Annotated in this window: 50 protein-coding genes, 2 tRNA genes and 1 pseudogene (1 of these 53 running past the window's edge); 16 read left to right on the top strand and 37 right to left on the bottom strand. The window is 39.3% G+C overall.

Annotation, left to right across the window (positions count from 1 at the left end; all coding sequences use genetic code 11):
- The 10 genes from I6852_RS00265 to glmM all read right to left on the bottom strand — a co-directional run.
- Positions 1-403, bottom strand: partial view of an urease accessory protein UreD gene (locus I6852_RS00265; RefSeq protein ID WP_197291199.1) — the 5' portion only. Its footprint begins 395 nt before the window's first position; only the first 403 of its 798 coding nucleotides appear in the window; the start codon lies at positions 401-403; its stop codon lies beyond the left edge, outside the window.
- Positions 403-1,002, bottom strand: a complete 600-nt coding sequence (gene ureG, locus I6852_RS00260) for an urease accessory protein UreG (protein WP_000238762.1) — start codon at positions 1,000-1,002, stop codon at positions 403-405. Before ureG ends, I6852_RS00265 begins: the two co-directional genes overlap by 1 nt.
- 28 nt (positions 1,003-1,030) lie before the next feature.
- On the bottom strand, positions 1,031-1,795 hold the full coding sequence (locus I6852_RS00255) for an urease accessory protein UreF (RefSeq protein ID WP_197291200.1): 765 nt from the start codon (positions 1,793-1,795) through the stop codon (positions 1,031-1,033).
- Between the two features lie 11 nt (positions 1,796-1,806).
- Positions 1,807-2,328, bottom strand: coding sequence for an urease accessory protein UreE (gene ureE, locus I6852_RS00250; RefSeq protein ID WP_197291201.1), 522 nt, complete (start codon positions 2,326-2,328; stop codon positions 1,807-1,809).
- 1 nt (position 2,329) lies between these two features.
- Positions 2,330-2,917, bottom strand: coding sequence for an acid-activated urea channel protein UreI (gene ureI / locus I6852_RS00245; RefSeq protein ID WP_000901248.1), 588 nt, complete (start codon positions 2,915-2,917; stop codon positions 2,330-2,332).
- Between the two features lie 192 nt (positions 2,918-3,109).
- Positions 3,110-4,819, bottom strand: coding sequence for an urease subunit beta (ureB, locus tag I6852_RS00240; RefSeq protein WP_120887461.1), 1,710 nt, complete (start codon positions 4,817-4,819; stop codon positions 3,110-3,112).
- 3 nt (positions 4,820-4,822) lie between these two features.
- Complete coding sequence (gene ureA, locus I6852_RS00235) at positions 4,823-5,539, bottom strand: urease subunit alpha (RefSeq protein ID WP_000779233.1); 717 nt, start codon at positions 5,537-5,539, stop codon at positions 4,823-4,825.
- 249 nt (positions 5,540-5,788) lie between these two features.
- Positions 5,789-5,864, bottom strand: a tRNA-Val gene (locus I6852_RS00230).
- An 18-nt stretch (positions 5,865-5,882) separates the two neighbouring features.
- Positions 5,883-6,356 (bottom strand): signal peptidase II, encoded by a 474-nt coding sequence (gene lspA / locus I6852_RS00225; protein WP_197291202.1) that lies wholly within the window; start codon positions 6,354-6,356, stop codon positions 5,883-5,885.
- A complete protein-coding gene (glmM, locus tag I6852_RS00220) occupies positions 6,350-7,687 on the bottom strand; it encodes a phosphoglucosamine mutase (RefSeq protein WP_197291203.1) in 1,338 nt (445 codons plus the stop codon). The genes lspA and glmM overlap by 7 nt, the downstream gene beginning before the upstream one ends.
- 89 nt (positions 7,688-7,776) lie before the next feature.
- Here glmM and rpsT point away from each other — a divergent pair, with 89 nt between their 5' ends.
- The 4 genes from rpsT (at position 7,777) to I6852_RS00200 (ending at position 12,403) form a co-directional block, all read left to right on the top strand.
- Positions 7,777-8,046, top strand: coding sequence for a 30S ribosomal protein S20 (gene rpsT / locus I6852_RS00215; protein WP_001273612.1), 270 nt, complete (start codon positions 7,777-7,779; stop codon positions 8,044-8,046).
- 122 nt (positions 8,047-8,168) lie between these two features.
- A complete protein-coding gene (gene prfA / locus I6852_RS00210; protein WP_000025111.1) occupies positions 8,169-9,227 on the top strand; it encodes a peptide chain release factor 1 in 1,059 nt (352 codons plus the stop codon).
- A 400-nt stretch (positions 9,228-9,627) separates the two neighbouring features.
- Complete coding sequence (locus I6852_RS00205; protein WP_197291204.1) at positions 9,628-10,395, top strand: outer membrane protein; 768 nt, start codon at positions 9,628-9,630, stop codon at positions 10,393-10,395.
- A gap of 250 nt (positions 10,396-10,645) precedes the next feature.
- Complete coding sequence (locus I6852_RS00200) at positions 10,646-12,403, top strand: dentin sialophosphopreproprotein (protein WP_197291205.1); 1,758 nt, start codon at positions 10,646-10,648, stop codon at positions 12,401-12,403.
- 424 nt (positions 12,404-12,827) lie between these two features.
- Here I6852_RS00200 and tlpC read toward each other — a convergent pair whose 3' ends face one another.
- From tlpC to fabD, 9 genes are all read right to left on the bottom strand, one after another.
- A complete protein-coding gene (gene tlpC, locus I6852_RS00195) occupies positions 12,828-14,849 on the bottom strand; it encodes a methyl-accepting chemotaxis protein TlpC (RefSeq protein WP_197291206.1) in 2,022 nt (673 codons plus the stop codon).
- A 164-nt stretch (positions 14,850-15,013) separates the two neighbouring features.
- The gene (gene rpsI / locus I6852_RS00190) at positions 15,014-15,403 is read right to left on the bottom strand and encodes a 30S ribosomal protein S9 (protein ID WP_001227269.1); all 390 of its coding nucleotides are present in this window, start codon (positions 15,401-15,403) and stop codon (positions 15,014-15,016) included.
- A complete protein-coding gene (gene rplM / locus I6852_RS00185) occupies positions 15,400-15,825 on the bottom strand; it encodes a 50S ribosomal protein L13 (protein WP_000167666.1) in 426 nt (141 codons plus the stop codon). The genes rpsI and rplM overlap by 4 nt, the downstream gene beginning before the upstream one ends.
- A 351-nt stretch (positions 15,826-16,176) precedes the next feature.
- On the bottom strand, positions 16,177-16,365 hold the full coding sequence (locus tag I6852_RS00180; protein ID WP_001168434.1) for a DUF5408 family protein: 189 nt from the start codon (positions 16,363-16,365) through the stop codon (positions 16,177-16,179).
- Between the two features lie 6 nt (positions 16,366-16,371).
- Positions 16,372-17,724, bottom strand: a complete 1,353-nt coding sequence (locus I6852_RS00175; RefSeq protein ID WP_000061457.1) for an FAD-dependent oxidoreductase — start codon at positions 17,722-17,724, stop codon at positions 16,372-16,374.
- A gap of 53 nt (positions 17,725-17,777) precedes the next feature.
- Positions 17,778-19,151: a C40 family peptidase gene (locus I6852_RS00170; protein WP_197291207.1), complete on the bottom strand. Its 1,374-nt coding sequence runs from the start codon at positions 19,149-19,151 to the stop codon at positions 17,778-17,780.
- Between the two features lie 19 nt (positions 19,152-19,170).
- Positions 19,171-21,240, bottom strand: coding sequence for an RNA polymerase sigma factor RpoD (gene rpoD, locus I6852_RS00165; protein WP_197291208.1), 2,070 nt, complete (start codon positions 21,238-21,240; stop codon positions 19,171-19,173).
- Between the two features lie 195 nt (positions 21,241-21,435).
- Positions 21,436-22,131, bottom strand: coding sequence for a 5'-methylthioadenosine/adenosylhomocysteine nucleosidase (locus I6852_RS00160; protein ID WP_197291209.1), 696 nt, complete (start codon positions 22,129-22,131; stop codon positions 21,436-21,438).
- A 10-nt stretch (positions 22,132-22,141) separates the two neighbouring features.
- A complete protein-coding gene (gene fabD, locus I6852_RS00155) occupies positions 22,142-23,071 on the bottom strand; it encodes an ACP S-malonyltransferase (RefSeq protein WP_001199005.1) in 930 nt (309 codons plus the stop codon).
- 132 nt (positions 23,072-23,203) lie between these two features.
- On the opposite strand from fabD, the gene I6852_RS00150 reads away from it, so the two are divergent.
- The 3 genes from I6852_RS00150 (at position 23,204) to I6852_RS00140 (ending at position 25,307) form a co-directional block, all read left to right on the top strand.
- A tRNA-Ser gene (locus tag I6852_RS00150) sits at positions 23,204-23,295 on the top strand.
- Between the two features lie 218 nt (positions 23,296-23,513).
- Positions 23,514-24,479 (top strand): HTH domain-containing protein, encoded by a 966-nt coding sequence (locus tag I6852_RS00145; protein WP_197291210.1) that lies wholly within the window; start codon positions 23,514-23,516, stop codon positions 24,477-24,479.
- A 3-nt stretch (positions 24,480-24,482) separates the two neighbouring features.
- Entirely contained in the window at positions 24,483-25,307 is an 825-nt protein-coding gene (locus I6852_RS00140) for a DNA-methyltransferase (RefSeq protein ID WP_197291211.1), read from the top strand.
- A gap of 17 nt (positions 25,308-25,324) precedes the next feature.
- Here the strand turns inward: I6852_RS00140 and I6852_RS00135 are convergent, their stop codons facing one another.
- A complete protein-coding gene (locus I6852_RS00135) occupies positions 25,325-25,963 on the bottom strand; it encodes an alpha-1,2-fucosyltransferase (RefSeq protein WP_231626079.1) in 639 nt (212 codons plus the stop codon).
- 340 nt (positions 25,964-26,303) lie between these two features.
- On the bottom strand, positions 26,304-26,834 hold the full coding sequence (locus I6852_RS00130) for a hypothetical protein (RefSeq protein WP_197291212.1): 531 nt from the start codon (positions 26,832-26,834) through the stop codon (positions 26,304-26,306).
- A 72-nt stretch (positions 26,835-26,906) separates the two neighbouring features.
- On the opposite strand from I6852_RS00130, the gene I6852_RS00125 reads away from it, so the two are divergent.
- Entirely contained in the window at positions 26,907-27,851 is a 945-nt protein-coding gene (locus I6852_RS00125; protein WP_197291213.1) for a D-2-hydroxyacid dehydrogenase, read from the top strand.
- A 177-nt stretch (positions 27,852-28,028) separates the two neighbouring features.
- On the opposite strand, the gene I6852_RS00120 is transcribed toward I6852_RS00125, so the two are convergent.
- A complete protein-coding gene (locus I6852_RS00120) occupies positions 28,029-28,742 on the bottom strand; it encodes a hypothetical protein (protein ID WP_000725087.1) in 714 nt (237 codons plus the stop codon).
- Positions 28,743-28,846: 104 nt separating this feature from the next.
- On the bottom strand, positions 28,847-30,307 hold the full coding sequence (gene thrC, locus I6852_RS00115) for a threonine synthase (protein ID WP_197291214.1): 1,461 nt from the start codon (positions 30,305-30,307) through the stop codon (positions 28,847-28,849).
- A 197-nt stretch (positions 30,308-30,504) separates the two neighbouring features.
- Here thrC and tlpA point away from each other — a divergent pair, with 197 nt between their 5' ends.
- The 3 genes from tlpA to I6852_RS00100 all read left to right on the top strand — a co-directional run bounded on the left by tlpA (position 30,505) and on the right by I6852_RS00100 (position 34,617).
- Positions 30,505-32,532: a methyl-accepting chemotaxis protein TlpA gene (gene tlpA, locus I6852_RS00110; RefSeq protein WP_197291235.1), complete on the top strand. Its 2,028-nt coding sequence runs from the start codon at positions 30,505-30,507 to the stop codon at positions 32,530-32,532.
- Positions 32,532-33,638, top strand: a complete 1,107-nt coding sequence (locus tag I6852_RS00105) for an epoxyqueuosine reductase QueH (RefSeq protein ID WP_197291215.1) — start codon at positions 32,532-32,534, stop codon at positions 33,636-33,638. The genes tlpA and I6852_RS00105 overlap by 1 nt, the downstream gene beginning before the upstream one ends.
- A 217-nt stretch (positions 33,639-33,855) precedes the next feature.
- Positions 33,856-34,617, top strand: a complete 762-nt coding sequence (locus I6852_RS00100) for an outer membrane beta-barrel protein (protein WP_197291216.1) — start codon at positions 33,856-33,858, stop codon at positions 34,615-34,617.
- Here I6852_RS00100 and I6852_RS00095 read toward each other — a convergent pair.
- The 8 genes from I6852_RS00095 to I6852_RS00060 all read right to left on the bottom strand — a co-directional run bounded on the left by I6852_RS00095 (position 34,614) and on the right by I6852_RS00060 (position 45,246).
- On the bottom strand, positions 34,614-35,378 hold the full coding sequence (locus tag I6852_RS00095; protein WP_197291217.1) for a glycosyltransferase family 2 protein: 765 nt from the start codon (positions 35,376-35,378) through the stop codon (positions 34,614-34,616). The two genes, I6852_RS00100 and I6852_RS00095, sit on opposite strands and share 4 nt — an antisense overlap.
- Positions 35,379-35,498: 120 nt before the next feature.
- Positions 35,499-36,656 (bottom strand): HNH endonuclease, encoded by a 1,158-nt coding sequence (locus tag I6852_RS00090; protein WP_025445337.1) that lies wholly within the window; start codon positions 36,654-36,656, stop codon positions 35,499-35,501.
- Positions 36,656-38,677, bottom strand: coding sequence for a DNA methyltransferase (locus I6852_RS00085; protein WP_001875841.1), 2,022 nt, complete (start codon positions 38,675-38,677; stop codon positions 36,656-36,658). Before I6852_RS00085 ends, I6852_RS00090 begins: the two co-directional genes overlap by 1 nt.
- A gap of 178 nt (positions 38,678-38,855) precedes the next feature.
- The gene (gene tlpB / locus I6852_RS00080; protein WP_414735718.1) at positions 38,856-40,511 is read right to left on the bottom strand and encodes a methyl-accepting chemotaxis protein TlpB; all 1,656 of its coding nucleotides are present in this window, start codon (positions 40,509-40,511) and stop codon (positions 38,856-38,858) included.
- A 247-nt stretch (positions 40,512-40,758) separates the two neighbouring features.
- The gene (locus I6852_RS00075; RefSeq protein WP_331458741.1) at positions 40,759-42,435 is read right to left on the bottom strand and encodes a bifunctional metallophosphatase/5'-nucleotidase; all 1,677 of its coding nucleotides are present in this window, start codon (positions 42,433-42,435) and stop codon (positions 40,759-40,761) included.
- Between the two features lie 228 nt (positions 42,436-42,663).
- Positions 42,664-43,122, bottom strand: coding sequence for an S-ribosylhomocysteine lyase (locus I6852_RS00070; protein ID WP_197291236.1), 459 nt, complete (start codon positions 43,120-43,122; stop codon positions 42,664-42,666).
- Positions 43,123-43,159: 37 nt separating this feature from the next.
- Complete coding sequence (locus tag I6852_RS00065) at positions 43,160-44,302, bottom strand: cystathionine gamma-synthase (protein ID WP_197291220.1); 1,143 nt, start codon at positions 44,300-44,302, stop codon at positions 43,160-43,162.
- Between the two features lie 26 nt (positions 44,303-44,328).
- Positions 44,329-45,246 carry an O-acetylserine-dependent cystathionine beta-synthase gene (locus tag I6852_RS00060; protein WP_197291221.1) on the bottom strand — a complete coding sequence of 306 codons (918 nt, stop codon included), beginning with the start codon at positions 45,244-45,246 and terminating at the stop codon, positions 44,329-44,331.
- A 120-nt stretch (positions 45,247-45,366) separates the two neighbouring features.
- Here I6852_RS00060 and I6852_RS00055 point away from each other — a divergent pair.
- Positions 45,367-45,947: pseudogene (locus tag I6852_RS00055) on the top strand (hypothetical protein).
- 247 nt (positions 45,948-46,194) lie between these two features.
- On the opposite strand, the gene dnaK reads toward I6852_RS00055, so the two are convergent.
- From dnaK to I6852_RS00040, 3 genes are read right to left on the bottom strand one after another with little or no spacing between them, the layout of a single operon-like run.
- Positions 46,195-48,057 (bottom strand): molecular chaperone DnaK, encoded by a 1,863-nt coding sequence (gene dnaK / locus I6852_RS00050; protein ID WP_197291222.1) that lies wholly within the window; start codon positions 48,055-48,057, stop codon positions 46,195-46,197.
- Between the two features lie 30 nt (positions 48,058-48,087).
- Complete coding sequence (grpE, locus tag I6852_RS00045; RefSeq protein ID WP_197291223.1) at positions 48,088-48,663, bottom strand: nucleotide exchange factor GrpE; 576 nt, start codon at positions 48,661-48,663, stop codon at positions 48,088-48,090.
- A complete protein-coding gene (locus tag I6852_RS00040) occupies positions 48,663-49,493 on the bottom strand; it encodes an HrcA family transcriptional regulator (RefSeq protein ID WP_197291224.1) in 831 nt (276 codons plus the stop codon). The genes grpE and I6852_RS00040 overlap by 1 nt, the downstream gene beginning before the upstream one ends.
- Before the next feature lie 219 nt (positions 49,494-49,712).
- Between I6852_RS00040 and I6852_RS00035 the strand changes: the two genes are divergently transcribed.
- Both I6852_RS00035 and I6852_RS00030 read left to right on the top strand, forming a co-directional pair.
- The gene (locus I6852_RS00035; protein WP_197291225.1) at positions 49,713-50,342 is read left to right on the top strand and encodes a class II aldolase and adducin N-terminal domain-containing protein; all 630 of its coding nucleotides are present in this window, start codon (positions 49,713-49,715) and stop codon (positions 50,340-50,342) included.
- 20 nt (positions 50,343-50,362) lie between these two features.
- Positions 50,363-50,659, top strand: coding sequence for a hypothetical protein (locus I6852_RS00030; RefSeq protein ID WP_197291226.1), 297 nt, complete (start codon positions 50,363-50,365; stop codon positions 50,657-50,659).
- Between the two features lie 8 nt (positions 50,660-50,667).
- On the opposite strand, the gene I6852_RS00025 is transcribed toward I6852_RS00030, so the two are convergent.
- Together I6852_RS00025 and I6852_RS00020 are read right to left on the bottom strand one after the other, a co-directional pair.
- Complete coding sequence (locus I6852_RS00025; RefSeq protein WP_197291237.1) at positions 50,668-52,551, bottom strand: motility associated factor glycosyltransferase family protein; 1,884 nt, start codon at positions 52,549-52,551, stop codon at positions 50,668-50,670.
- A gap of 60 nt (positions 52,552-52,611) precedes the next feature.
- Complete coding sequence (locus I6852_RS00020) at positions 52,612-54,156, bottom strand: flagellin B (protein WP_000010021.1); 1,545 nt, start codon at positions 54,154-54,156, stop codon at positions 52,612-52,614.
- A 165-nt stretch (positions 54,157-54,321) separates the two neighbouring features.
- Here I6852_RS00020 and topA point away from each other — a divergent pair, with 165 nt between their 5' ends.
- On the top strand, positions 54,322-56,532 hold the full coding sequence (gene topA / locus I6852_RS00015; RefSeq protein WP_197291227.1) for a type I DNA topoisomerase: 2,211 nt from the start codon (positions 54,322-54,324) through the stop codon (positions 56,530-56,532).
- Entirely contained in the window at positions 56,525-57,451 is a 927-nt protein-coding gene (locus tag I6852_RS00010) for a radical SAM protein (RefSeq protein ID WP_197291228.1), read from the top strand. Before topA ends, I6852_RS00010 begins: the two co-directional genes overlap by 8 nt.
- Positions 57,452-57,594: 143 nt before the next feature.
- Here the strand turns inward: I6852_RS00010 and I6852_RS00005 are convergent.
- Positions 57,595-57,671: DUF874 family protein (locus I6852_RS00005; protein ID WP_197291238.1), on the bottom strand; the 77-nt coding region annotated here is incomplete at its 5' end.

Genomic DNA, 57,671 nt, shown 5'->3' with positions numbered 1-57,671 from the left:
GAGAGCTAGAGCGCAAAGAAATCGTGGTGTTGCCCTTAAAATGAGCGTTTTCAAAGGGGATTAACGGGAAAGGCGCAAAGTCTAAAAAAGCGTTTTCCCCCACAACGATATGCATGTCTCTGCTGGCAAACCCGTCTTCAGTGTTGTGGATTTTTTCAAAGGATTGCGAAGTGATCCTTAACTTGCAATTTGGACCGATGTGTAATTGCATGTCTTGTGCATCACCTCTCATCATGCCAGGGCTTACCGCTAAAAGCATGATTTCAGCTAAACCGTCTTTAGGGTAAAAGGGCGCCATGAGCTTAAAGGGGGGCGTGAAGAAATTGTCTTCAATCACGCACCGCCCATCAGCCCCTATTTTGGTTTTTAGCCTGAGCTTGGATTCTTGAGCGTAAGTGTTCATCAATCTTCCAATAAAGCGTTGCGCTTGATCCAAGCGATCACATCGTCTAAACCTTCTTTAGCGCGGATATTCGTAAAAATAAAGGGCTTTTCGCCGCGCATTTTTTTAGAATCCCTTTCCATGACTTTCAAGTCCGCTCCCACATAGGGGGCTAAATCAATCTTATTGATGACAAGCAAGTCTGAGCGCGTGATTCCTGGCCCGCCTTTTCTGGGGATTTTATCGCCCTCAGCCACATCAATCACAAAAATCGTAAAGTCCGCTAGCTCTGGGTTGAAAGTCGCTGAAAGGTTGTCGCCTCCGCTTTCAATCAAAAGCAGTTCCAAATTAGGGAAACGGCCATGCATTTCTTCTACCGCTTCTAAATTCATAGAAGCGTCTTCTCTAATGGCGGTGTGAGGACAGCCTCCTGTTTCTACGCCAATAATCCTCTCTCGTGGCATTACTGAATTTTTACACATAAACTCCGCGTCTTCTTTAGTGTAAATATCATTAGTGATAACCGCCATGTCGTAATCCTTTGACATGTGGCGCGTTAAAGCTTCAATCAAGGCGGTTTTACCGCTTCCTACAGGACCACAAACTCCAATTTTTACCATAAAATTCCTTTCAATTTGAGATTAAAATTCAAGACATATAAAGGCGCGAGTATAAACTCTCATGCTGCATCGCCTTAATGTCGTTTTGAACGCTTGCCGCGCACAGGTGGCTTTCGTCTAATTCTAGGGTTTTTTCTATGAGCTGGTTAAAAGGGCTTTGCAAGCTCAATAAGATTTTTTGCCCGTCGTTTTGGGATAAGGGGACGCTTTTAACGCAGTTGATCACCATGTTAGAAGTTTGCGCATAAAGATAATGCCTTAAAGCCTTTTTCAATTCCATATTCAAACTCGCCGCAAAAACGCCATAGCTAGTGGCATGGGTGGGATCTTTGGTTTGTTGAGCGTAAGCGTTAAAAAATGCACCCATGTCTAATTCGTTCATGGCTTGTAAGGTTTTAATGAAACGATTGCCTAGCTTTTGATTGGCTAATCGTAATTCCATGGGGCTTGTGGATAGCATTATGATTTCTTCAATCCCTAAGATTCTTTTTAAATCCTGTTGGAGAGCGCTTTCATAGGTGAGTTTCAAGCTCAGCATTTCCGTATAAAGGAACTGGCTAGAAAGATTAGCTTTTAGATATTCTAAAGCGCTTTCTTTATTGGTAACCTTTTTTTGCTGGATATAAGTTTCTAGCCCAAAAGAATGCGTGTAAGATCCAATAGGGAACACCGCATCATTGACTTGCAGAATCAGAAATTCGTTATCCACATGAGCTTTGTTGTCTGTCTTTGGGGTTTTTGGGGGCGTACCCACGCTTTTTTTAGTGCTTTTCACGCTCTTTCCTTTATCCATTTGTTATTTTTCTATTTCATGACCACTTTAAAATCGCTCGCTAGTGAGACCTTAAAATTAGGCTCACTATGGGGCATGCTCACGGTTAAGCGTTCTTTGGAATCCAGTTTTGAACTTAAAACACGATTCTGAACCCCTAGCTTTTCTAGTAACGCTAGTGTGGGCTTTTCAAATGGTGTTTTAAATTCAAATTGAGACTCGCCATAGTATAAAGCCGCATGGCGGTTTCCTATTTCATAGCATATTTTCGCTACTTCTGCCACGCTCTTAGCTTGGATGTGAATGACTTCAGAATCCAAGATATTAACGGCGATAATTTCCTTCTCTTCTTTAAATAAAATATCTCCTTGAGAGAGACCCAACTTGGGAGCGTCTTTAAGGCGTATGGCTATGTCTTTGCCTTGCCTGGTTTTAAAGCGAGCGATTTTTTTCCTCGTTTCAAACCATTCCAAATCCACATAATCCACATTATCCACATTGAAATCCAAGGGGTTTAAATCCCTTAGATTGCCAACTAAACGCTCTATGATCATCTCACACCCAGTGTTGGATAAAGAGTAACCAAGCAGGGATCCAAGCGGTTAAAATACCCTCAATGATAGCAAGCCATGGAGTGAATTTCCCTAAAGGGATTTTCAAGATGTTTTCAATGAAAGCGGTAAGCCACAAAACACCCCAAGCCAACCAAATGATCGCCCACCAATCGCCTTCAGTGATGCCTAACACTTTGTGGTCATCAAGCATATCGCTATAGTGGGATAAAATCGCAGCAGGAACAGTGTTGATCGCTACGAATAAGCTATACCAAGAATACGGCCTCCAATCCAAACCAAAAGTGTGGTTGATAGCCGCATACAAGTAGGTAAAACCAAACAATAACCCAGTCGCTGGCCCATAGAAACTAGTCAAATGGTGCGATACTTGAGCAATATCTTCGGCACCTTCTACAGGGGCTGTAGGGTGGAGTGCAGAATAAGTGATGACAACTATATTACAAATAATGGAGAGCCCACCCACAAAAAAGTTCATCACCGCAGTGCTTTTAGGATCGACTTTGGTTAACCCGCAAATCCCATTGCTGATTAAAACAATCCCAACATATAACAATACAAGTCCTAGCATTGCCTTTTCCTTCCAAACAAAAATTTTTACAACAAACGCACCTTACGAATAACTTTTGTTGCTTGAGCTAATCATAAAGAAAAATAGTAAATTGACAAAAAATAAAAACAAAAAAAAGCCCCCAATTTTTTGATAAACAAAAAATCAGAGAGCTTAAAAACTAAGATTTAAGGAGGAACGCTCCTTAAAATCCTAGAAAATGCTAAAGAGTTGTGCCAAGCTCACTTTATTGGCTGGTTTAGAAGTTACTTCTTTGCCATCCACAAACACATGGTAAGTTTCAGGATTGACTTCAATGTGAGCGGTAGTGTCGTTGAATTGCATGTCTTTTTTAGTGATGTTTCTGCAATTTTTTACCGGCAACACTTGTCTTTCAAGCCCCAATTCTTCTTTAATGCCTTTGTCATAAGCCGCTTGAGACACAAAAGTGATGTTTGCATCGTATTTGGCTTTACCATGATGAGCGAACATTTCTCTGTAATAAACTGGTTGTGGGGTAGGGATAGAAGCGTTCGCATCGCCCATTTGACTTAACGCAATGAATCCGCCTTTAATGATCATGTTGGGTTTCACGCCAAAGAATGCTGGACTCCACAATACCAAGTCAGCCACTTTGCCCACTTCTACAGAACCGACATACTCGCTAATCCCATGAGCGATCGCTGGGTTAATGGTGTATTTAGACAAGTAGCGTTTGATCCTGAAGTTGTCGTTATCGCCTTTTTCTTCTTTCAAGCGGCCAAATTCTTTTTTGTTTTTGTCAGCTGTTTGCCAAGTTCTGGTGATAACTTCACCCACACGACCCATAGCTTGAGAGTCAGAACTGGTGATTGAGAAAATCCCCATGTCATGCAAAGTGTCTTCAGCCGCAATGGTTTGAGGGCGAATCCTTGAATCAGCGAACTGAACATCTTCTTTAATGCTTTTATCCAAGTGGTGGCACACCATAAGCATGTCCATGTGTTCTGCTTCTGTATTCACGGTGAAAGGGATAGTGGGGTTAGTGGAAGCGGGAAGAATGTTGTGTTCACCGGCCACTTTAATAATATCAGGAGCGTGTCCGCCGCCAGCGCCTTCAGTGTGGAAAGTGTGCATAGTGCGCCCAGCAATAGCAGCCATAGTGTCTTCTACACAACCAGCTTCATTCAAAGTGTCTGTGTGGATAGCGACTTGCACATCGTATTTGTCTGCAACATCTAGTGCATGATTGATTGCAGAAGGAGTGGTGCCCCAGTCTTCGTGGATTTTAAAGCCAATCGCACCAGCTTCAATTTGATCGGCTAAGCTTGCATCGTTAGAAGCGTTACCTTTAGCTAAGAAACCTAAGTTCATAGAATATTCTTCAGCCGCTCTGAGCATCCATTTTAAATTTCTTCTGCCTGGAGTGATAGTGGTTGCGTTAGTGCCATCAGCAGGGCCAGTTCCGCCACCAATCATCGTTGTTACACCGCTCGCAAAAGCTGTAGGGATTTGTTGGGGGGAGATGAAGTGGATGTGTGTGTCAATACCACCAGCAGTTACGATCAAACCTTCACCAGCTAAGGCTTCAGTAGCAGGACCCACGCTAAGATTGTTTTTAACGCCATCTTGCATGTCTTTGTTACCGCCTTTACCAATGCCAGCGATTTTGCCATCTTTAATACCAATATCCGCTTTATAAATACCGGTGTAATCCACGATTAAAGCGTTAGTGATGATTAAATCCAGTTCTTCTTTGCTGGGGTTGTTGGATTGGCTCATGCCTTCTCTTAAAGTTTTACCGCCACCGAATTTAAGCTCTTCGCCATAAATGGTGTAGTCATGTTCTACTTCAGCGATCAAGTCTGTATCGCCCAATCTCACTTTATCGCCTATAGTAGGGCCATACATAGAAACATATTCTTTTCTGCTAATCTTTTTCATTTCTTACTCCTTAATTGTTTTTACATAGTTGTCATCGCTTTTAGCGCCATGAAAACCACGCTCTTTAGCTCTGTGTAAAGCAATTTTTTTGCTTTCGTTATCGGCTTGCCTATCAACCAACGCGTTAAATCCAAAGATTCTTCTGTTACCGCCAATGTCAATCAACTCTACGGATTTTTCTTCGCCAGGTTCAAACCTTACCGCTGTCCCGCTCGCAATGTCTAAGCGTTTGCCGAAAGTTTTTTCTCTGTCAAAGTCTAGGCATCTATTCACTTCAAAGAAATGGAAGTGTGAACCGATTTGAACGGGTCTGTCGCCCACGTTTTTAACTTTCACGCTAACGGCTTTTTTGCCTTCGTTGATAGTGATGTCTTCATTTTTTAAGAACAACTCACCAGGAACCAATTTACCATTAGCCTCAATAGGGGTATGCACGGTTACGAGTTTGGTCCCATCAGGAAACATCGCTTCAATACCCACTTCATGAATCATGCTTGCCACGCCATCCATCACATCATCCGGTTTTAAAAGAGTGCGCCCTTCTTGCATCAATTCAGCCGCAGTCTTTTTACCAGCTCTCGCTTCTTCCATAATATGGGCACTAATCAAAGCTACTGCTTCCACATAGTTAAGCTTAATGCCTTTTTCTTTGCGTTTCCTAGCTAATTCTCCAGCGTAGTGGAGCATCAACTTATCTAACTCTTTTGGGGTGAGTTTCATCTCATTCTCCTATTCTTAAAGTGTTTTTCCTTGAAGACATAACGCAATCAAGGTTGGATGTAATTGTAGCAATCTTTTGATTTACTAAGATTAACAGAAGCGTTCATTAACTAATTATTATTTAAAATGAATTAGTGTTATAGTCTTGAAGCGCTATAAAATCGTTATTGGAAGCGCGTTTAACACCCCTTTAGAATTTATAAAGATCAAAAACTCGCAAAAAAATGAGAATTAGGATTGGAGTAATAATGGTGGCCACGACTGGACTTGAACCAGCGGCCACTACCATGTCAAGGTAGTGCTCTACCAACTGAGCTACGCGACCTTTAATTAAAAGAGGTAATTATGCCTTAATTTTGTTTTGTTTTTGCTTAAAAAAGAATTGTCTTAACAATAAAACGCCCACGCCCACATCTATCATGACATCAGCGAAATTAAAAATGGCAAAATCAAACCCATAATGATAATACACATAATCCACTACGCCCCCATGCCTAAACCGATCTAAAACATTAGAAACCCCAGCGCCAAACACCATGCCAAACTCTATCGCATGGCTTTTAAAAAGCTCCTTTTGGCGCATTAAAAAGATAAAAAGCCCTAAAATCAAAAGGATTTGCAAGTATTTCAAACCCCCCTCTAAAAAACTGAGCAAGGAAAACGCCACGCCCTTATTGAACACCAAAACAATATCTATCATCAAACTTTCATAGCGAAACCCCTCTAAAATAGCGTGTTTAATCGCTTGATCCACGCCAAAAATAAGGAAAAAAACCCCTATAAAAACCAACAGGCTTTTTTTAGTGGTTTTTAGCACAAATGCCCTTCAAAAAACTCTTTTAATTCTTGCATTTTGGATTCTAAAAGTTTTTCATCTTTAGCTTCTAAAAGGATTCGCAGTTTGTTTTCAGTGCCGCTATAGCGGATCAAATGGCGGATTTCTAGCTTGTCTAATTCTTTTAAAAGAGCGCTATAACCTTTCAGGCTTTCTAAAGGGGGCTTTTTTTGGACATTCAAATTCACTAGGTTTTGAGGGTATAATTCAAAGGGGTTTAACGCAACAGAGCTCACCTGCTTACTTTCTAACACAAGCGCGCTCACTTGCAACGCGCACACCAAACCATCGCCGGTTTTAGCGTAATCGCTAAAAATGATATGCCCGCTTTGCTCGCCTCCAAAATTGGCTTTATTCAATCGCATGCATTCGCTCACAAACTTATCCCCAATCGCGCAATGCTTCAATTCTAAATCTTGGGATTTTAAGTATTCTTTAAGGGCTAAATTACTCATGTTTGTAGCGACAATTGCTTGAGAAGAAAGGGCGTTTTTAGATTTTTGATAAACCCCTAACACCCCTAAAAGCTTATCCCCATGCACGATATTCCCTAAATTATCCACCACCACTAGCCTATCGGCATCGCCATCAAAAGCAAAGCCTAGATCCGCGCGGTATTTTTTCACTTCCTGGCTCAATTGGTTAGGGTGTAAAGCCCCGCATTGCTCATTAATATTACACCCATTAGGCTCATCATTAATCACTAAAACATCAGCCCCAAGCTCGCTAAAAACAACCGGAGCCACCTTATAAGCCGCGCCATTAGCCGTATCTAGCACGATCCTTAAATTTTGTAAATTCAAATGTTTGGGGAAAGAGTGTTTTAAATGCACGATATAGCGCCCTATGACATCATCTATCCTTTTAGCGCTACCGACGCTCTCGCCCACTTTATAACTAGAATGCAGTAATTCTTCATCATGAAAGATTTCTTCAATCGCTTTTTCTTCTTCTTCTTTAAGCTTATAACCATAAGAATTGAAAAACTTGATGCCATTGTCTTCAAAAGGGTTGTGGCTCGCGCTTATCATAATGCCCGCATCACAGCGCATGTCTTCGGTTAAAAACGCGATCGCAGGGGTAGGCATAGGCCCTATTTGAATCACATTATAGCCTATGGAAGTGAGAGCACTCACTAAAGCGTTTTCTACCATATAGCCGCTTTTTCTGGTGTCTTTACCGATTAAAATTTTATTCGTTTGAGAATGTTTTTTAAAATACAACCCGGCAGCAATGCCTAAACGCATCACAAACATGGGGGTGAGTTTCACCCCTGCTTTACCCCTCACGCCATCAGTCCCAAAAATTTTCATCGTTATAAAATACCTTTTAAACTATTTTTAATCAATTTTTAGATAGAATTATGCCAAATTTTACATTACAAAGGGATTAAAACAAGGCTATGGCAAATCATAAGTCCGCAGAAAAGCGAATCAGACAGACCATTAAAAGAACCGAACGCAACAGGTTCTATAAAACTAAAATTAAAAATATCATTAAAGCCGTGCGTGAAGCGGTCGCCATCAATGATGTAACAAAAGCTCAAGAGCGTTTGAAAATCGCTAATAAAGAGTTGCATAAATTTGTCAGCAAAGGGATTTTAAAGAAAAACACTGCTTCTAGGAAAGTCTCAAGGCTTAACGCTTCAGTGAAAAAAATCGCTCTCGCTTAGTTTTAGGGCGTTTTTGACTTCTTTAGCTCAGTAACGGGTTTTTATTATTGAGCTTCTTTTTAAGTTTTGCGTTTTTTAGATTGTTGCATCTTTTATTCACATCTTTTTATAGGTAGTCTTGCATGTCCATTCTAGCTGAAAAGCTTTCTTCCATTCTCAAACGATACGACGAACTCACAGCGTTGCTTTCTAGCGCTGAAGTGATTAGCGATATTAAAAAACTCACCGAATTGAGCAAAGAGCAAAGCTCCATTGAAGAAATCTCCATAGCGAGTAAAGAGTATTTGAGCGTTTTAGAGAATATCAAAGAAAATAAGGAGCTTTTAGAAGACAAGGAATTGAGCGAACTGGCTAAAGAAGAGTTAAAAATTTTAGAAATCCAAAAAAGCGATCTAGAAACTGCCATTAAGCAACTCCTTATCCCCAAAGACCCTAACGATGATAAAAACATCTATTTAGAGTTAAGGGCCGGCACGGGGGGCGATGAAGCGGGCATTTTTGTAGGGGATTTGTTTAAAGCGTATTGCCGTTATGCGGATTTGAAAAAATGGAAAGTAGAGATAGTGAGCTCTAGCGAAAACAGCGTAGGGGGCTATAAAGAAATCATCGCTTTGATTAAGGGCAAGGGCGTGTATTCAAGGCTCAAATTTGAAGCAGGCACGCATCGAGTCCAAAGAGTCCCTGAGACAGAATCTCAAGGGCGCATCCACACTTCCGCTATCACAGTAGCGATCATGCCTGAAGTGGATGATGTGGAAGTTTCTATCAACCCTAGCGATTTAAAGATTGAAGTGTTTCGCGCTGGCGGGCATGGGGGGCAATGCGTCAACACTACAGACTCTGCGGTTCGCATCACGCACCTTCCCACCAATATCAGCGTGAGCATGCAAGATGAAAAATCCCAGCATAAAAACAAGGATAAAGCCCTAAAAATCTTAAAAGCGCGCCTTTATGAAAAACAAATTGAAGAACAGCAACTCGCTAACGCTAAAGACCGAAAGGAGCAAGTGGGTAGTGGGGACAGGAGTGAAAGGATCCGCACTTATAATTACCCGCAAAACCGCTTGAGCGAGCATAGAATCAATTTAACTCTGTATAGTTTAGAAGAAATCATGCTTTCAGGGAATTTAGATGAAGTGATTAACCCTTTAATCGCCCATGCCCAAAGCCAGTTTGAATAAAACCATTACTAAAACGATAAAACAAAGCGATAAAACACCCAAACCTTTTTTAAGATAGCCACCCGCTACGACCAAAAACCCTAACATGCTTCAAATTTTCGCCCCACAAAAACAGTGCAAGAGCTTCCATAAAATCTAGTTAAATATAATTTTAAATTCTATATATATAAATGAACTTTTAAAAAATAAAACGATTTATTTAACATATTCTTAACAAAAAATTCACTTTTTTGTGATATAACTCCAAAGCTCAATATTTGTAAGAGCGGACTGTATTCCGTAGAAGCGAATGTATTCAAGGACAACTCTCAAATTTTGATAGCTCCCTATATTTTTGCACCATAGCATGAATGCAATGAAAAAAGAAATCCTTAGGATTTCTCACATTAAGGAGTTTTAAATGAAAAAAGTTTTTTTAGGTATGGCATTAGCCTTTAGTGTGTCTATGGCAGAAAAAAGCGGTGCGTTTTTAGGAGGGGGGTTTCAATATTCTAATTTAGAAAACCAAAACACCACCCGCACCCCAGGCGCTAACAATAACACCCCAATAGACACTTCAATGTTTGGCAGCAATCAAGTAGCTCCAGCCCAAGAAACGCAAAGCGTGATCAACACCAATAATTACGGGCAAATGTATGGGGTAGATGCGATGGCAGGGTATAAGTGGTTCTTTGGTAAAACCAAACGCTTTGGCTTTAGGTCTTATGGATACTACAGCTATAACCATGCGAATTTAAGCTTTGTGGGGAGCCAGCTTGGAATCATGGAGGGCGCGTCTCAAGTGAATAACTTCACTTATGGCGTGGGCTTTGATGCGCTCTATAACTTCTATGAAAGTAAAGAGGGCTATAACACGGCAGGGTTGTTCGTGGGCTTTGGGTTAGGAGGGGATTCGTTTATCGTTCAAGGAGAGAGCTACTTGAAATCTCAAATGCGAATTTGCAACAACACCGCAGGCTGTTCAGCGAGCATGAACACGAGCTATTTCCAAATACCTGTTGAATTTGGTTTCAGGAGCAATTTCTCTAAACACAGCGGGATTGAAGTGGGCCTTAAATTGCCTTTATTTACCAACCAATTCTATAAGGAAAGGGGCGTAGATGGATCAGTAGACGTGTTCTATAAAAGGAACTTCTCTATCTATTTTAACTACATGATCAACTTCTAAGCCTTTCTCTTCTTTCCAATAGAGGGTTTTCTCTCTGTTGGTTTCTTTTTTCTTTTTTTGTGATGTTTGTTTTGTTGTGTTGGGGGGGTTAGGTTTTTGTTTAAGAAAGTTTTTTAAAAACTAAAGAAACGCTTAAAACAGAACCTTTTGTTTTGAGATTTGATTTTTTACTTGGGCTTGTTTTCAAAAATCATTTTGATTTCTAAAAATAGTCTATAATGCTCGCAAGAGATATTTTTTAAGGTTATCAATGAAAGCTATAAAAATACTTTTTATAATAACGCTCAGTTTGAACGCTATCAGCGTGAATAGGGCGTTGTTTGATTTAAAAGATTCGCAATTAAAAGGGGAATTAACGCCAAAAATAGTGAATTTTGGAGGTTATAAAAGCAGCACCAAAGAGTGGGGAGCTAGTGCTTTAAACTATATCAATGCGGCTAATGGCGATGCGAAAAAATTCAGCGCGTTAGTGGAAAAAATGCGTTTTAACTCTGGCATCTTGGGGAATTTTAGAGCGCATGCGCGTTTGAGGCAAGCCCTAAAATTGCAAAAGAATTTGAGATATTGCCTTAAAATCATCGCTAGGGATTCTTTTTATAGTTACCGCACCGGTATTTACATCCCCTTAGGCATTTCTTTAAAAGATCAAAAAACGGCTCAAAAAATGCTCGCTGATTTGAGCGTGGTAGGGGCGTATCTTAAAAAACAACAAGAGAATGAAAAGGCTCAAAGCCCTTATTACAGAAACAACAACTATTACAACTCTTACTATAGCCCTTATTACGGCATGTATGGTATGTATGGCATGGGTATGTATGGAATGTATGGCATGGGCATGTATGATTTTTATGACTTTTATGATGGCATGTATGGATTCTACCCTAACATGTTTTTCATGATGCAAGTTCAAGATTACTTGATGTTAGAAAATTACATGTATGCGCTCGATCAAGAAGAGATTTTAGACCATGACGCTTCCATTAACCAACTTGATACGCCTACTGATGATGACAGAGACGATAAAGACGATAAATCTTCGCAACCAGCAAATCTCATGAGCTTTTATCGTGATCCCAAATTCAGCAAGGATATTCAAACCAACCGCTTGAATAGCGCTTTAGTCAATTTAGACAACAGCCGCATGCTCAAAGACAATTCGCTCTTCCACACCAAAGCCATGCCCACTAAAAGCGTGGATGCGATAACTTCTCAAGCCAAAGAGCTTAACCATTTAGTGGGGCAAATCAAAGAAATGAAGCAAGATGGGGCGAGCCCTAATAAGATTGATTCAGTGGTCAATAAAGCTATGGAAGTGAGAGACAAATTAGACAACAATCTCAACCAACTAGACAATGACTTAAAAGATCAAAAAGGGCTTTCAAGCGAGCAACAAGCCCAAGTGGATAAAGCCCTAGACAGCGTGCAACAATTAAGCCATAGCAGCGATGTGGTGGGGAATTATTTAGACGGGAGTTTGAAAATTGATGGCGATGACAGAGACGATTTGAATGATGCGATGAATAACCCTATGCAACAACCTGTGCAACAAACGCCTACCAACAACATGAATAACACCCATGCCGATGACAGCAAAGATCAAGGGAGTAACGCGCTCATAAACCCTAACAGCACCACCAACGATGATCACAACGATGATCACATGGACACTAACACCACTGACACCGGCAACGCAAACGACACCCCCACTGATGATAAAGATGCTAGCGGCAACAATACCGGCGATATGAATAACACGGACACCGGCAATACTGATAACGGTAACACTGATGATATGAGCAACATGAACAACGGCAACGATGATGCGGGTAATGCTAATGACGACATGGGTAATAGCAACGACATGGGCGATGACATGAACAACGCGAACGACATGAACGACGACATGGGTAACAGCAACGATGACATGGGCGATATGGGGGATATGAACGATGACATGGGTGGCGATATGGGAGACATGGGAGATATGGGTGGCGATATGGGGAATTGAGATTAAACCCTAGCTCTTTGGTTAAAACTAGCCTTGTTTTTAATCAAAGATTGATAGCCAAAACTTTAATGGGTATTTTTTATTTGTAGTGAAAACCATTCTTTTAAGGGGGATAGGGGGATACTTTGATACCCCTTTAACCCCCAACTAACTCCCCTAAGAACGCTTTTTAAAAATCTAACCAAAGCTTTTTATCATCAAACTAGCGCAAAAAACTCCATCCTTTAGGGCATAAGATGTAAGCGCTTAGGCTATATTCAAGCTAATAAAATACCTCTAATCTTTTTAGGGTAAGAAATGCCCATGCAGACTTTAAAGAGCCTTTCATGTTAGCGTCCGTTAGAACACTTTACAGCTAGAAATCCCCTTGCTTTAAAAAAAGGGGCGGTTCCACATTTTAGATGCTCAAAATTAAAAGCAGAAACTAAAATTTCTTCTTGCTCACATCTTCTAAAATGTCTTGGGAGATCCCATCAATTTTAGCGCTGACTTGTAAAGAGTGGTTAGCGATAGTCAAATTATCCTGCACATCTTGTTGCAAGGCGTTAATGGAATTGTGGATGTTTTCTACGCCCTTGTTTTGCATTTTGATAGACTCAGCGTTATCGGCGATGCTTTGAACTAAAATATTGATATTGGCTTCAATTTCGCCGAGCGATTTTTGCGTCCTTTCAGCGAGCTTCCTCACTTCATCAGCCACCACCGCAAAGCCTCTGCCATGCTCACCAGCCCGTGCGGCTTCAATAGCAGCATTTAGGGCTAACAGATTCGTTTGATCGGCAATATCTCTAATCATATCCACCACGCTTTTAATGTCTTCGCCTTGAGAGATCATCTCTTGGCTTTTAGAATCAATTGTTGTGATAATATTAGTGATTTCTTCTAAGGATTGGGTGGTGTTTTTCAGGCTTCTTTCTTGCTTGTGAGCGGTTTTGGTTAAGTTATCCACGCAAGTTTTTAAATCTTTGGATTCATGATTGAGCGCGTTTGCAAACCCTAAAGAAGCTTTAAGCATGCTAGAAATTTCTTGACCTAAAGTGTTGAGTGCTTTTTCCATGTTGGCTTTAGGGTTTTGGATGTGGTGGGTGAAATCCAGGTTTTTATAATGCTCTAGGGCGTTATTTAGGGCTTCAATATTGGCGCCAATTTGGTTACGAAAATACTGGATAATGCTATTAATGGTGTTTCTTAAAGCTTGCAAGTCTTTGTTTTTAGGCACGCATGCGATTTCTTGCGTGAAATCCCCATTTTCCACATGATTGGTTACCTCAATGCTGTTTTGAATGGCTTTATTATCGGCTTGAATGTTTTCTTGGGTTTTAAGGATATTTTCATTAATGGAAGCTTGCATTTGCCCGATTTCATCATAAGTGCTTGGGGGCGTTAGGCTTATGGCATGGTTATTTTTGGGGTTATTAAGCAAGTTGAAAAAATCATTTAGGGTGTTATTGACCCTACTGATGCGTTTGGTTATGAGATTGGAAACGATGATAAAGACTAAAAAGGCTAACACCAGCACGCCTAAAATCAAAGTGGTGATAATAATGTATTTGGTGTTTGTCGCTTCTTTAAAGACTAGAGATTTATTGACATATTTTCCGATTGCCCAACGCCAATGATTGCCGTTATTCCCTTTTTCTTCAAAAAAATCAAAGGGCTGTATGGCTAAAAAGGTTTCTGTATTCCCGCTCAATGAATGGTAGCTCAAAGTGCCTGCTTCGTTTTGATTGTAATACTCCACAGCCTTAGCGACTCGTTTATCTGGATTGATAGCGCTTAAAATCTTGTCTTGGATCTCACGATTAGGGTTGATTAAAAGCCTGCCATCTTTCCCCATTAAAAAGGTGTTGCTCTTTTTCTTGCCTATTACATCGGTATAAAAAGCGTCAATGTTTAAAAAGAGATTCAGCGCGCCTATAATATTTTGATTCTTACCCATTAGGGGGAGGGTAATATCCATGCCATAGATTTTATCGCCATTAACCTCCTTATAATAGGGATCTGAACGGGTTATACTTTTGAGCGAATGGATTTGATTGATCATGTTTTCATTGAGCGTGGTATTAGGGTAGGCGATTTTTGAATCCATGCTCATTGCAGTGATAATTCGTTCATTATTATTCGTATAAATCGCGCTAACCAATAACACATGGGGGTTTGCCAACAAAAACTCAGAGAGCATGCGCTTTTTTAGGGTGTCGTTGATAGCGCTATTTTCATCGCTTAAGAATTTTTCAAGGGTGTTAGCGCCAATAAAAATACGCTTCATAATGCCTTGAATTTTAAAACTGACTAACTGAGCCTTTTTTTGCAGCAATTCTGTGGCTTGGCTTTGCAACACGCTTTCAACCTTGTAGCTGATAATAACGCCCATAACAGCGCTAATGACAATAACGACCGCACACACCATCATGACGATTTTAGAACCAATTCTTGTAGATTTCATTCCCTTTGCCCTTTTAAAACGAATTGATAGAGAACGATTATTATACATTATTTTGAAATTTTAATAAAGCAATAATAAAACAAGAGAGGACAAAAAAGCAAAAAATAAAGGAGAGCCAAAGCCCCCCCAAACTCCCCCAAAGGAGAGGCAAAAAGGAATAAAAATTACCTTTTAGAGAATTGCGGGCTTCTTCTGGCCTTTCTTTTACCATATTTTTTGCGTTCAACCACCCTTGAATCTCTAGTGAGCAAGCCTTTAGGTTTTAAAATGGCTCTAAAAGCAATATCATAAGCGTTCAAAGCTTTAGAAATGCCATGCCTTAAGGCTTCCGCTTGCGCTGAGTAGCCCCCACCAAAAACCACCGCTTTAATATCCACAGATTGTTCTTGTTTGGTTAAAAGTAAAGGTTGCATGACCTTCATTTTAATGGCTTCATGCCCGCCTAACCATTGATTCAGACTTTGCTCATTGATACTCAATTCGCCTTTACCCGGAGTGAGCCACACTTTAGCGATAGCGGTTTTTCTTTTGCCGGTAGCATAGATTTTTCTCATTTAGCGTCCTTTTTGCTAGTTTGTGCGGTGTGAGGGTGCTTATCATCACGATAAACTTTGAGTTTTTTGATCATCGCTTTCCCTAATTTCGTTTTAGGGAGCATGCCCCTAACGGCTAAGTGGTAGAGCTTTTCAGGGGCTTTTTCTAGCATTTCTTGGAGAGTCTTGCTCTTAGTGCTGCCAAAATAACCTGAATGGGTAAAATACTCTTTATCCTCTAATTTCATGCCTGAAAATTTAACCTTATTGGCGTTGATAACCACCACAAAATCCCCACAATCCACATTAGGGGTGTAAAAAGGGCGGTGTTTGCCTCTTAAAAGCACAGCGATTTCAGTGATCAAGCGGCCAAAAATTTTGTCTTTAGCGTCCAAAACGACCCAATCACGAACGATGTCATTGACTTTAGCAGTCTTTGTCATGAGAATCCTTTGATAAAATTAAAGCACCCATTATAAGGAAATAAGCTTAAATATTACTGAATTTAAGGAAAGTTTAAAGTTTAAAAATAAGGTTTTTTAAAAAATTTGTTTGATTGCTTTTAATTTTATGGTCAAACGCATTTCTTAAGTAAAACGCATTTTCTTAAAAGAATAGGAGGTATTTTACAATAACCCTCCCCTACAACCCCCAACTAAAAACCCCCTAACCCCAAAAGACTGCTTTTAAAGAGGCTATCACTTGCTTTTCGCAAGCTCTTTTATTGTATTTATTTTAAAAAATGCCTTTGAGCTTTTTTAATTTTGTTACTCATGCTTAATAAGCCAAAGCCTTTATTTTTGCTCTTGGTTAAGCCTTTCTTCTATCTTTTTGATTTGTTGGCTCATTTTAGCGCTCGCGTTGATTTGATTGATGAGCATGTAAAGGTTTATCATCATCAAAAGCACCACCACAATCCCTAAAAAAAACACGATTTGAACGGCTTTTTTAGCGATTTCTCGGGCTTCTTGTTCTTTTTGCATGCGTTTTTAATTTTCCAATTCTTCTGGGGATAAATCTTTATAAAAGCGTTCTAATTCAAAGCTCTCGCCCAAATACGCAGCGATTTCTTGGGAATCCACAAGGGCGTTTTGCAAGCAACTCGTCGCGCCTGGAGAAGGGGTCATGTTGAAAGTGATGCCTTTATGGGTGCAAATCTTTTTTTCGCCTAATTCCAGTTTTCGCTTGGTTCTGTCTAAAACTTGCGGGCGCACTTCGCCAAAACCATGAGCGTATTCTAAATCTTCTAGGCTAAGAGAGGGGATGATTTTTTGAGCGTCTTTTAAAAATTTCCTTTTACCGATAATGGGCAATTCAAAAACCATGTTTTTAAACACATAATTACGGATTTCTTTATCGCTCATCAAATCAAACGCGATCTTAAACACATCTTTATTCAAATCCATTTTCAACAATTCCAAGCTAATACCCTTAAGCCAGCATTTGTTGCGCTCTAATTTAGGCATCGTTAAAGCGGTAGGCCCGATTCGTGTTTTTCCTTTAATGACAGCATCAGGGTCGCCATGCACGGCTGCAAAAGGGAGTTTGGGGTTTTGAACGGTATAAACCTTACCCCTTAATAAATCCGGCACAAAATAAAAGCTGCCCGCCACAGGCAAGCACCCTAAATCCAAGCCATAGCCCATGCTCTGAGCCAAAGGTAAAGCGTAAGAGCCGGCATTAACTAGCACGAATTTAGCATACACTTCTTCAGCGTCTTCTGAAATTACGGCGTAAGTGTCGTTGCGTTTTTCAATCTTTTTCACTTTGAAATTCAAAAACACCTGGTTGTTAGGCCTTAATTTTAGGGCTTCTTCAACGAAGTTTTCACTCAACTTCGCAAAATTCATGGTGCTCCAATCTTTTTGATAACCATGCCCAACAATGTTTTCATGCCTGTCTATGCCATTAGCCCCTAAAATCACATTAGGCTCTAATTCTTTAATCTTTTGTTTGTCAAATTCTTCTAGCCCCACAAAGATTTCTTTAAAGGATTCGTAGCGTTTTTTCATGAACTCGCATTCTTCATCGCCCACGCCTATAGCCATTTTCTGGGTTTCAAAAATCACTTCATTTTGCAAGCCTTTATTGAGTGCGTATTGCCTGGTTTTATAAGCGCTCAAACGCACTTTTTTAGCTTTTTCGGGAGTGTAATTCGTTTCAATAGAGCCATCATGAATGGTTTGCGAATTAGCCTTAGCGCTGGAGCTGATTTGAGCCAATTTAGAGCATTTTTCCACGATAGCCACGCGCTTTAAAGAGCTGTATTCGCTCAAAGTATAAAAGGTCGCGCACCCTGAAACCCCACCTCCAATAATAACAGCATCAAATTCCATACTCATTGTCTTTCTCCAAATGTTTTAAATTGATAAATCGTAATCATAGTATAAGAAAATCAATTCGCATTCAAAGGGCTTGAAGTTTTATTGACAAAATCTTTCAAATCGCTCATTCCAAGCACCCTGTCAATCAATAATTTCTTTTTAGAAAACGCCCCATTATGTTCTTCGGCTAACCATAATGAAGTGATCACCACGCCCCCTATTTTATGGCTCAAGGTTTTAAAATGCTTTTGGGTTTGCACCGACCAAATGCTGTGAGCGACTATCGCTTGATGGTTGTGTGCGCCTAAATAGAGCATGATATGCCCTTTTAAATAGATGAGCGTTCCAAAAGGAGTGGCGTTTTTAAGGATGTAATCTTCTTTTTCTTTAGCTTTCATGGAGCTTAAATCCACATAATTGTTCGCGTAACGGCTTTGCGCATAGGAATTTCTGGGGAGCAAAATGCCAAAATTAGCGAAACTATCCCTAGTGAAAGCGGAGCAATCTCTATTGCCCAATAGCCCCCCCCAGCCGTATTTTTGCCCTAGCATGGTGTCTATAAAATACGCCATGTTCTCGCTGTTAAAAGCCTTAGGGAAAACAAAAAAATCCTTTTCATCTAAGATCACGCTTTGTAAAGTTGCATAGCCCTTAGCGTCTCTCAAAAAACCATAGGCTTTCAATTCCTTTTTTTGGGGTTTTTGAGGTGTGTTTTGACTTTGGGGGATGAGAGCGAACAGTTCGCCCACCCTAGCATCGGTGTAAAAATCCCCATAGTCTGTATAAAGGGGGATTTTATCTTTTATAGGCATGACATAATCTTTAAGATGGGTTAAAAGCTCTATGTCTTTATCGCGCATATAGGCTAAATCGCTAACTTTGATCCAGCCATAAACAAAACTGCTTTGAATGTGGGCGTAAGTTTTATCCGTGTTGAAATGCGTGACTAAAACCGGCGTGCCTTGAAAAATCAGCGAATTTTGATACCTGTCAAAAGGATAGCCTTTTGGAGAAAGATAAAAAGGTTTGTTAGTAGGCACGGCCCTCACATCGCTATCTCGCGCTACAACAGCCCTAATCTTAGCACTCGGGTAATGCTCAATATCCATGCTTTTAATCAGTTCATCATTGAAAGCTTTTGCGTTGGGTTTTAGATCTTCGCCATAACCGGTGGATTTATTCATCTCCTTAAGGATCCAAAACACTTCTTTTTTATTGCTTTTGACTTTCATATCTAGCCATGGGGAATACCACGCTTTGAGGTAGCTCTCTTTTAGGTTTTCTCTTAACGCTTGGGGGTCAATGCTTTGGTTATTATGACTGCTATTTTGAGAGCTTGCAAGATAGCTTGAAGCCTCTTGGGGCAAGGATAAATCTTTGAGCGTGAAATCCTTTTTCATGCAACCCACAAACAAAAACAAGAAAACTACAAGAAAATAACGCATGCTTTAGAGAACCTTAACATCAAATGCGCAAATAGTTTCTTAAAATGCGCCCGTATTGCGGGCTTCTCAATTTTTTGATCGCAGAGCTTTCAATCTGGCGCACCCTTTCTCTCGTAACATTCAATTCCTTGCCGATTTCTTCTAAAGTTCGATCGCTTTCATCGTCTAAAAGCCCAAAACGCATGCGGATCACCGCTTTTTCTCGCTCATTCAACTGATCCAAAACGCTTTCAATTTGGGCTTTTAAATCTTCTCGCATGATGTGATCAATGGAACTAACGATATTTTTATCTTCCACGAAATCCCCAAATTTGCCGTCATCATCATTGCCGACTGGGGTTTCCAAACTGATAGGCTCTTTAGTAACCTTAATCACATTATTCACTTTATCTAACGAAAGCCCCACTTCTTCAGCCACCACTTCTAAATCAGGCTCTTTGCCGGTTTCTTGAATGTGTTTGCGCATGACTTTATTGATGCGATTGATCGTGTCAATCATGTGAATGGGGATGCGGATAGTGCGGGCTTGATCGGCTATGGCTCTGCTGATAGCTTGCTTGATCCACCAGGTCGCATAGGTAGAAAACTTGAAGCCCTTTTCATGCTCAAACTTATCCACTGCTTTCATCAAGCCGATATTGCCCTCTTGAATCAAATCCAAGAAGGGTAAGCCTCTGCTCGTGAATCGTTTAGCGATGCTCACCACCAACCTTAAATTGGATTTAGCCATTTTGTTTTTAGCACGATCGGAAATCAATTTCCCTCTTTTGATTTGCTCTAAAATTTCTTTTAGCTTGTTGGGGGCTAAATTAAAGCCCTCTTCGCTCGCTTCTTTAGTCAAAAAGAGTTTTTTGAGATCCATATACACGCTCACCATGGTCGCTTCTGGCACTTGAGCGACAATATCTTCTTTAGTCATGTTAGTGATATTGGCAAGGATTTTTTTATGGTTTGCGATCAGAGTGTCATTGAATAAGGGCAGTTTGTATTCCAAGCGTTTCAACTCTTTTTCAAACCCATCGCCGCTCTTTAAAGTGGTCTCCATCGTTTTGACTAATTCATTAATCAGTTTGCTAGTAGGCTCTAAATCATAGAGTCTGTCTTTGAGCGTTTGGCGTTTGTAAGCTAGGGTCAATGAACGCACCAATTCGTCTTCTTTTTCATCTATGGGGGCTTCAAGGGCTTTAAGCCATTCTTTTTTGGCCTTGTCTAGGGCTTTAAAACTCTCTTGGACCTTTTCAACGCGCTTCTTGTCTTTTTCAGAAACGACTTTTTTCCTTTCTTCGTTTTCTTCATCTTCTTCGCTGTCGTCATCTTTTTTAGAATCGCTCACGCTATTTTCATCGTCATCATCAAAGCTCCTGAAAAGCTCTTTAACCCTTCGTTCACGATTGATTAAAGCGTCTTTATACGCATAGATAAAATCAATCAAATACGGTACCGAGCAAATCGCGTCTAAAATAATGTCTTCGCCCAAGCGGATTTGCTTGCTCAATTCAATCTCTTCATCTTTGCTTAAAAGTTTTATATCCCCCATCTCACGCAAATACATGCGCACTGGGCTATCGCTCCTGCTCCACTCTAAAAAATCCTTTTCTTTCAAAAAATCATAGCCATCTTCTAATTCTTCATCTAAAACTTTTTGCTTTTCTTCGGTGTTTTTAATCTTGTCAATCGCATTGAGTTTTTTAGCGTATTCTGAAGAGCTGACCAATTTCTTTTGGTATTTTTGGCACAATTCTTTGATTTTTTTGACTTGGGCTAGAGTGGGGACTTTCGTGCTGATTTGAATGATGGACTCATAAGAAACGCAATCGCTTAAGGAATTAGTGAACAATTCTTCTAACGCTTCATTAAAACTAAGCTTTTTAACAGGAACGGGTTCTTTCGCTTTAGCTTCTTTGATTTTGTTTTCTTTGGTTTTATTTTCTTTAATTTTGCTCTCTTTGGCTTTATTGTTTTCCTTAGTTTTATTTTCTTGTGTGGCTTCTTGTGTGGCTTCTGCTTTGGCTTCCTGTTTAGCTCTTTTGGGGGCTTTTTCTTCGTTAGCTTTCTTTTTCATTGGACACTCCATAAAGTAAGAACCCATGCTTTCAATCAAAAGCTAGGTCCATAAGATTAAGATACACATAATCCTTTGTTATTTTACTAAAAAATAGCTTAAATTCTAATTATATTATTGGAATTTTTCCCCACTTTATTAAATATTCATCACAAAATGTAAAAAATACTAAAAAGCTTTTTACATTCCACCACTCCATTCCATAACTCTATAAAAACAAACTTAAAGCTTATCCACCATGCTTTTTAAGAATTTCGCTGAAGTTTGAGCGCTTTTTTCTAAAAATTCATCAAAACTCATACCGGCTTCTTCATCGGCGTTATCGCTAATGCTCCTTAGCACGCAGCATGGCACGCCAAATTTTTGGCACACAAACGCCACGCTCGCCCCCTCCATTTCCACTGCACTCGCTTTAAACTCGCTAACCAAAAACTCCTTCCTTTCTTTGCTATGGACAAACTGATCGCCTGATGCGATGACGCCTTCTTTGAGCGCGATATGTTGCTCATTAGCGATCTTTTTAGCTAAAGCGTTTAAACTTCCGCTCGTTTCAATAAAAATCGCGCTTTCGGGGATGAACCCTAAAGGGTGATCAAACGCGCTCAAATCCACATCATGTTGGACTAATTGGTTGGCCACTAACAAATCATTGATTTTTAAATCTTTAACCAAACTCCCAGCCACCCCGCTAAAAAGCACCTTTTGAACGCCAAACGCTAAAATCATGCTCGTTGTGGTTAAAGTGGAATGCACCTTGCCAATTTTGCTATAAGCGACAATGATTTCTTTATCATTATAAACGCCTTTGTGGAAAACATTCCCCCCTAAAGGGATCTCTTCAAAACCCACGCCAAACAATTCTAAAATAGGGGTTATTTCTTCTCTCATCGCCCCCAAAATGCCAATTTTTTGCACCATTTTCTCCCCATCACACGTATTCTTCTAAAAACTCAATGGCTTCATCAAGCCCTTTATTATCCCCCACGCTTATGGTGGGCTTGTTGCTTAAGCGCTTGTTAAGCCCTTTTAACACACTCCCACAGCCTAATTCAAAAAAGACATCCACTCGGTCATTATTGGATTTCACGCAGTCTTGATAACGCACCGGTTGAGTGAGTTGCAAGCTTAATAATTCAACGGCTTTTGCTTTGTTGTGATACGCTTCATTAGTCGCATTGGAGATGATTTCAAAATGGAATTTATCTTTCAGGCTTTTTTCTAGTAATTCCTGGAATTTAAAAATCATAGGCTCTAAAAAAGGGCAATGGCTCGCCACGCTCATTTCTAAAAAAACCACTCTTTTAGCCCCCATTTCCTTTAAAGTCGGCTCTAGGGCTTTCAAATCGTCTTTAACCCCGGCTAAAACCACTTGCATGCCGCCATTGAAATTCGCGCACCACACATTCTTGGTTCTTTGACACAAACTCAAAAGGCTTTCTTCAGAAACGCCCAAAACGACCATCATGGAAGCGTCTTTATTCGCGCACGCTTCTTGCATCATTTTGCCTCTTTGGTGCGTGAGTTTAAGGGCTTTTTCAAAATCTAACGCCCCACTCAAAGACACCGCACTCACTTCGCCGAGCGAATGCCCTAAAGCAAAAACGGGTTTTAACCCCCCATTTGCTTGCTTGTTGAGTAACTGATAAGCGATATAGCTCACTAAATAAATGGCAGGCTGGGTGTAAGCACTCTCTTTTAAAAGCTCGTTTTCTTCAAAAAGCGTTTTTTTCATATCCACTTTAAGCGCGTTAGAAGCCCTTTCAAACAATTCTTTAGCTAGGGTGTGGCTCTCATAGAACGATTTTCCCATTCCTATACATTGCGAGCCTTGCCCTGGAAATAATAGCGCGTATTGCATGGTGTTATCCTTTAAATTTTATTAATCCATAATTTAAAATTGTAATATAAAAGCCCTTAGTTTTGTTTAGAAACCATTAAAGTTTAAGGTTTATTTTAACTTATTTTTACTATAATTCTACTTTGTGAATGAGGACAGGTGGGTGAGTTGGCTGAAACCACATCCCTGCTAAGGATGCGTAGCCGTCAAGGTTACCGAGGGTTCGAATCCCTCCCTGTCCGCCAGCCTTTCTGCCTTTAAAAACTTTTTGTTTAGAATGTATTAACGAGAGACATATAGTTTCTAAGCATTCCTTTTACGACATTCCTTTTACAGATTTTACAAATACAGAATTTAGGTTGGGTGAAGAGAGACACCCAGCCTAAACCCTATCAATCCACTGCGGTATTTTCAAACATTTTGAGTATAATCGTTTCCACTACAATCACAAAAAAGAAAGAACATGACTTACAGAGAATTAGGTAAAAAAGTTTTAGAACAAGCAGGGAAGCCTTTGAGCAAGGAAGAAATTTTTGAGAAAGCTTGTGAAATGGGATTGGATAAAGAACGCAACGGCACAGGAAAAATACCTAGGAATAGTTTTGAAATAGCAATTCGTGAAGACAAGAAGCAATTTCATGTTGCACGCAAAGAAAAAGGAACCCATTACTATTGGCTCAAATCTCGTGAAAGAGAATTTCCTCCACAAAAAACCCTAGATGCCAAAGAAGAAGAAGATACAGAGAGTGAGTGTTCAGGCACAGCTGAAAAACAAAAAAACTCTTTTAATGAAAGGGATTTGCACCCACTGCTTGTGAAATTCCTTAATGAAGATCCAAATTTCAAGCTCCTATGCAAAACCATCAGCCATAGAGAATGTAAAAAAGGCGAAGGGGGCGAATGCAAGTGGAATTATCCTGACATCGTGGGCGTGTATTTTCCCTACAATAAATATAAAGAAGAAACTTTGAAATTTTTACACCATACCGGTCAAGAAAAACACAAGCTTTTTTCCTTTGAGCTTAAAAAAGAGCTTAGTTTTTCCAATTTAAAAGAAAGCTATTTTCAAGCGGTGAGCAATTCTACTTGGGCTAATGAGGGGTATTTAGTGGTTTTTGAGATTGAATATAAAGTTTTGGGCGAATTAAGGCGGCTCAACCAAAGCTTTGGTATAGGGGTCATCAAGCTGGAATCTGAGATTTCAAACTCCAAAATCTTGTTGCCAGCTAAAGAAAGGGAGGTTGATATACCCACACTTAACATGCTTGTAGAACGAAGTCCGGAGGATTTTAAGCCTTTTATGGCAAACATTAACAAGCAAATTGAAAAAGGACTTGATACGGCAATCGAGATAGAAGGTTTTGATGAAGTGCTTAATGATGAAGCAATGCAAAAATACATTAAAGATAAAGGCATTAAAGCAGAATAAAAAATGGGAGCGCCTTATCTTTCTTGTCCCATTTTTAAAAGCGAAGATAGGCTTTTCACCCTTTATCAAGGGGATTGTAATGAGGTTTTGCCCCAATTTGAAAATGCTTTTGATTTGATTTTTGCTGATCCGCCTTATTTCCTTTCTAATGACGGCTTAAGCATACAGAGCGGTAAAATCGTGAGCGTCAATAAAGGCGATTGGGATAAAGAAAATGGGATTAACGATATTGATGAGTTCAATTACCAGTGGATCAACAACGCCAAAAAGGCTTTAAAAAATACAGGGAGTCTTTTAATCAGTGGGACTTACCACAATATCTTTTCTTTGGGGCGTATTTTACAAAAATTGGATTTTAAGATTTTAAACCTCATCACCTGGCAAAAAACCAACCCTCCTCCCAATTTCAGCTGCCGTTATTTGACGCATTCAGCTGAGCAAATCATTTGGGCGAGAAAAAGCCGCAAACATAAGCATGTTTTTAACTATGAGGTTTTAAAAAAGATCAATAATGACAAGCAAATGCGCGATGTGTGGAGCTTCCCAGCGATCGCTCCTTGGGAAAAAACTAATGGCAAGCACCCCACTCAAAAACCCCTCGCTTTATTGGTGCGCTTGCTTTTAATGGCGAGCGATGAAAATTCCCTCATTGGCGATCCTTTTAGCGGGAGCTCTACCACAGGCATTGCAGCTAATCTTTTAAAAAGGCAATTTATCGGCATAGAAAAAGAAAGCGAGTTTGTCAAAATATCAATGGACAGGAAATTAGAATTAGACTCTCACTATAAAGAAATCCGATCTAAAATCAAAGATTTAAATCTTAAGTAAGCCTTTTTTAAGCCGCTTTAAGCGTTATACTTTTCGGATTTTACTTCAAAATGGGATTCTATTTTCACCCATTCCTTACAAAGGATATTTTCATGCCCAAAAAGCCAGTGTTTGGGGCCAATAATGATTTTTTCTGGATTTTTTATCAAATAAGCCGCCCACCAGCTATAAGTGCTATTAGCGATAATGCCATGCTGACAAGATTGCATGAGCAGCATATCCCAATACGCCTCTTCTTCTTTATTTCTAGTGGTCATGTCTATAAAAGGGTAGCCCAGATCAAGGTTTTGCGTGAATTCTAAGTCTTCGCAAAACACAAAAAGCTCCATGTTTGGCACGCGCTTTGCCATATACTCAAGCGCCTTTTTTTGATAATCAATACCAAGCTGACAGCCAATCCCCACATAATCCCCTCTTCTTATATGCACAAACACGCTGTTTTTAGCGGCTAAAATCAAAGAAAGCTTGCGGTGGTATTCTTCTTTTTTATTATTTTCTGGGGGAGGTAGGGTGAAGGTTTGCTTGATTAAAGGGGATATAGCGTCAAAATATCGTGGATCTTGGAAATAGCCAAAAAAATAAGTCAAGCGGCTTGATTTTAGTAATTTAGGCTCGTATTCAAAAACGATTTCTTGACTCACCCTATCAAGCCCCATGCATTTGAGCGCATCTCTTACTAGCTTGGGGAGGTGTTGCATTTTAGCCATAGCGATTTCTTTTTCACTCGCATAGGGCAAATCAATAGGGAAAAGTTCTAATTGCATTTTCCTATCACTCCCATCAAAAAAAGTAATATCCAATAGCACAGGCGTATTAAGGTGTTTTTGCAAACTTTTAGGAAAGCGTATTGAAACATTTGATTCCCAAGCCCCCCACAAATTTGTACCACCTTAAAAGCCATTCAATCCCTTTATATTTTCAAATGAAACGCCTATTTTAGCCAACTTTAAAGCCCTTTTTCAATAAAAGCCTAAAAAGCGGAATAACGCTTTCAAGTCATTTGAATTTTTTATTTGAAAAAGACGCACATGAGGGTTCTAGCAAGCGTTCTTGGTATTCTAAAAGAATCCTGTCTTCGCTATTGAGCGAGTAAGCTTCATCGTATTTGCGCTTGATGATGCCTTTTAAAATGGTGTGTTGGACCTGGTATTTATCTTCTTTAAGCATTTCATCGACTAAAGCGTAAAGCTGGATGTCTTGAATGAGTAAATCTGAAATTTTAACGCTCTCTTTATCAAACAATTCTTCATTAGTGCAATATTCATTCACTAAAATAAGCACCCGGTCATACACATCCGATGCGATTTTAGCGTTTAGAGTCCTATAAATGTAATCTTTGATTTTTTTGAGCTGCTCTTCTAAATCTTCACTGGCCTTGCTCGCTAAGGCTAGAATGCTTAAAATTTGAACTAGAGTCATCATTTTATGGCTTAAAGAGCGGGTGCGCCATTTAATGAGAAAACGCATGAAATAAGACATTTTGACAGAAAGGCTGCAAGGGAGGGTGTTTTTCTTGGTTTTTGGCATGCTTATTTTCTTTTAAAAAAGGATTTTGTGGTTTAATTATATAATTTTAAAACTAATTCTAGGAGTAAAGAGATGAAAACATTCAAAAAAGGCGTAATCTTAGACGCTAAAAGCGTGGGGTTGAAAGCTTTAGAAGTTTTAAAAGAAGTAGCGGATTTTGATTTTTATGAGATTACTTCGCCCAGTCAAATCGTTGAACGATCAATTGAAGCTGAAATTATGGTATTGAATAAAGTCGTTATCACTCAAGAGATTTTAATCCAATTGCCCAAACTCAAACTCATTTGCATCACCGCTACAGGCACGGATAATGTGGATATAAAAAGCGCGAAAGCTTTAGGCATAGAAGTCAAAAACGTGAGCGCTTATTCTACGGAATCTGTAGCCCAGCACACTTTAGCGTGCGCGTTGTCTTTGTTGGGGAGGATCAATTACTACGATCATTATTGCAAAAGCGGGGAATATAGTCAAAGCGACATTTTTACGCACATTAGCGGTATGAAAATGGGGCTTATTAAAGGGGGTCAATGGGGGGTTATTGGTTTAGGCGCAATCGGTAAAAGAGTCGCCAAACTCGCTCAAGCTTTCGGAGCAAAGGTGGTGTATTATTCCCCTAAAGATAAAAAAGAAGAGTATGAGCGCTTGAGTTTAGAGAAATTGCTTAAAACAAGCGATATTATCAGCATTCATGCCCCCTTAAATGAAAGCACGTGCGATTTAATCGCTCTCAAAGAATTGCAAAGCCTAAAAGAAGGGGCGATTTTAATCAATGTGGGGCGTGGGGGCATTGTGAATGAAAAGGATCTGGCTTTAACTTTAGAAACCAAAGATTTGTATTACGCGAGCGATGTGTTTGTGAAAGAGCCTTTTGAAAAAGATCATGCGTTTTTGAACCCAAAGATCCAAAATAAATTGCTTTTAACCCCCCATATCGCATGGGCGTATAGCGACAGTTTGAAAACCTTAGTAGAAAAAACCAAAGAAAATATCCGGGACTTTTTAGCTTCTCAAAAATAAACGCAAAAAAAAGGGGTTTAATTGTTGGGCTTTTCTCCCCTTTCACCATCAAGTAAAATCTAAAAAATGGGGTTCAATCGTTTTTAATGGTTATCAGACAATCCACTAGATTTAACCCATTAAGAAAAAAGCCTTTAAGGTGGATTGACTCCCAAAGGCTTTTATTAAAGGGGGCGATTACATCTTAGAAATATCAATTTTAAAGGTGTGGATTTCATCTTCTAAAAAGACTTTAACCACCACCACGCCCGGGGTTTTAAGGTTTTTGGTATCCACTACCACAAACCCTCCTCTAGCCTTACCTTCAACGTTAAGGGTATTGTTTTTAAGGTAATTGATCGCTAGGATTTTTAAAGCTTGGCGGCTTTCTTGCATGACTTCTTGCTCTTCTACATCATCCATCATCATCATGCCAAAGCCTGGCCCATACATGCCCATTCCCCCATACATCATGCCGTTATAAGCTAAAAAACTCCCTTGCCCGTAATAAAACATAGGTGGGGTGATCATATTGATATTATCAATAGGGGCGGTCGGCACGCTGATATTAAAGCTTTGTAAAATGCCCTCAAAATCAAAACTGGATTTCATCACCTGTCTCAGGCTTAAGACCGGTAAATTCGTTTGGTTGATAGACACCGAAATGGCTTTACGGCTAAACACCACAGGATTTCCCTCTATAACTTGCGCCGCTACATACAGCACTAAGGGGGATTCATTCAAACCTTTCAATTTGCTTTGAGCGATTTCTAGCTGGACTTTAGATTTGGCTTGCGTGGAAGTCATCACTTGAATCCCATTATTATAGGAAGTAACATGTTCAGGCGTGATCTTATAGCTCGCGCAACCACTTATCAGTAAGGCTATCGCTACTAAAACGATTTTTTTCATTCAAACTCCTTTCATTCAGTTTAATCTTCGTTTAGAATTTCCTTATTATAGTGTAGTTTGACTTAAAATTAAGATTTTATTAGGAATAAGGGCTTAAAAAAGATTTAATGTAGGCTTTCTAGCCACAAAAGGATAGAAGATTTGATCTCATTGAGTTTTAAAACCTCTTGGTGCTTGATTCCTCTTTCAAATAAATCATCAAGGCGCTGGCTATCTGGGGTGTTGTAGCTGTTTTTAAGCGTTTCTAGGGCGGTTTTGTCGTTATCGTTTTTCTTTTGCTCGTTTAGGGCTAAAAGGGTGGTTCTAGGGAATTTTTCATAAGAGGCGGTAGCAGAAACAAGGGTTTTTTCATTAGTTTTCAAGCTAGCGTTTAAAGCGGTGGCGGTGTGAGGGTCAATCAGGTATTGGTGCTCTGCATAAACTTCTTGGATTGTTTTCAAACAAGCTTCATCTGAGCAGCTCGCGCAAGAAAAATGCTCCTGTAAAAGGGCTAATTCTTTAGGCTTTAAGGCGTAAAATTTCTCTTCTTCTAAAGCTTGCATCAATTCTAGCGTGCGTTCAAACCCAAAGAGATCAAAAAGCGCTCTTTCCACGTTAGAGCTTTTTAAAATATCCATAGCCGGCGAGTAAGTTTGCTTTAAAGAACGATGGGTTAAATCGTAACGCCCTGTTTCTATAAACTCCCTTAAAACATCATTGCTGTTGGTTACAACCTTGATTTTAGCAATATTCAAGCCCATTTTTTTGGCATAAAACGCTCCTAATGCGTTCCCAAAATTACCGCTAGGTATGGCTAGGGTGATTTTTTCTTTAGAATTGATCGCGCCTTTTTTATACAATTCTAAAAAGCCCCAAATATGATAGACGATTTGAAAAGCGATGCGCCCAAAATTCACGGAATTAGCCACGCTTAATTTTAATTGGTGCATTTTTAGCGCTTCGTTAAAATCATCGTCTTTTAAAAGGTTTTTGAGCGCGTTTTGCGCATCATCAAAATCCCCACTGATCCCAAAGACTTTTAAATTGCTAGCGCTTTGGGTAACCATTTGGAGCTTTTGGACTAAACTCGTGCCGTCTTTGGGGTATAAACACACCACAAAAACATTAGGCATGCCCGCCAAACTTTCTAAAGTCGCAGGGCCGGTATCCCCACTTGTAGAAACGAGCATCAAATACTTTTCATTTTTTCCTACCGCTAGGTTAGAAAACAAGCTCGCTAAAGGCTGCAACGCCATGTCTTTAAACGCCAAGCTAGGCCCATGGTAGAGTTCTTGGACAAAAAGCCTTTCATTGAGCGCAAAAATAGGGGCTGGGTTTTTAGGGTTATCAAAATTTTCATAGCGTTTTAAAGCACTTGCTAGTAAATTTTTAGGGATTTCTAAATTTAAAAGCTCAAACACATGCTCTACTAATTCGCTATAGCTCATGCCCAAACAATCCTGCCATTCTAATGTTTCAAAATGCTCTAAAGTGTAAAGACCGCCTTTTGGAGCGTTGGGGTTTAATATTGCTTCAATAAAATCAATCTTTTTTTCTTTCAAAGAACGCGTGGGGACAAAAGGCATGATGATTCCTTCTTATATTTTAATTTCAAGTCGTAGCATACCCTAAAAGAGCGAATGTAACCTTAAAATGGTTTTTGATGAGAATGATTGATCGTCTTTTTAATCCAATTTAATTTTTGATTTATGCTTATAATACTATAATGCGGTTTAAAATTTTGCCGCAAATGGGCAAAAAATTTCATCATAGTAAGGTTGTTTTGTCTAAAGGTTTGAGTATCGGTAATAAAATCATATTGTGCGTGGCGTTGATTGTGATCGTGTGCGTGAGCATTTTAGGGGTGTCCTTAAACAGCAGGGTGAAAGAGATTTCAAAAGAAAGCGCTCTGCATTCTATGCAAGATAGTTTGCATTTTAAGGTTAAGGAAGTGCAAGGGGTTTTGGAAAACACTTATACGAGCATGGGCATTGTCAAAGAAATGCTCCCTAAAGACACCAAAAGAGAAATCAAAATCCGCTTGTTAAAAAACTTCATTTTAGCCAATTCGCATGTCGCTGGGGTGAGCCTGTTTTTTAAAGACAGAGAAGATTTAAGATTAACGCTTTTAAGGGATAACGATACGATTAAGTTGGTGGAAAATCCGTCATTGGGGAATAACCCTTTAGTGCAAAAAACGATGAAAAATAAAGAAATTTCTAAAAGCTTGCCTTATTATAGGAAAATGCCTAATGGGGCGGAAGTTTATGGGGTTGATGTTCTTTTACCTTTATTGAATGAAAACGCTCAAGAGGTTGTAGGGGCTTTGGTGATTTTCCTTTCTATTGACAGCTTCAGCAATGAAATCACTAAAAACAGGAGCGATTTGTTTTTAATTGGCGTTAAGGGTAAAGTGCTTTTGAGCGCGAATAAGAGTTTGCAAGACAAATCTATCGCAGAAATCTATAAGAGCGTGCCTAAAGCCACCAACGAAGTGCTGGCTATTTTAGAAAACGGCTCTAAAGCGACTTTAGAATACCTAGATCCCTTTAGCCATAAGGAAAATTTTTTAGCCGTTGAAACCTTTAAAATGCTAGGCAAAACAGAAAGTAAAGACAATCTCAATTGGATGATCGCTTTAATCATTGAAAAAGACAAGGTCTATGAGCAAGTAGGCTCGGTGCGTTTTATGGTGATCGTGGCGAGCGCTATCATGGTGTTAGCCTTGATTATAGCGATCACTCTCTTAATGCGAGCGATTGTGAGCAATCGTTTGGAAGTCGTTTCTAGCACCTTGTCTCATTTCTTTAAATTATTGAACAATCAAGCCCATTCTAGCGATATTAAATTGATTGAAGCGAAATCTAATGACGAATTAGGGCGCATGCAAACAGCGATCAATAAAAATATCTTGCAAACCCAAAAAACCATGCAAGAAGACAGGCAAGCCGTCCAAGACACCATTAAAGTGGTTTCAGACGTGAAAGCAGGGAATTTTGCGGTGCGCATCACGGCTGAGCCCGCAAGCCCTGATCTGAAAGAATTGAGAGATGCGCTAAACGGAATCATGGATTATTTGCAAGAAAGCGTAGGGACTCACATGCCAAGCATTTTCAAAATCTTTGAAAGCTATTCTGGTTTGGATTTTAGAGGCCGGATCCAAAACGCTTCGGGTAGGGTGGAATTGGTTACTAACGCTTTAGGGCAAGAAATCCAAAAAATGCTAGAAACTTCGTCTAATTTTGCCAAAGATTTAGCGAACGATAGCGCGAATTTAAAAGAATGCGTGCAAAATTTAGAAAAGGCTTCCAATTCCCAACACAAAAGCTTGATGGAAACTTCCAAAACGATAGAAAATATCACCACTTCCATTCAAGGCGTGAGCTCTCAAAGTGAAGCCATGATTGAACAAGGGCAAGACATTAAAAGCATTGTAGAAATCATCAGAGACATCGCTGATCAAACGAATCTATTAGCCCTAAACGCTGCTATTGAAGCCGCAAGAGCCGGCGAGCATGGCAGAGGCTTTGCGGTGGTGGCTGATGAAGTTAGGAAGCTCGCTGAAAGGACGCAAAAATCCCTCAGCGAGATTGAAGCCAATATCAATATTTTAGTTCAAAGCATTTCAGACACGAGCGAAAGCATTAAAAACCAGGTTAAAGAAGTAGAAGAAATCAACGCTTCTATTGAAGCCTTAAGATCGGTTATTGAGGGCAATTTAAAAATCGCTAGCGATTCGTTAGAAATCAGTCAAGAAATTGACAAAGTCTCTAACGATATTTTAGAAGACGTGAATAAAAAGCAGTTTTAATGCTCATTCATATTTGCTGCTCAGTGGATAACCTGTATTTTTTAAAAAAGGCTAAAGAGGCTTTTGTGGGTGAAAAAATTGTAGGGTTTTTTTATAACCCCAATATCCACCCTTATAGCGAATACTTGTTGCGTTTAGAAGACGTGAAACGCACTTGCGAAATGCTAGGAATTGAATTGCTTGAGGGCGATTATGAATTAGAAAAATTTTTAGACAAAGCTAAGGGTAAGGAATTGTTAGGGGAAAAAAGCGAGCGCTGTTTTGAGTGCTTTGATTTACGCTTAGAAGCGAGCGCATTAAAAGCCTTTGAATTAGGAGAAGAAAGATTCACCACCACCTTACTCACAAGCCCTAAAAAAGACCCTAACCAGCTCATCGCTAAGGGGCAGCATATCGCGCAAAGGCACAATTTGGAATTTGTTGTGTTTAGAAACGATAACTTTGAACATTTTAAGAGCGAGTTGGATTTAAATTTGCAAGCTTTGGCGAGAGAAAACGAGCTTTATCGGCAAAATTATTGCGGTTGCCAATTCGCTTTAAAAATCCAAAAAGAATCCCAAAACAGAAGCCCCTTTGAGCTTTATTCGCCTTTAAAACGCCAGATTTTACCCGCAAGTATTGAAGAAAGAACGCAAGTTTTTAGAACATTAGAAGCGGCTAAAAAGAATGGCAATAAACCTTTTTTAGCCCAAAAAACGATCGCAACTTACCGCTTATTAAATGGGGGCGTGTGGCTTTCTAAAAATTCAAACCCCTTGAATTGCTGTATTCTAGCGCGCTCTAAAAGTAAGGCTAAGGTTAGGATTAACGATTTAAGGTGGGTTTTTTCTCAGCGTTTAAGCGCGCTAGTGGGTTATAGCCAAAGAGATGAAACCTTGTTTTTAACTTTAGAAGGCCTTAATACTCTTATGGCAAAAAACTATGATAATTTAAAAGAGTTAAACCTTAACCCCTTGAATTATGAAGAAGAGTTGTCTTTAAGGGCGTTAGTGAGCGGGAGCGAGAGTATTAACCCTATTATCGTGCTAGAAGAACGCACAGAAAAAACCCTTTTTGTAGAAATTAAAAGCATTTTTCAAGAAGAAAAGGTGTTTTATTTGCTCTAAGCTAAATTTTAATGGAGCGATAAATTCTTGTAATGAAAAATCATTAAAGTTGGCTTTAGTTATCCATGCTTGATGAGAACAAAACCTAAAACAATATATCGTTTTAAAATATAGCGTTGCGTGTAAGTAGGGGTTGTATTCAGTCAAAACATGCAAGTAATTTAAAGTTAATTTAAGATAATTAGGCACAATAGCCGTAAAAAGTTTAAGGCTGTATTTGAAAACTCTATTTAGTATTTATCTCTTTTTATCGTTGAATTTACTCTTTTTAGAAGCTAAAGAGATCACTTGGTCTCAATTCTTGGAAAATTTTAAAAACAAGAATGAAGACGACAAACCCAAACCCCTAACTATTGAAAAAAACAATGAAAAACAGCAAATCCTAGACAAAAACCAGCAAATCTTAAAAAGGGCTTTGGAAAAAAGCCTTAAATTTTTCTTTATTTTTGGATACAACTATTCGCAAGCCACTTTTTCAACTTCTAACCAAACCTTGACTCTTGTAGCTAATAGCATAGGGTTTAATACCGCTACGGGCTTGGAGCATTTTTTAAGAAACCACCCTAAAGTCGGTTTTAGAATCTTTAGCGTCTATAACTATTTCCATTCTGTTTCGCTCTCTCAGCCTCAAATCCTAATGGTGCAAAATTACGGAGGCGCGTTAGATTTTTCTTGGATTTTTGTAGATAAAAATATTTATCGTTTTAGGAGTTATTTAGGAATCGCTTTAGAGCAAGGGGTGTTATTGGTGGATACAATTAAACCAGGTGCTATCACAACGATCATCCCAAGAACCAAAAAAACCTTTTTTCAAGCCCCTTTGCGTTTTGGTTTTATCGTGGATTTTATCGGCTATTTGTCCTTGCAATTAGGGATTGAAATGCCTTTAGTGAGGAATGTTTCCTACATTTACAACAACCATCAAGAAAGATTCAAACCACGATTTAACGCTAATCTTTCTTTAATCGTTTCGTTTTAGCCCCCTTTTCCCCTTTTAAATAGGCCCATGATTTTCCTAGGGTATTTTAAAAGCATGGAAAAAACATTCGCTTGAATGCCGTTTTCTTTACATGCTCTTATGTTTTCTTTATTCCTTAATAAAAGGCTTTTAAACCCGCTCGCGCTAACCCCACCGGTGCGCATCACCACTAACGCTTCTTTCAAATAAGAAAAGCTTATTTTTTGCACCACAAACAAGCGGATGATCATCTCAAAATCCGCTGAAATCTTATAATCGGTTTTGTATAAGCCGTAGCGTTCATAAATGGCTTTTTTGACAAAGAGCGTGGGGTGCGCTGGCACCACGCCATAAAGCAAGGTTTTAGGGCTAAACTCCCCGCTTTCATAATAACGCACCACTTTTTCTAAACGATCCGGTTTGACAAAAACCAGATCCGCATACACGCTATCGCAATTTTTCCTTTCAAACTCATGCACCACTTTTTCTATCACAAACTCATCTTTGTAAAAATCATCGCTATTCAATAAAGCGATAATATCCCCACTAGAACGCTTTATGCCCTTATTCATAGCGTCATAAATGCCCTTATCCTTTTCACTCATCACGTAAGCGATTTGATCTCTGTATTTTTGAATGATTTCTAAAGTGCTATCCGCGCTAGAGCCGTCTATAATGATGTATTCAATGTTTTTATAAGTTTGATGAAGCACAGAAAGAATGGTGTCTTCAATGGTTTTTTCGCTATTAAAACACGCCGTGATCACAGAAACTTTTAACAATCCAACCCTTTTTTGATAAACTCCTCTCTAATTTTTAGAATAAGAATGTACAGAATCTTGATAGCTATTTTACATAATCCTTGACATTAAAATAAGGTGGAATTGTGATTTGCCAAAACATCACCGCAACAAGAATTTATCCCTATTATACTGCAAAGCTAGTGGATCTGGACGCAAATCTAATTGTTCTGGCAAGAATATGGATTTACGATTAAGGTTGGCTAAAATTCCCTGTCTATCCACTATGCGATTTGATGATGAAGTGATTATAACCACTTCACCATCATTTTCATATCCAAAACTAAATAACCCATTATCAAACATTTTGTGCATCTCATAACTTAAAGCTATACCATTATTCACGGCAAAAGATCCACCGTCTCTATATGGGATAATATGCGCTGCTTCTAGCAAACATCTATTATCAATAAATAATGATTTGCCGGTTATGGCACATTTATAATCATAAGCCTCTAAAACATGTTCTCTAAATAGTTGTTGTTTTCCTACTGGTCTAAAACTATTTTTAGTATGATAAGAATATGAAATATTATTCATGCTAGCATTTAATATATCTACAAAATTAAAATCAACGATCACATTATGAGAATCATCCAACACCAAGGCTGTTATAAGAAAGTTGTAAATATATGAAACGGGTCTATTTAATTCTCTTTGCGTTTCCAAATTAAGATCTTTAAAAGCATCTTGATTGTATTGCATAAGTAAAACATCTTCTTTTGTTTGGGCTAAGATATTTTGCAAAAACTCTTTTTTTAAAATTTTTATATTGTAATTTCTCATATAATTTAAAAGCACCAAATATGGGCGAATGGAATCTGCAGTATCATAGTAGGATAAAATAAGTTGTAAAATTGACTTCTTATATTGCTTCCAATTAACAATAGATAAAAATAAGTCTTTAGGCGACAAAGAATCAATATTTTTTCTATCACTTTTTGATATATTTTCATCATAAACATTAACAGAAGAACGATCAAAGGCGTTTATTATTTGCTTCGCTTCTTTGGTTAGAACAAAATCATAATCACTTGGTTTATTATAATCTATAAGTCCTATTTTTCTCATATCGGGATATTTTGACTTATAGTTGGTAGAAATAAGGCTTGTGTTTAAATATTTTTTAGCACCAAGATGAATAAGTGTGGGCAATTCTATTCCTATAAGATTGGAAAGATTGTGCTTAAAATGTTTGAAAGAATCAAAAAATAAATCCGTACTATTCCTTTTATATCGCATATTAACATATTTCATCATTACCCCTTTTGCAAAACAATTATGCTCTCTCGTAAATAAAATTTAGCTTTAGAATCAATGATCTTCATCTGCTGACTAGATGTTTTAAGCTTCCTAGCAACAATAATTTCTTTGCATTTAAAGCCTAATTTTTGTGTCTCTTGTGCCAAGATTTCATCAGTTTGTATCGGTACTCCTTTATAGCAAGAATTTCCAACTACAATAAAGCAAAATCCTCCATCCTTAAGAACTTCAAAACAATTTTTTAAAACTTTTTGCATATCAAAAAAATAATTATTCAACATTGTCAAAGTGCTTGATTCTATACCTTTATTTTTAAGAATTTCTAATGTGTGATTGAGTGATATGTTCTCTATTTTATCTTGTTGTTTTAAAGCTGCATTTTTGTTGTTTCTTAGAGCAGATTTTTTAAGCTTTTTCCACTCTTCATAACTTTTTACAATTTTGCTACTCCATAACTCCATTTTGTAAATTTCAAAATAATCAAATAAATTTGCATATGGCGGAGATGTTAAAACACAATCAACTTTATCTTTTGGTTTATTGTCTATAGATGAGCAGTTCTTTAAACTTATAACCTTAGAATTTTTTATATCAAATTCTCTTTTCAACACAAATGCCCTTAATGTGAGTGCCTTAAGATAAACTTCTATATCTTTAATCTTGCTTTCTCTATACTTAATGCCATTACCATCTTTTTTAAAATTCAGCATTTTTTCCAAATTGCAAAATACTAGAAAACGCACAAAATGATAAATTTTTTCATCTAAATCTTTAAAAGATTCTATAAAATCCATGATGAGATCAAATCGCTTTTTATTAGTATATTTGCCAAAAGATTCCCATTGTGGAAATGGATATTCTCTATTGCTATCCATAAAATTACCGACATGTTTTTCTGCTTTTTTTAAGTTATTAGAATCCAATTTTTCTAATTTTGCTTTAGCGACATTTATGGCAAATGGTGAAGTGTCAAAACCATAGCAAACTTGCGTTTGTGTATTTAAAAAGCTAGAGCCAACACCACAAAATGGATCATAAACGCTCTCAATAGAACAACCAAAACGATGTTGCAAATGCTCTATAAGATAAGGGCTAAAGGCTTCTTTATAAGGAAAAACTTCATTTAAAGAGTCTAGTATATTATCACTATTGACTAAATTTGTTAGTGTTGTAGGGTAGCTTTTTATGATAGGGATAGCTTGAGAATCTGTGATTTTTTGTAATCTTTCAATAGCAATTTTGCAATATTTGCTTGATAACTCAATGCCAATAAACTGCCTATGTAATTGATCTGCCACATAAGTTGTCGTGCCCGTGCCATTAAAAGGATCTAACACAATATCATTTTGATAAGAATAAATTTTTAATAATCTCTCAATTAATTCTTCTGGGTAAGGTGCGGGATGTAAATTTTTTTTGGCATTGTTGCTAACACATAAAATATTTTCAAAGCCTTGATCACTATCTTTATCAAAATACCAAATATTTTTTGTCCATTCTTTAAACTCTTGGCTAGTAATATCTGCTAATCCTCTCTCATTTTTATGAGTTTTATTTTCCTTATAAAACACTAATATTGCTTCTCCTAAAGGTCTAAAAGACGGGCAAGAAGGGCTTTTCCAACTTCCCCAAGCTGTATTATTCCCTTGAAAGTGCTTAACATCTTTTCCCTTGTGCCAAGTTATAAGTTCAAACTCCTTAAAACCAATTTCATTCAAAATTTGTGTTATATAAATACTTAAAAATCTCACCTCCTTGCTATCTCTATTTTTTACCGCAAAAGGTACATTGACACAGATCCTCCCATCCTCTTTAAGCACACGGTAGCATTCTTTAAAAATATCGTGCATTGATTTGAGATAAGATTCAAAATTTAAATCATCATTATAATTTTCATATTTGTGTGCCACATTATACGGTGGCGAAGTAATAATAATGTCTACAAAATTATCTTCTATATGATTTTTTAGAATATATAAACTATCTCCATTTAGAATCTCTTGCAAACCTCTATTCATTTGAGTAGTATAGCATAACAATTATAACTTCATATAGGTTTTTATCATAGTTTGGTTGTCGCTTATGACCCTTCTTTAGTCTCACTTAAAAAATAAAATGATAAAAACCTTATTTAAATTTTATTTTGGGTCAAGATAACTTAAACTCCCATCAAGGAGCCTTGAGTTATCTTGACTCTTAAGTTTTAAACAAATTCATTTGTTTGTCTAAATTCGTGGTCGTTCCACTCACATGCGTAGCGATGTTTAAAATATCTGAAGAATCCGCTAAAGTTTTAGAAGCCACTTTTTCCACTCCTACAAAATCGCTTACCATAGCTTCAATTTGGCGTCCGGATTTAGCGTAATCGTCCATGCTTTGATTGCTGTCTAATACGACTGAGCTTAAATTAGAACTCATTTTTTCGTAAGTTTCTTGCACGCTTTTACTCATATCGCTCAAGCGCTCCATTTTTTGCGAATTGAGATTCATTTGCGAACTCACATCATTGATTTCTTGGACAATCACCATGATAGTGGAATTGATTTCAGCTAAAGACTTTTGAGTGCGCCCGGCTAAATTCCTAACTTCATCAGCCACCACCGCAAAGCCTCTGCCATGCTCGCCGGCTCTTGCGGCTTCAATAGCGGCGTTTAGGGCTAAAAGATTGGTTTGATCGGCAATATCATTGATAATATCCAAAATGGATTTGACATCATCAGCGTTACGGCTTAGCTGCTCCACTTTGCTAGAGAGTTCCTCTTCAGTGTGCGCGCTCTCTATGATTTGAGAAAATAAATCCCCAATCGCATCCTTGCTCTCTTTGACAAGCCCTTGCGTTTCAATCAAACGCTTCCTTAACCCTTGAGACTGCTCTATGGAAGCATTCACCATGCTCGCTACATCCGTGGCTTTATTTTTTACGGAATTTAGGGTGGTTGAGGAATCTTTCATGCTCTTTTGGGTTTCTTGCGCGATTTGGACTAATTTATCCATTGAAGTTTTATTGGAAGTGGAAATGCCTTTAATCTCTTCCATAATCAAGCGGGCGTTTTCCACAAACAAATTGACCCCACGGCCCACTTGCGAGATTTCATCGTTGCGATCACCCACATCAATTTTGGCCCTCAAATCCTTATCCCCATGGCTAAAAGCGTTGATTTTAAGGACCAGTTCATCAATGCGTTTCACGATTCTCAATTTAGCGTATATGAGCGTCAAAACCACTAACGCTATCGTCGCTGTCAGTATCCAAAGGAATAATTTTGCGGTGTTTTCATTAAAAACCTTATTCACGCCTTCTTTGATCGCTTTATTTTCGGTGTTAATGTCAGTGTAATAAGAAGTCGTTGCGATCACCATTTGAGACACCTCATCATAATGCGAGTAGGCAAATTTTTTCTCCGGCACGTCTCCATCGTATTTAGGCATTTTATAATAAGTGTAGCCTCCCCCTTTTTTAGCCGCCTCCAAATACCCCCTAACATAATACACCCCATCAACGCTCTGAGCGTCAAGCCCTGATTGGCCTACGGTTTTAGGATTGACCGGATCAAACAGCACCACCCCGTTTTTATCCACCACCACCATATAAATCATGCTCTTATCGTCGTTAATGCGTTTGAAATAATCTAGTGCCATTTTTCTTGCAGTAGCATTGTCAAAATCTTTGTAATACTCATGAATGCCCTGTTCAATAATTTTTGTCATGTAAGCGAGCATTTTTTCACGCTTTTTGTATTGCCCGGTTTCTAAGTGCTCCATGAGTTGCGCTAACACATCTTTTTGCATAACCTTTACAAAACCAATAAAAAGCCCCCCTAAACCCAAAAGAGCGGCTAACACGACCAGCATAATACGAGTCCCCAACGAAGCAAACATCATTTATCTCCTATCAATCATTTTTAAGTCAAACCCTAATTTGAGAGTTCAGCCTCCAAATGCCCCCCCCCCCCCCCCCCGAAAAATGAGTGGTGCAAAACAAGATTAAAAATCCGGTTGTTTGAAAACCGCTGAAAAAAGCGAAAAGCCAATAATCTAGGATTATAGAACATTCCTCTTTAGGTTAGGCTTAAAGAATAAATAATAAAAATAAAAAATCTTATTTTACTTCACTTTCCTTAATGGATTTGACATTCAAAGTCCTCCCGTCTTTTGAAGTGGGGATTTTGATGCTCCCCTCTTTTAATTTTTCTGCCAATCTTTCCAACAACGGGTTTTTGAAATCGTAGTTGATGATTTCCCAGTTATGTTCCAATTCAGGCGTTACTTTTGTGCCTTTTTTTTCAGTGATGTATTTAATAATCAAATCCCGTATTTGCCCGTTATCTTGCAGTTCATCGTAAGAATCATAATACCTATCAGCGTCCGTAACCAATTTTAAAGTCGTGGATAATGTCCCGAATCGGTAATTGTTGATCGCTAACTTATACACCGCTTTAGGGTCAATGGGTTTGTTGTTAATTGTTGGATTAACAATCCTTTGCCCGGCGGGTTTGGTAACATCAACTTGGTATTTCACGCCAGAAAACATGTCAAAATTATAGCCGCGAATGTTTTCATTAAAACTGATCGTCAAATCGCCCGGTTGCAACTGGTTGTAAAATTGATACGACCATTCCATGTATTTCAACAAGTTTTCACCCGTGATATTCACCCCAATGAGCGTATTAGCGAACTTGTAAATGTAGGCGACATCTTTCCTTTTGAAAGGCCCTTTTTTCAAATTCGCCCCAAAATTGAACAAGGCTGCCGCTGAAACATCGGCTTTTGCGTAATATTTTTGGACTTTATTGATCAATTCTATCACCGGTGTTTCTTGCAAGGCGGCGGTTGGCATCGTGGTGATTTTTTCTTCCCCTGTAATAAAATCAGGCCTATCAATGAAGGTTTTTGTCACTTCGCCAACCACTTCATTAGCGTATTCTTTTGATTTTTTATCCACATATTCATATTTTTTCGCTAACTCTTCATCTTCTGGCGCATCTTTTGTGGGTAAATTTTCAGTCGTTATGGTTTTTTTCTTCGTTTGGGTGTCAAACACCACCACGCCCTTTGCCAGATAAGCCCCATACGCTCCAGGCTCAATGGTATGCACTTTCCCTATTTTGGTGTTATAAACCGCATGCTCATGCCCGGCAAAAATGATGTCAAATTGCGGGAATTTTTTCGCCAAATCCGGTATCCCATCGCCACCTTTCTCATCTTCTCGCCCCAAGTGAAAAGCGCCAATCAAAATATCATACTTCCCTTTTAACTCTTTCAAGGTCTTTTTTAACGCTTCTTCAGCGTCCAAAAACTTCAACCCTGCAAAATGTTCAGGCGTAGAGGCCTCCCAAGTTGGGACATGCGGCACCAAAAACCCCACAACCGCCACCCTCACGCCATCAATTTTTTTAATCACATAAGGCTTCACAAACGGCTTATTGTCCGCAATTTTAATGATATTCGCATTCACGACATCGCCATTAAACCCCTTGATATTTTTCTCTAAAAAATCTTTACTGAAATTGAACTCGTGATTCCCAAGCACACGAATGTCAAATTTCAAATCGTTTTCGGCTCGAACTAATGGGTGGATAGACTCATCGTTAAACAACTCCGCGCTATTGCCTTGCAACAAGTCCCCGCTGTCAATCAAAACCACATTTTTATTCTCAGCCCTTTGCTTTTTGATTAAAGTCGCAATCCTTGTCAAGCCGTTATTGGGTTTTTGCTCCCCCACGGCATAATCATACGAAAAAAGCCGCCCATGAATGTCTGAAGTTTCCAAAAACACGATTTTGACTTCTTTTGCAGATATTGAAAGTGTTAGCGTTAAAAAGATGAATAAAATCAACTTTCTCATTGAAATCCTTCCATAAAAAAATCTTCATAACATTATTTTTACATAATATTAACGCTGATGCGATGGTTTTGATTGGCACGCAACGCCTATGAGTAAAACGCCTAAAACGGATAAAATGGGTAAGGGGATAGGGGGGAGTAAAATCATTCCCCCCATTAATCAAACCCCCACTTCAGACCATTCAGCGCGTTTGTCTAAAAAAGCGCGCGCTAAATTCTTAGCACCCTCTAAAGTGTGGTTAGCCGCCCAACCACATTGCTTTTCATTGCTGGCAGGCACTTCTTTAGCCTTTAACACATCTTGCATCGTCTTTTCTAAAACCTCTAAAACCTCTGTGTAATTGTCATGGTTTAACACCGTGAGATAAAATCCCGTTTGGCAACCCATAGGCGACCAATCCACGACATAATTGGCATGGTTACGGATAATTTCAGCGACTAAATGCTCTAAAGAGTGTAGGCTAGGCATGTCCATGTGATCCTTATTGGGCTGCTTGAAGCGCACATCGTATTTGACAATCACATCCCCATTAGCGCCCTTTTTGCGATCAGCGATACGCACATAAGGGGCTTTGACTTTGGTGTGATCCAAATTGAAACTCTCTACATTCATTTTCATGTTTTTAACTCCTTTATTCATAAATTGTAATGAAACTTTAGCTTATTTTAGCGAACGCTTGCTCTAAATCTTCTAACAAATCCTGTTCATGCTCAATCCCTACAGACAAGCGCACCAAACCATCTCTAATCCCGGCGGCTTCTCGTTGCGCTTTAGGGATACACGCATGGGTCATGAATGCCGGAATCCCCACCAAACTTTCCACCCCGCCCAAACTCTCGCCTAAAATGAATAATTTAAGGCTTTCTACAAAAAGAGCCGCCTCGCTGTCATTTTTAAGGGTGAAAGAGAGCATCCCGCTAAAGCCACGCATCTGGGCTTTGGCTAGCTCGTAATTAGGGTGAGTGGGAAGGCCTGGGTAATAAACCCTTTCCACTTTAGGGTGTTTTTCTAAAAACTCAGCCACGCAAAGGGCGTTTTTTTGATGGGCTTCCATGCGTAATCCCAGCGTTTTAATCCCTCTTTGCAACAGCCAGCTGTCTTGGGGACCTAAAACCCCACCGATAGCGTTTTGGAAAAAAGCGATCTCTTGGGCTAGCGCTTCATTATTGGTGGTTACAAGCCCAGCGACGACATCGCTATGCCCGCCTAAGTATTTGGTGCCGCTATGCGCTACAATGTCCGCTCCCAAAAGAAGCGGGTTTTGATAATAGGGGGTGGCAAAGGTGTTATCCACGATAGTGAGCAAATTATGATCTTTAGCGACACTAGCGCATTGCGCTAAATCCGTGATTTTAAGCAAGGGGTTACTAGGGGTTTCTAAATAAAGGGCTTTAGTGTTAGGCTTGATAGCCTTTTTGATTTGGGATAGATCGCTAGTGTCGATAATGGTGCAAGAAAGCCCGTTTTTGACAAGCACTTTATTAAACAAGCGGAAAGTCCCCCCATAAACATCATCGCCCAATAACACATGATCGCCTGATTGCAAGAGAGAAAAAACGGCGTGGATTCCAGCTAAACCAGAGGCAAAAGCAAACCCCTTAACCCCCCCTTCTAAATCGGCGATGAGTTCTTCTAAAGCAAAGCGCGTGGGGTTGCCTGAGCGAGAGTATTCATAGCCCTTGTGGCGGCCTATGGCGTCTTGGCGGTAGGTGGAAGTTTGATAAATTGGCACGCTCACCGCCCCTGTTGTGGCGTCCTCACTAATACCCCCATGGATTAATTTGGTTTGCATGCGCATGGTTTTTCCTTTTTTTATTGAATTTTTTATGAATAAATACCTTTAGAAAGATAACGATCGGCAACATCTGGGAAAATGGTTAAAACCTGGCTGCCTTCGGGGAGGCGTTGCACTTCTTTTAATGCTGCCACAAAAGCTGCCCCACTAGAGCTCCCCACTAATAAGCCGTTTTTCTTGGCTAACTTCCTAGTATAGCTAAAACCCTCTTCATCTGAGATTGTTTCAAAGCCATCAATATCCAAATTTGCGAAAAAAGGAGGGATGAACTCCACGCCAATGCCCTCAATTTCATGAGATCCAGGCTCCCCCCCATTCAAAATAGAACCCTCTGGCTCCACCCCAATCAAGCGAATATTAGGGATGCGTTCTTTCAAATACCTAGCTGTGCCTGCAAAAGTGCCACCACTCCCTATCCCGGCTACAAAGCTCGTAAAATTTGTGCCTAATTCTTGGACAATCTCAGGGGCTAGGGTGTGGTAGTAAGCGTTAGGATTATCAGGGTTTTCAAATTGTAAGGGCAAATAGCTATCAGGGATACTTTCGGCTAACTCTTTACTTTTTTTAATGGCGCCAGAAATCCCCTCGCTAGTAGGCGTGTTGATTACTAAAGCCCCCAAAGCCCTCATGATTTGTTGTTTTTCTGTGCTGAATTTTTCCGGGACAACAAAGATGGTTTTGAGATGGTGCTTGAGTGCAACTAGGGCTAGAGCGATGCCGGTATTGCCTGCGGTAGGCTCAATGATGGTTGTTTTAGAAGTGATTTTGCCTGTTTTAAACGCTTCCTTTATAAGATATTGGCCTAAGCGGTCTTTAACGCTCCCTCCTGGGTTTAGATGCTCCAGTTTGGCGTAAATAGCGGACTTTACGGGAATGGGGTAATCCTTGCTGGTGAATTTAAAAACGGGGGTGCGGCCTATGGCGTCTTGCATTGCGGTAAGGATCATTATTCCTCCTATAATAAAGATAACGATAACTCAATTTTAGCGATTATGCCTAAACTCATTAAATGGAGTAAAATTTGGGATAAAATTTGAGCTTATTAAGATCGATCCAAGGAGCTTTCAATGAAAACGATAGAATGGAATGAAGAGCAAAGAAAAGCGTTTCAAGACTTATTTAAGAGAGTTTGTAGCGCTAATAGACGCTAAAGCACAAAGAGGAAAAGCAAACGGATAAAAATCCAAAGATACCAAAATACGCTTCATGCCAAAACGGGCTGAACAAGTTTTTAACGCCATGGGGTTATGCGTGCAAAATCAGTCTTGGCTCTGGGAATTTATCCCATAAGCCATCCATCGCCTTTTGCCGTCAGGATATTTTAGGGGAAGAGTTTGTCAATCGTGAAAAACCAACCCCAACAAAAGGTTTTTACCTTTGGTTTGCTTACTATTGGCGCAACGATGCAGAAAAGTTTTATCTTTGTATAGGTCGATCCATAGAGGAGAATGGGGAAAAAGAGTGTCAAAAATGCCTGGCGTATGACAAAATCATTGATCCTGATGGAGACGCTTATTATCAAGAGAGCTATGACGATTTAGAAGTCGATCTTGAAAACATTACCAACGATTTTTTACGCTTTGCTAATGAATTTAATCAAATCCCCACTGCGTGTTTTGAATTAGAGCCATCTAGCGCAAGCCATTAAGAAATAACTTGATGAAATAACCCCATACCAAAAAAGAACTCTTTCATAAGGGATTTTCCTAAAATCCCACCAACGCTTTTAAGCTAAACCTTAAAAAAAGCTATCGCTTGATTACAATCAAGCTTTGATATTTGGATTAAAAACGCTATTTTTTAGATTTTGCAAGCGGTATCCCATTGATGAAAATGAGAAAAGCAAGCGGGTTTTGATTGAAACCGCCCGCTTGAAAGAAGTTTTAAAAGCGTTTTTACTCCACTTCCGCATCAATCACATCATCGTCTTTTTTCTTGGGCTGCTCGGCGTTGTTTTTATTCGCCATGGCTTCGCTTAATTTTTGAGCCGCTTGCGCTAACGCTTTGCTTTTGTCTTCAAGCTCCGCTTTAGTAGCGTTATCGCTTTTGATGCAATCTTTAAGAGCGTTAATGGCGTTTTGGATCTCGTTAGCGTCGTTTTCATTCAAATTTGTTTTATGCTCATCAAGGCTCTTTTGGGTTTGGTGCGCCAAACTATCGGCATGGTTTCTCGCTTCAATCACTTCTTTTTTCCTAGCGTCTTCTTCTTTATGCAATTCAGCGTCTTTAACCATTTTTTCAATCTCGCTATCAGACAACCCGCTAGAACCAGAAATTTTAATCTCTTGGCTTTTGCCGGTATTTTTATCTTGCGCTGACACGGTTAAAATCCCGTTAGCGTCAATATCAAAGGTTACTTCAATTTGCGGCACGCCTCTTGGAGCGGGAGCGATGCCTTGCAAATCAAATTTACCCAAAGATTTATTATCCCTTGCCAATTCCCTTTCGCCCTGTAAAACCATGATAGACACGGCGGGCTGGTTGTCTTCAGCGGTTGAGAACACTTGAGATTTTTTCGCAGGAATGGTCGTGCCTCTATCAATCACTTTAGTCATCACGCCCCCTAAAGTTTCAATCCCAAGGCTTAAGGGCGTAACGTCTAATAAAAGCACATCTTTCACATCGCCTTTTAACACGCCCCCTTGAATGCTCGCTCCCACCGCTACGACCTCATCAGGATTGACGCTTTTATTCAAATCTTTATTAATAAACGCTTTCACCCTTTCTTGGACTTTAGGGATACGAGTAGAGCCTCCCACCATCACCACTTCTGAAATCTCATTTTTGGTTAGCCCCGCGTCTTTGATCACGCTTTCAATTTTAGAAATCGTTTCTTCCATGAGATCTTCTGTCAGGCTTTCAAATTTAGCCCTAGTGAGTTTTTTAACCAAGTGTTTAGGCCCGGTAGCGTCCGCTGTGATAAAAGGCAAATTGATTTCAGTCTCCATCGCAGAGCTCAGTTCTTTTTTAGCGTTTTCAGCCGCTTCTTTCAGGCGTTGCAACGCCATCACATCGTTTTTAATCTCAATGCCCGTTTCGCTTTTAAACTCACTCGCTAAGAAATCAATCACACGATTGTCAAAATCATCGCCCCCCAAAAACGCATCGCCCCCTGTGGCTAAAACTTCCACGACATTATCGCCTGTTTCTAACACGGTAACATCAAAAGTCCCCCCACCCAAATCATAAACCATGATTTTTTCGCTCTCTTTTTTATCCAAGCCGTAAGCTAACGCCGCGCTGGTAGGCTCATTGATGATCCTTAAAACATTAAGCCCTGCAATCGTGCCGGCTTCTTTAGTCGCTTTTCGTTGGCTGTCGTTAAAATAAGCAGGAACGGTGATAACCGCTTCAGTAACGCTCTCGCCCAAATAACTTTCAGCGTCTTCTTTGAGCTTCATTAAAATTTTGGCTGAAATCTCTTGAGGGGTATAAACTTTACCCGAAATCTCAATCGCGCAAGCCCCATTCCTATCCACAATCTTATAAGGCAAGCGTTTTTCAGCTTCTTTAGCCTTATCTTCATTAAACATCAAGCCCATGATTCTTTTAATAGAATAAATGGTTTTTTCTGGGTTGGTTACCGCTTGTCTTTTGGCGCTCTCGCCCACTAAAATCTCGCCCTTATCCGTAAAGGCTACAATAGAAGGAGTGGTGTTTTTACCCTCTTTATTCGCAATAATCTTTGCTTCATTGCCTTCATACACCGCCATTGCGGAGTTGGTTGTCCCTAAATCAATTCCAATAACTTTTCCCATGTGTTATCCTTTCTTTTAAAATAAATGTTTTTAATCGTTTTTAGCAATGCTCACCATTGCCGGCCTTAAAACCCTACCTTTATACTTGTAGCCCTGTTGCAAAACTTGCACGATTTTCCCGTTTTCTTTTTCTTCGCTTTTGACTTGCATGATTGCATTGTGGAAATTAGGATCAAATTCTTCTAAGCATTCAATCCCCTCAATGCCATGCCTTGCTAAAACTTCATGCAACTTTTCCATCGTAAGCTCCAAGCCTTTGGTTAAAGCACTCTCTTTATTTTCTTCTGCAGCGCTCTTATGAGCCCCAAGAAGCGCATCAATCACCGGCAATAGATCCAATGCGATTTTTTCATACGCATACTCTAACGCCATGCTCTTGTCTCTTTCTAAGCGCTTTTTCACGTTTTCAAAATCCGCATGCACTCTCAAGTATTTTTCGTGCATTTCTTTATATTTAAGCTCAAAATCTTCCTTGATCTCGCTTTCTTTTTCGCCCGCTTCTTGCTTTTCTTCACCCTGTTGTTCTTTGCAAGCGCAAGCCTTTTGATAAGACTCCGGCTCTTTTGGGCTTAAATGATCGTGTTCTTGGTTGTGTTCATCTTTCATTATTCCTCCTCAGAAATCGTTTGAAAAAACCCTTCATAATCGCATTCCAATTTCCCCACGCAAAGCAGTTGCATCCGCTTGTTTTGAAATTCTATAGGGCGTGTTACTAGCATGCAATCAGGCTCTATAAAATGCAAACCCTTTTTCAAACGCTCCAAAACCTTACCCCCTAAAATGTCAAAAAATAAAGGGCTGTTTAAAAGCGTTTTTAACCCCATTAGATTAAAGCGCGTGATTTGTGTGTTGGAATACTCCAAACGCTCTAATTGCTTGGCCAAACTCAACGCATTGACAGAAGCAGCGATTAAGCGCACTTCTTTAACGCTTCTGCCCACAAGTTCTAATAAAAACTTCTCCATTTTAACGCTGTAACCCAGTGCGCAAGAAAACGCCAAAAAATCCAAAATCAAAAAGCGTTTTTCGCACTCAATGACTCTTTCTAAACGCTCCAAACTGGGTTTTTTTAACAGCGTAAAAAGCCCGAAATTTTCACTCGCACTTTTTAAGCGTTTTTCATTCACCTTTAAAACTTCAAAGCGCAACGACTTGTGCCAATAGTTTTCAAACGCCTTAAAAGTGGGCAATCTAGCGCCGCTAGAATGGGCTTGATAAAGCATGCCTTCTTTAGAAAGGATTTGAAAATAATTCCTGATCGTCGCGCAAGATATTTTCAAGTTTGCCAACTCTTTTAAGCGTTTAGAGCTAATGGGTTCTAAAATCTGCAGATAGGTTTTAACAAACGCATCTAACAAACTCTCTTTTTTATTCAAATCAGAACCTACTTTAATTCTTCTTAACATCATTATTTGAAAAATCTCGTCAATCACCATTCTTGATGAAAGAACTCTCGCATTATAGCGCAAAAAGTTAATAATCTATCACTTGTTTTAAAAAAGTGATAAAAATTACCCGATTTTTCTTTAAAGTTTAGTCTGTATCACTAAAATTATTTACTAGCATTAAATTAGGATTTTTTATAGAGTTGATTTAATTTAGATCTGTTGGGCAACTAATACCTTTTATTAAAAAAACTTGTTATCATACTAAACATGAACACACACACAAGAGGTATTGACAGCAATCTGATTTATTCGCTCCAAAGCATTTCATTATCCATGTTTAGAAAGGGTTTTTTTGGGCTTTATCAAGGCTCTATTTCAGCGCGCATTGGCGCAAATCAGTTTGTGATCAATAAAAGAAACGCTGTTTTTGATCAATTGAATGAAAACACCTTATTGGTTTTGCATGACAAGATGGATTATCGCTGGAAAGAAGCGAGCCTGGATTCGCCCATTCATGCGAGCGTGTATAGGGAGTTCTTGGACGCTAAATTCATCGCTTATGCACGCCCTCCTTATAGTTTGGCGTATTCCTTACGCCACAACCGATTGCTCCCTAGGGATTATTTAGGGTATCGTTCTTTGGGCGAAGAAATTTCCATTTTTAACCCCAAAGATTATGACAGCTGGCAAGAAAGAGCGGATACAGAAATTTTACGCCAACTGCAAGAGAGCAAAAAATATTTTGTCTTCATTAAGGGGTGCGGGATTTTTGCCTACCACAGGGAGCTTTCTAAACTCATGGAAGTTTTTGATTTGATTGAAAACTCATGCAAGGTTTTACGACTAGGCGATTTAATGGATTATTGCTATAATGATGATCCACGATTGAACGTGTAAAAAGCTAAAAAGGATAAAACATGACCATCAATACCCATTACACCCCTAATTTCACGCAACTCCAAACCTTGAACAATATCAATAATGACGCAACCATAAAGGACAGGAATCAGGTAGAGCAAGATTTACAACAAAGCAATATTCAAGATGGTTTCAGCCAAGATAATACGCAAAACGCCCCTGATTTTGACAGGCTACAAGCTTTAAATACTATCAATAACGACGGCGAGATTAAAGATAAATCCCAAGTTGAGAAAAACCTTGCTGATGGCGAAAATATCCCTGAAATTTATTCCAGCCTAGACACATACGCTTAAAAAGGGGTTTACCATTCTTTCAAAGCCATTTTAATCGCTTCTATCACGCAATCCATCCCACCCGCTAAACTAAAAAGCCAGTATTTGTGCGCGTAAATGTATTCTAATTGCTTAGCCCTTAATTCGTCTTCATTACTCGTTTTTTTACACACGATTTCAGCGATATGCAATTCCTGGTGGAAGATGTAAGATTGTATCGCATCCATAAAATACGAATTGAATCGCTTGTCGTCAAAAAGCTCTTTAACGTTATCAATTTCAGCGCTCAAATTTTCTAATTCCTTAAAATCCAACTCTTCTAATTTGTTTTTTTCATGAAGCTTTTCCACTTCTTCTAAAAACTCTGCCACCTTTAAAAACGCTTCTTCAACTTGCGTTTTTTTCTCATTGGCGTATTTGATGATTTCTTCGCATTTTTGCTTGGCGATCTTTAAATTTCTATCTTGCTCTGATTGGGTGGGATAAATAAGATTGATAGGAGGCTTTGGCTTGGATTTATCTATTCTTTCGCACACTTCTTTAAAGGGCATTTCTTTAGTCCCTTTAATCCTAGCCCCCCCTTCAGTAGCGTTAATGACTTCTAATTTATAGGGCGTGTTGAAAATATCTTTTTCAAAAAATTCTAAGAAAAGTTTCCACACTAAAGTGGTCTCTACTTCCCCATTACCCCCGTATTTTTCTATAAAAATCTTGTCTTTATCTTTTTTAGGCTTGATCTCTCTATCGCCATAAATCGCCCCACTAGCGTGGCTGTTACCGCTTTGTGAAAAGCTCAAATCTTGCCCGATAAACACGCACCTTTTGAAACGAGAATGCACCACTAATTCATACGCCATGTTCGCTGCGCTCATGCCTATGCCCACATAGCCATACTGGTGCAAATCAAAAAGGTTAGTATAACCAAAGGGGCGGAAACTGAATTGCTTAACCCCCTTTTTAATCGCTTGAATCAATCGTTTATGCACAATGGAGGTCAGAGCAAAAATAACGCCTTCTTGAAAATCTAAGGGGGTTTCTTCATAGAATTTCGCCGTCAAATCCACTCTTTCTAAAGACAGCACAATATCAGGCTTGATACCGGCTTTAGCCAAAATAGGGAAAGAAGCGTCTATGCAAAAAAGCGTTGCGTAAGGAGCGATTTCTTTTAAAAGGGGGAGTTGCTTGTTCAAACTGGGCCCGGTTGAGACAATGATAGCGGTGTCTCTGTTTTTTAAAGCGTTCACAAAATCCACCAAACTAGGGCTTTTGATGACTTCAGGCAGATTAGCGGCATGCTGTTTGATGCCTATAAGCGCGTCTTTAGCGTCATTGCCTACGCTAATAGCGCCATGCTCTAAAGCGCGCGTGAAATGCTGGTTGATTTCTATCATTTGATGAGAGTATCGTTCATAATAAGCGTTAAAAAGTTTTAAATCATACATTCTTGCGTATAAACGAGACTTTTTATCCATATCAAATAATGAAGCGATCATGTTGTAATTGCAAAAACTTGCATGCAACAAAATCAAGCGGTTTTCTAAAATCTCAGTGGAAAAATCCAAAAGATTCAACACAATGAAAATAATTTCTATTTCAGGCTCAATGACCACCAAGCGTTTTAAATTTTCATTACCCAAAAGCAAGCGATAAAACACCCCATTACCCAAGCCAAAATAATACAAATAAGGATAAAGCATGTAAATTTCGCTATTTTTATATAGCTCTAAGCTTGAATCTAGAGGGCTTTTTTCAAATAAGGGCGTGTTTGTTTCTTTATCTAATAGGTTGAAATTCGCACTATCATTCCCTAAAAACACTTCGTATTTTTTGTTTTCTTTAATGGCTTTGAGCTTTGCGAACAAAAGAGGGTCTTTTTTGAAAAGAGCTTGCAAGTTTTTTTGATAAATATCCATCATTCTAACTTATAAAAATAACTGATAAAAAAGGCTAACGCCCCTTTGAATCAAGGGCTGTTATTGTAAAAGCCTTAAGACATTCTGTTGCACCGCATTCGCTTGCGCCATAGCAAAACTCCCGCTTTGCGCCAAAATATTGTATTTAGAAAAGTTCGCGCTCTCTTCAGCAAAATCCACATCTCTGATTTGAGATTCAGCCGCTTTAACATTCACTTGGGTTACAGAAATATTATTAATGGTGGTAACCAATTCCATTTGCACCGAACCCATATCTGATCGGATCTTATCTAATTGCGTGCGCGCAGAATCTGCCATGTCCATCACAATCATCGCCCCTTTAAGGCTTGTTACCCCAGCCCCTATACCTTGAGAATTGGTCTCCGCTTGCGCGCCATTAGCGTTCGCTCCGGCTGCTGAAGCCACATTCGCATCAAAAATGCCCCTAACCGCTCTCAAATTCACGGTGTATTCTGCCACCCCTTGAGCGGAATGAAAGCCCACATGGCTAAAATTCACACCGCTCACAATGATGTCTCTAGCGTCGGTCCTGGTCAAGGTTAAGCGCCCAATCACCGCATGCTGTGTCCCAGAAATCCCTGCAAAATTCCCTCCCCCAAAAACCTGACCGCTCGCGCTCGCTGCATGCACAGAAATCGCGCGCCCGTCAATGGAGTGCAAATTAATGCGCCCTTGAATATCCAAGCTCGCTTCCACGCCGGTGCGATCTTTGACGGAGTTAATGGCGTTAGTCAACCTCCCGTCAGCGTCGTTTTTATGCACATCATTCACGGTTCCAATTTCTACGCCATTAATGGTAAGCTCCCTAACAGTTCCTGATTGCACGGGAGTGCCGCCGGTAGCCATGACATTATAAGAAGCCCTAACGCCTAAAGTGTTAGAAAAACGATTGATGATTTCGCTTAACGCTCCAATCCCTGTGCCAGCGCTTGTGGAAATGCGCACGGTTTCAATCTTATAATCGTTCACGCCATTGACTTGTTTGAAATTCAATCCCACTTCAGTCAAGTTTTGCGCCGCTGCGCTAGCGAGCATGCCTTCACCACTAAAAGAAGAGGTTTCCATACGCACATGCCCAATCTTATCTGAGCTCGTTGAGCCAATGGACGCCTTAACCGTGGTGTTAGAATACGCGCCAATTTGAAATTCTTTGTTAGAAAAACTTCCTGAAAGCATTTGTTGGCCGTTAAAGCTTGTGGTGTTAGCGATATTGTCCAGTTCTTCTAACAACCTTTGAATATCGCTCTGGAGCGCTCTTCGGCTTTCTAAAGTTTGCCCGTCTTGAGCGGCTTGAACGGCTTTGGTTTTAATGGTGTCTAAGATTTTGATTTGCTCATCCATCGCTTTATCTGCGGTTTGAACCATACCAATAGCGTCATTAGCGTTGCGAATCGCCTGACCCAAATTCGCGCTTTGACTCCTTAAGCTATCAGCGATCGCCATCCCACTAGAATCGTCAGCGGCTTTATTGATCCTAAGCCCTGAGCTCAACTTTTCAAGCGAGCTTGAAAGGTCTCTGTTGTTTTGAACCCCTACCGCATGAGAAGTTAAAGCGGCGATATTGGTATTTATCCTAAAACTCATGTTTGCATCCTTTGCATAGATATTTGCTGTTAGTCAAGCAAAGGGTGTTCCAACTCTTTGATTTTTAGCGCCGTTATAGTTTTTATGGTTTAATGAATCGTTTAGTCAAAATTCTATGCTACAATCATTCATTAATAGGCATAAACATTCCATTAAAGGCGTTCAATGAAGCACCTTATTATCGTAGAATCCCCCGCAAAAGCCAAAACCATTAAAAATTTTTTGGATAAAAATTACGAAGTCATTGCCTCTAAAGGGCATGTTAGGGATTTATCCAAATTCGCTTTAGGCATTAAGATTGATGAAACCGGCTTCACTCCTAATTATATCGTGGATAAAGACCATAAAGAGCTTGTCAAACAAATCATAGAGCTTTCTAAAAAAGCATCTATTACTTATATCGCTACCGATGAAGACCGAGAAGGGGAAGCGATAGGCTATCATGTGGCATGTTTGATTGGGGGGAAATTGGAGAGCTATCCTAGGATTGTTTTTCATGAAATCACGCAAAATGCGATTTTAAACGCTCTAAAAACCCCACGACAAATTGATATGTCTAAGGTCAATGCCCAACAAGCCAGGCGTTTTTTAGATCGGATCGTGGGCTTTAAATTAAGCTCGTTGATTTCATCTAAAATCACTAAAGGTTTGAGCGCTGGGCGGGTGCAAAGCGCGGCTTTAAAGCTTGTGATTGATAAAGAAAGGGAAATCAAAGCCTTTAAGCCTTTAACCTACTTCACGCTAGACGCTTACTTTGAGTCGCATTTAGAAGCGCAACTCATTAGCTATAAGGGCAACAAACTCAAAGCCCAAGAACTTATTGATGAAAAAAAAGCTCATGAGATTAAAAGCGAATTAGAAAAAGAAAGCTACGCTATTTCCAGTATCGTTAAAAAGTCTGAAAAATCCCCCACACCATCTCCCTTCATGACTTCTACTTTACAGCAAAGCGCTTCTAGTCTTTTAGGCTTTTCGCCCACAAAAACCATGAGTATCGCTCAAAAATTATATGAAGGCGTAGCCACCCCACAAGGGGTTATGGGAGTGATCACTTACATGAGGACCGATAGCTTGAATATCGCTAAAGAGGCTTTAGAAGAAGCGAGAGCTAAGATTTTAAAAGACTATGGCAAAGACTACTTACCCCCTAAAGCTAAAGTCTATTCCAGCAAGAATAAAAACGCCCAAGAAGCCCATGAAGCGATCAGGCCCACTTCTATTATTTTAGAGCCAAACGCTTTAAAAGACTACCTTAAGCCTGAAGAATTAAAGCTCTATACTTTAATTTACAAACGCTTTTTAGCTTCTCAAATGCAAGACGCTCTTTTTGAAAGCCAAAGCGTGGTTGTGGCTTGCGAAAAAGGCGAGTTTAAAGCGAGTGGGAGAAAACTCCTTTTTGATGGCTATTATAAAATTTTAGGCAATGACAATAAGGACAAATTGCTCCCCAATTTGAAAGAAAATGACCCCATTAAATTAGAAAAACTAGAGAGCAACGCTCATGTTACAGAGCCTCCAGCGCGCTATTCAGAAGCGAGCTTGATTAAAGTTTTAGAAAGTTTAGGCATAGGCAGGCCCAGCACCTACGCCCCAACGATTGCACTTTTACAAAACAGAGACTACATCAAGGTAGAAAAAAAGCAAATCAGTGCTTTAGAGAGCGCTTTTAAAGTGATAGAAATTTTAGAAAAGCATTTTGAAGAAATCGTGGATTCCAAATTCAGCGCTTCTTTAGAAGAGGAACTGGACAATATCGCTCAAAATAAAGCCGACTACCAGCAAGTCTTAAAGGACTTTTACTACCCTTTTATGGATAAAATTGAAGCCGGGAAAAAGAATATCATCTCTCAAAAAGTGTATGAAAAAACCGGCCAATCATGCCCTAAATGCGGGGGGGAATTAGTCAAAAAGAATAGCCGTTATGGGGAGTTTATCGCTTGCAATAATTACCCTAAATGCAAATACGTCAAACAAACTGAAAACGCTAATGATGAAGCCAAGCAAGAATTGTGCGAAAAATGCGGAGGGGAAATGGTGCAAAAATTCAGCAGAAACGGGGCGTTTTTGGCTTGCAACAACTACCCTGAATGCAAAAACACCAAATCGTTAAAAAACACCCCTAACGCCAAAGAAACAATAGAAGGCGTGAAATGCCCAGAATGCGGGGGGGATATTGCCTTAAAAAGGAGTAAGAAAGGCTCGTTTTATGGCTGTAACAATTACCCTAAATGCAATTTTTTATCCAACCATAAGCCCATCAACAAGCGTTGCGAGAAGTGCCATTATTTAATGAGTGAAAGAATCTATCGCAAAAAAAAGGTGCATGAATGCATTAAATGCAAAGAGCGTGTGTTTTTAGAGGAAGATGATGGCTAAAGAAAATCCGCCTGTCGTTTTTGGGCCTGTTTTATCCAGGCGTTTTGGGAAGTCTTTGGGCGTGGATCTATCGCCCTCTAAAAAACAATGCAATTACAATTGCATTTATTGCGAGTTGGGTAAAGCCAAGCCCATTGAACGCATGGAAGAAGTGGTAAAAGTAGAAACCTTGATTAACGCCATTCAAAACGCCCTAAACAACCTTGCTACCCCCATTGATGTTTTAACCATTACCGCTAATGGCGAACCCACGCTATACCCTCATTTATTAGAGCTTATCCAAAGCATCAAGCCTTTTTTAAAGGGCGTTAAAACCTTGATTTTAAGCAACGGCTCACTCTTTTATGAGCCAAAAGTCCAGAAAGCCTTAAAGGAATTTGACATCGTTAAATTTTCTTTAGACGCTATTGATTTGAAAGCCTTTGAAAGAGTGGATAAGCCTTATTCCAAAGACATTAACAAGATTTTAGAGGGGATTTTGCGCTTTTCTCAAATCTATCAGGGGCAATTGGTGGCTGAAGTGCTGTTAATTAAGGGCGTGAATGATAGCGCGAATAATTTAAAACTCATCGCTGCATTTTTAAAAAAAATCAATATCGCTAGAGTGGATTTAAGCACTATAGACAGGCCCTCAAGCTTTAAAGCCCCAAAATTGAGCGAAGATGAATTATTAAAATGCTCTTTGTTTTTTGAAGGGCTTTGCGTGAGTTTGCCTAAACGATCCATTACTCAAGCTAAAAAATTGATTTCTTGCGGTATAGACGAATTGCTCGCTTTAATTTCCAGGCGCCCTTTAAGCGCAGAAGAAGCCCCCCTAATCTTAGATTCTAACGCTTTTAAGCATTTAGAAACTTTATTAAACCATAAGCAAATTACGATTAAAAAAGTCGGCTCTTTGGAGTTTTATTGCGCGTTTTAACCTCCATTTGTAAGTTTTACCTTACTTTAGGAATAGCTTAAGCTTCTAAATAAGGATCTCTTTTATTACCAAATAACACTACCATAAAAAATGATCTCAAAAGCCGACAAATAGCTAAAAACTTGGTGTAATGTTTTTAATCGCTACATCCTTTTACTATAACCATAACCCGCTTTTTCTGCTTTCTTTTCAGTATTAGCAACTACTTTTATTTCTTTAT

The sequence above is a fragment of the Helicobacter pylori genome (assembly GCF_015904775.1).
In the GTDB taxonomy this organism is placed as follows: domain Bacteria; phylum Campylobacterota; class Campylobacteria; order Campylobacterales; family Helicobacteraceae; genus Helicobacter; species Helicobacter pylori_DM.
This window is presented reverse-complemented; position numbering and strand designations above follow the sequence as displayed.

What these genes read in the sequence shown, in the direction of transcription:
- ureG (WP_000238762.1), bottom strand. Translation starts at nt 1,002, where the DNA reads ATGGTAAAAATTGGAGTTTGTGGTCCTGTAGGAAGCGGTAAAACCGCC.
- I6852_RS00255 (WP_197291200.1), bottom strand. Translation starts at nt 1,795, where the DNA reads ATGGATAAAGGAAAGAGCGTGAAAAGCACTAAAAAAAGCGTGGGTACG.
- ureE (WP_197291201.1), bottom strand. Translation starts at nt 2,328, where the DNA reads ATGATCATAGAGCGTTTAGTTGGCAATCTAAGGGATTTAAACCCCTTG.
- ureI (WP_000901248.1), bottom strand. Translation starts at nt 2,917, where the DNA reads ATGCTAGGACTTGTATTGTTATATGTTGGGATTGTTTTAATCAGCAAT.
- ureB (WP_120887461.1), bottom strand. Translation starts at nt 4,819, where the DNA reads ATGAAAAAGATTAGCAGAAAAGAATATGTTTCTATGTATGGCCCTACT.
- ureA (WP_000779233.1), bottom strand. Translation starts at nt 5,539, where the DNA reads ATGAAACTCACCCCAAAAGAGTTAGATAAGTTGATGCTCCACTACGCT.
- glmM (WP_197291203.1), bottom strand. Translation starts at nt 7,687, where the DNA reads ATGAAAATTTTTGGGACTGATGGCGTGAGGGGTAAAGCAGGGGTGAAA.
- rpsT (WP_001273612.1), top strand. Translation starts at nt 7,777, where the DNA reads ATGGCAAATCATAAGTCCGCAGAAAAGCGAATCAGACAGACCATTAAA.
- prfA (WP_000025111.1), top strand. Translation starts at nt 8,169, where the DNA reads ATGTCCATTCTAGCTGAAAAGCTTTCTTCCATTCTCAAACGATACGAC.
- I6852_RS00205 (WP_197291204.1), top strand. Translation starts at nt 9,628, where the DNA reads ATGAAAAAAGTTTTTTTAGGTATGGCATTAGCCTTTAGTGTGTCTATG.
- I6852_RS00200 (WP_197291205.1), top strand. Translation starts at nt 10,646, where the DNA reads ATGAAAGCTATAAAAATACTTTTTATAATAACGCTCAGTTTGAACGCT.
- tlpC (WP_197291206.1), bottom strand. Translation starts at nt 14,849, where the DNA reads ATGAAATCTACAAGAATTGGTTCTAAAATCGTCATGATGGTGTGTGCG.
- rpsI (WP_001227269.1), bottom strand. Translation starts at nt 15,403, where the DNA reads ATGAGAAAAATCTATGCTACCGGCAAAAGAAAAACCGCTATCGCTAAA.
- rplM (WP_000167666.1), bottom strand. Translation starts at nt 15,825, where the DNA reads ATGACAAAGACTGCTAAAGTCAATGACATCGTTCGTGATTGGGTCGTT.
- I6852_RS00180 (WP_001168434.1), bottom strand. Translation starts at nt 16,365, where the DNA reads ATGCAAAAAGAACAAGAAGCCCGAGAAATCGCTAAAAAAGCCGTTCAA.
- I6852_RS00175 (WP_000061457.1), bottom strand. Translation starts at nt 17,724, where the DNA reads ATGAGTATGGAATTTGATGCTGTTATTATTGGAGGTGGGGTTTCAGGG.
- I6852_RS00170 (WP_197291207.1), bottom strand. Translation starts at nt 19,151, where the DNA reads ATGCGTTATTTTCTTGTAGTTTTCTTGTTTTTGTTTGTGGGTTGCATG.
- rpoD (WP_197291208.1), bottom strand. Translation starts at nt 21,240, where the DNA reads ATGGGTTCTTACTTTATGGAGTGTCCAATGAAAAAGAAAGCTAACGAA.
- I6852_RS00160 (WP_197291209.1), bottom strand. Translation starts at nt 22,131, where the DNA reads ATGGTGCAAAAAATTGGCATTTTGGGGGCGATGAGAGAAGAAATAACC.
- fabD (WP_001199005.1), bottom strand. Translation starts at nt 23,071, where the DNA reads ATGCAATACGCGCTATTATTTCCAGGGCAAGGCTCGCAATGTATAGGA.
- I6852_RS00145 (WP_197291210.1), top strand. Translation starts at nt 23,514, where the DNA reads ATGACTTACAGAGAATTAGGTAAAAAAGTTTTAGAACAAGCAGGGAAG.
- I6852_RS00140 (WP_197291211.1), top strand. Translation starts at nt 24,483, where the DNA reads ATGGGAGCGCCTTATCTTTCTTGTCCCATTTTTAAAAGCGAAGATAGG.
- I6852_RS00135 (WP_231626079.1), bottom strand. Translation starts at nt 25,963, where the DNA reads ATGGGGCTTGATAGGGTGAGTCAAGAAATCGTTTTTGAATACGAGCCT.
- I6852_RS00130 (WP_197291212.1), bottom strand. Translation starts at nt 26,834, where the DNA reads ATGCCAAAAACCAAGAAAAACACCCTCCCTTGCAGCCTTTCTGTCAAA.
- I6852_RS00125 (WP_197291213.1), top strand. Translation starts at nt 26,907, where the DNA reads ATGAAAACATTCAAAAAAGGCGTAATCTTAGACGCTAAAAGCGTGGGG.
- I6852_RS00120 (WP_000725087.1), bottom strand. Translation starts at nt 28,742, where the DNA reads ATGAAAAAAATCGTTTTAGTAGCGATAGCCTTACTGATAAGTGGTTGC.
- thrC (WP_197291214.1), bottom strand. Translation starts at nt 30,307, where the DNA reads ATGCCTTTTGTCCCCACGCGTTCTTTGAAAGAAAAAAAGATTGATTTT.
- I6852_RS00105 (WP_197291215.1), top strand. Translation starts at nt 32,532, where the DNA reads ATGCTCATTCATATTTGCTGCTCAGTGGATAACCTGTATTTTTTAAAA.
- I6852_RS00090 (WP_025445337.1), bottom strand. Translation starts at nt 36,656, where the DNA reads ATGATGAAATATGTTAATATGCGATATAAAAGGAATAGTACGGATTTA.
- I6852_RS00085 (WP_001875841.1), bottom strand. Translation starts at nt 38,677, where the DNA reads ATGAATAGAGGTTTGCAAGAGATTCTAAATGGAGATAGTTTATATATT.
- tlpB (WP_414735718.1), bottom strand. Translation starts at nt 40,511, where the DNA reads ATGCTGGTCGTGTTAGCCGCTCTTTTGGGTTTAGGGGGGCTTTTTATT.
- I6852_RS00070 (WP_197291236.1), bottom strand. Translation starts at nt 43,122, where the DNA reads ATGAAAATGAATGTAGAGAGTTTCAATTTGGATCACACCAAAGTCAAA.
- I6852_RS00065 (WP_197291220.1), bottom strand. Translation starts at nt 44,302, where the DNA reads ATGCGCATGCAAACCAAATTAATCCATGGGGGTATTAGTGAGGACGCC.
- I6852_RS00060 (WP_197291221.1), bottom strand. Translation starts at nt 45,246, where the DNA reads ATGATCCTTACCGCAATGCAAGACGCCATAGGCCGCACCCCCGTTTTT.
- dnaK (WP_197291222.1), bottom strand. Translation starts at nt 48,057, where the DNA reads ATGGGAAAAGTTATTGGAATTGATTTAGGGACAACCAACTCCGCAATG.
- grpE (WP_197291223.1), bottom strand. Translation starts at nt 48,663, where the DNA reads ATGAAAGATGAACACAACCAAGAACACGATCATTTAAGCCCAAAAGAG.
- I6852_RS00040 (WP_197291224.1), bottom strand. Translation starts at nt 49,493, where the DNA reads ATGGTGATTGACGAGATTTTTCAAATAATGATGTTAAGAAGAATTAAA.
- I6852_RS00035 (WP_197291225.1), top strand. Translation starts at nt 49,713, where the DNA reads ATGAACACACACACAAGAGGTATTGACAGCAATCTGATTTATTCGCTC.
- I6852_RS00030 (WP_197291226.1), top strand. Translation starts at nt 50,363, where the DNA reads ATGACCATCAATACCCATTACACCCCTAATTTCACGCAACTCCAAACC.
- I6852_RS00025 (WP_197291237.1), bottom strand. Translation starts at nt 52,551, where the DNA reads ATGGATATTTATCAAAAAAACTTGCAAGCTCTTTTCAAAAAAGACCCT.
- I6852_RS00020 (WP_000010021.1), bottom strand. Translation starts at nt 54,156, where the DNA reads ATGAGTTTTAGGATAAATACCAATATCGCCGCTTTAACTTCTCATGCG.
- topA (WP_197291227.1), top strand. Translation starts at nt 54,322, where the DNA reads ATGAAGCACCTTATTATCGTAGAATCCCCCGCAAAAGCCAAAACCATT.
- I6852_RS00010 (WP_197291228.1), top strand. Translation starts at nt 56,525, where the DNA reads ATGGCTAAAGAAAATCCGCCTGTCGTTTTTGGGCCTGTTTTATCCAGG.